At 36.0% G+C, this 57671-nt stretch carries 56 protein-coding genes and 1 tRNA gene (1 of these 57 only partly in view); 25 read left to right on the top strand and 32 right to left on the bottom strand.

The features are described 5' to 3' along the window. From HH304_RS20020 to HH304_RS20095, 16 genes are all read right to left on the bottom strand, one after another. Positions 1 to 410, bottom strand: the 5' portion of a protein-coding gene (locus HH304_RS20020) for an MFS transporter (protein ID WP_169685072.1). 931 nt of this gene lie to the left of the window's left edge; only the first 410 of its 1341 coding nucleotides appear in the window; it begins with the start codon at positions 408 to 410; the stop codon falls past the left edge of the window. A gap of 143 nt (positions 411 to 553) precedes the next feature. Continuing rightward, the gene (locus tag HH304_RS20025) at positions 554 to 1015 is read right to left on the bottom strand and encodes an ExbD/TolR family protein (protein ID WP_169685073.1); all 462 of its coding nucleotides are present in this window, start codon (positions 1013 to 1015) and stop codon (positions 554 to 556) included. A gap of 10 nt (positions 1016 to 1025) precedes the next feature. Next, positions 1026 to 1571, bottom strand: a complete 546-nt coding sequence (locus HH304_RS20030) for an ExbD/TolR family protein (RefSeq protein ID WP_169685074.1) — start codon at positions 1569 to 1571, stop codon at positions 1026 to 1028. A gap of 150 nt (positions 1572 to 1721) precedes the next feature. Further along, positions 1722 to 2183: an ExbD/TolR family protein gene (locus tag HH304_RS20035; protein WP_169685075.1), complete on the bottom strand. Its 462-nt coding sequence runs from the start codon at positions 2181 to 2183 to the stop codon at positions 1722 to 1724. Between the two features lie 2 nt (positions 2184 to 2185). Continuing rightward, the gene (locus HH304_RS20040) at positions 2186 to 2752 is read right to left on the bottom strand and encodes an ExbD/TolR family protein (protein WP_169685076.1); all 567 of its coding nucleotides are present in this window, start codon (positions 2750 to 2752) and stop codon (positions 2186 to 2188) included. 7 nt (positions 2753 to 2759) lie between these two features. Continuing rightward, positions 2760 to 3077 carry a hypothetical protein gene (locus HH304_RS20045; RefSeq protein ID WP_169685077.1) on the bottom strand — a complete coding sequence of 106 codons (318 nt, stop codon included), beginning with the start codon at positions 3075 to 3077 and terminating at the stop codon, positions 2760 to 2762. Positions 3078 to 3126: 49 nt separating this feature from the next. Continuing rightward, positions 3127 to 3963, bottom strand: coding sequence for a MotA/TolQ/ExbB proton channel family protein (locus HH304_RS20050; protein ID WP_169685078.1), 837 nt, complete (start codon positions 3961 to 3963; stop codon positions 3127 to 3129). A gap of 78 nt (positions 3964 to 4041) precedes the next feature. After that, positions 4042 to 4134: transfer RNA gene (locus tag HH304_RS20055), tRNA-Ser, on the bottom strand. 86 nt (positions 4135 to 4220) lie between these two features. Beyond that, a complete protein-coding gene (locus HH304_RS20060) occupies positions 4221 to 5300 on the bottom strand; it encodes an asparaginase (protein ID WP_169685079.1) in 1080 nt (359 codons plus the stop codon). After that, positions 5297 to 6097, bottom strand: a complete 801-nt coding sequence (locus HH304_RS20065; protein ID WP_271711710.1) for a TatD family hydrolase — start codon at positions 6095 to 6097, stop codon at positions 5297 to 5299. The genes HH304_RS20060 and HH304_RS20065 overlap by 4 nt, the downstream gene beginning before the upstream one ends. Next, positions 6070 to 7167 (bottom strand): glycosyltransferase, encoded by a 1098-nt coding sequence (locus HH304_RS20070; RefSeq protein ID WP_169685080.1) that lies wholly within the window; start codon positions 7165 to 7167, stop codon positions 6070 to 6072. The genes HH304_RS20065 and HH304_RS20070 overlap by 28 nt, the downstream gene beginning before the upstream one ends. After that, on the bottom strand, positions 7164 to 7811 hold the full coding sequence (locus tag HH304_RS20075) for a polysaccharide deacetylase family protein (RefSeq protein WP_169685081.1): 648 nt from the start codon (positions 7809 to 7811) through the stop codon (positions 7164 to 7166). Before HH304_RS20075 ends, HH304_RS20070 begins: the two co-directional genes overlap by 4 nt. Before the next feature lies 1 nt (position 7812). Further along, positions 7813 to 9039 carry a GAF domain-containing SpoIIE family protein phosphatase gene (locus HH304_RS20080; protein ID WP_169685082.1) on the bottom strand — a complete coding sequence of 409 codons (1227 nt, stop codon included), beginning with the start codon at positions 9037 to 9039 and terminating at the stop codon, positions 7813 to 7815. Positions 9040 to 9043: 4 nt separating this feature from the next. Continuing rightward, a complete protein-coding gene (locus tag HH304_RS20085; RefSeq protein ID WP_169685083.1) occupies positions 9044 to 10282 on the bottom strand; it encodes an ABC transporter permease in 1239 nt (412 codons plus the stop codon). 7 nt (positions 10283 to 10289) lie between these two features. After that, positions 10290 to 11462: a glycosyltransferase gene (locus tag HH304_RS20090; RefSeq protein ID WP_271711711.1), complete on the bottom strand. Its 1173-nt coding sequence runs from the start codon at positions 11460 to 11462 to the stop codon at positions 10290 to 10292. After that, complete coding sequence (locus HH304_RS20095; RefSeq protein WP_169685085.1) at positions 11459 to 12337, bottom strand: hypothetical protein; 879 nt, start codon at positions 12335 to 12337, stop codon at positions 11459 to 11461. Before HH304_RS20095 ends, HH304_RS20090 begins: the two co-directional genes overlap by 4 nt. 21 nt (positions 12338 to 12358) lie before the next feature. On the opposite strand from HH304_RS20095, the gene ruvC reads away from it, so the two are divergent. Next, a complete protein-coding gene (ruvC, locus tag HH304_RS20100) occupies positions 12359 to 12925 on the top strand; it encodes a crossover junction endodeoxyribonuclease RuvC (RefSeq protein ID WP_169685086.1) in 567 nt (188 codons plus the stop codon). 365 nt (positions 12926 to 13290) lie between these two features. Here the strand turns inward: ruvC and HH304_RS20105 are convergent, their stop codons facing one another. The 6 genes from HH304_RS20105 to rsmA form a co-directional block, all read right to left on the bottom strand. After that, the gene (locus HH304_RS20105; protein WP_169685087.1) at positions 13291 to 13683 is read right to left on the bottom strand and encodes an HIT family protein; all 393 of its coding nucleotides are present in this window, start codon (positions 13681 to 13683) and stop codon (positions 13291 to 13293) included. 6 nt (positions 13684 to 13689) lie between these two features. Then, positions 13690 to 14163, bottom strand: coding sequence for a transcription elongation factor GreA (gene greA, locus HH304_RS20110; protein WP_169685088.1), 474 nt, complete (start codon positions 14161 to 14163; stop codon positions 13690 to 13692). A 155-nt stretch (positions 14164 to 14318) separates the two neighbouring features. Further along, entirely contained in the window at positions 14319 to 15152 is an 834-nt protein-coding gene (locus HH304_RS20115; protein ID WP_169685089.1) for a pentapeptide repeat-containing protein, read from the bottom strand. Between the two features lie 5 nt (positions 15153 to 15157). Further along, positions 15158 to 16096: an NAD(P)-dependent oxidoreductase gene (locus HH304_RS20120; protein WP_169685090.1), complete on the bottom strand. Its 939-nt coding sequence runs from the start codon at positions 16094 to 16096 to the stop codon at positions 15158 to 15160. A 4-nt stretch (positions 16097 to 16100) separates the two neighbouring features. Continuing rightward, positions 16101 to 17468, bottom strand: a complete 1368-nt coding sequence (mgtE, locus tag HH304_RS20125) for a magnesium transporter (RefSeq protein ID WP_271711712.1) — start codon at positions 17466 to 17468, stop codon at positions 16101 to 16103. Continuing rightward, positions 17437 to 18228, bottom strand: a complete 792-nt coding sequence (rsmA, locus tag HH304_RS20130; RefSeq protein WP_169685091.1) for a 16S rRNA (adenine(1518)-N(6)/adenine(1519)-N(6))-dimethyltransferase RsmA — start codon at positions 18226 to 18228, stop codon at positions 17437 to 17439. The genes mgtE and rsmA overlap by 32 nt, the downstream gene beginning before the upstream one ends. Positions 18229 to 18328: 100 nt before the next feature. On the opposite strand from rsmA, the gene pdxA reads away from it, so the two are divergent. The 8 genes from pdxA to HH304_RS20170 all read left to right on the top strand — a co-directional run bounded on the left by pdxA (position 18329) and on the right by HH304_RS20170 (position 24559). Next, on the top strand, positions 18329 to 19393 hold the full coding sequence (gene pdxA, locus HH304_RS20135) for a 4-hydroxythreonine-4-phosphate dehydrogenase PdxA (protein ID WP_169685092.1): 1065 nt from the start codon (positions 18329 to 18331) through the stop codon (positions 19391 to 19393). A 70-nt stretch (positions 19394 to 19463) separates the two neighbouring features. Continuing rightward, positions 19464 to 19994: a YceD family protein gene (locus HH304_RS20140; protein WP_169685093.1), complete on the top strand. Its 531-nt coding sequence runs from the start codon at positions 19464 to 19466 to the stop codon at positions 19992 to 19994. Between the two features lie 31 nt (positions 19995 to 20025). After that, a complete protein-coding gene (rpmF, locus tag HH304_RS20145) occupies positions 20026 to 20217 on the top strand; it encodes a 50S ribosomal protein L32 (protein WP_169685094.1) in 192 nt (63 codons plus the stop codon). 135 nt (positions 20218 to 20352) lie between these two features. Further along, positions 20353 to 21354 (top strand): beta-ketoacyl-ACP synthase III, encoded by a 1002-nt coding sequence (locus HH304_RS20150; RefSeq protein WP_169685095.1) that lies wholly within the window; start codon positions 20353 to 20355, stop codon positions 21352 to 21354. A gap of 43 nt (positions 21355 to 21397) precedes the next feature. Beyond that, entirely contained in the window at positions 21398 to 21961 is a 564-nt protein-coding gene (efp, locus tag HH304_RS20155; protein ID WP_169685096.1) for an elongation factor P, read from the top strand. A gap of 5 nt (positions 21962 to 21966) precedes the next feature. Beyond that, on the top strand, positions 21967 to 22479 hold the full coding sequence (accB, locus tag HH304_RS20160; protein WP_169685097.1) for an acetyl-CoA carboxylase biotin carboxyl carrier protein: 513 nt from the start codon (positions 21967 to 21969) through the stop codon (positions 22477 to 22479). Between the two features lie 27 nt (positions 22480 to 22506). Next, a complete protein-coding gene (gene accC / locus HH304_RS20165; protein ID WP_169685098.1) occupies positions 22507 to 23850 on the top strand; it encodes an acetyl-CoA carboxylase biotin carboxylase subunit in 1344 nt (447 codons plus the stop codon). A 43-nt stretch (positions 23851 to 23893) separates the two neighbouring features. Further along, positions 23894 to 24559 (top strand): hypothetical protein, encoded by a 666-nt coding sequence (locus HH304_RS20170; protein WP_169685099.1) that lies wholly within the window; start codon positions 23894 to 23896, stop codon positions 24557 to 24559. Position 24560: 1 nt separating this feature from the next. Here the strand turns inward: HH304_RS20170 and HH304_RS20175 are convergent, their stop codons facing one another. After that, positions 24561 to 25136: a DUF3109 family protein gene (locus HH304_RS20175; protein ID WP_169685100.1), complete on the bottom strand. Its 576-nt coding sequence runs from the start codon at positions 25134 to 25136 to the stop codon at positions 24561 to 24563. Positions 25137 to 26145: 1009 nt separating this feature from the next. Between HH304_RS20175 and HH304_RS20180 the strand changes: the two genes are divergently transcribed. The 5 genes from HH304_RS20180 (at position 26146) to HH304_RS21325 (ending at position 32316) form a co-directional block, all read left to right on the top strand. Further along, positions 26146 to 26451 carry a GIY-YIG nuclease family protein gene (locus tag HH304_RS20180; protein ID WP_169685101.1) on the top strand — a complete coding sequence of 102 codons (306 nt, stop codon included), beginning with the start codon at positions 26146 to 26148 and terminating at the stop codon, positions 26449 to 26451. Positions 26452 to 27044: 593 nt separating this feature from the next. Continuing rightward, on the top strand, positions 27045 to 29342 hold the full coding sequence (locus HH304_RS20185) for an ATP-dependent helicase (RefSeq protein WP_169685131.1): 2298 nt from the start codon (positions 27045 to 27047) through the stop codon (positions 29340 to 29342). A 25-nt stretch (positions 29343 to 29367) separates the two neighbouring features. Next, positions 29368 to 30024 carry a DUF4290 domain-containing protein gene (locus HH304_RS20190; protein WP_169685102.1) on the top strand — a complete coding sequence of 219 codons (657 nt, stop codon included), beginning with the start codon at positions 29368 to 29370 and terminating at the stop codon, positions 30022 to 30024. After that, positions 30024 to 31334 carry a UDP-N-acetylglucosamine 1-carboxyvinyltransferase gene (gene murA / locus HH304_RS20195; protein ID WP_169685103.1) on the top strand — a complete coding sequence of 437 codons (1311 nt, stop codon included), beginning with the start codon at positions 30024 to 30026 and terminating at the stop codon, positions 31332 to 31334. The genes HH304_RS20190 and murA overlap by 1 nt, the downstream gene beginning before the upstream one ends. Before the next feature lie 859 nt (positions 31335 to 32193). Beyond that, on the top strand, positions 32194 to 32316 hold the full coding sequence (locus HH304_RS21325; protein WP_271711713.1) for a hypothetical protein: 123 nt from the start codon (positions 32194 to 32196) through the stop codon (positions 32314 to 32316). A 207-nt stretch (positions 32317 to 32523) separates the two neighbouring features. On the opposite strand, the gene HH304_RS20200 is transcribed toward HH304_RS21325, so the two are convergent. Then, a complete protein-coding gene (locus HH304_RS20200) occupies positions 32524 to 33801 on the bottom strand; it encodes an alginate export family protein (RefSeq protein WP_169685104.1) in 1278 nt (425 codons plus the stop codon). Between the two features lie 109 nt (positions 33802 to 33910). Between HH304_RS20200 and nrfH the strand changes: the two genes are divergently transcribed. The 5 genes from nrfH (at position 33911) to HH304_RS20225 (ending at position 42316) form a co-directional block, all read left to right on the top strand. Next, complete coding sequence (gene nrfH / locus HH304_RS20205; protein WP_169685105.1) at positions 33911 to 34525, top strand: cytochrome c nitrite reductase small subunit; 615 nt, start codon at positions 33911 to 33913, stop codon at positions 34523 to 34525. Beyond that, positions 34522 to 36021, top strand: a complete 1500-nt coding sequence (nrfA, locus tag HH304_RS20210; RefSeq protein WP_169685106.1) for an ammonia-forming cytochrome c nitrite reductase — start codon at positions 34522 to 34524, stop codon at positions 36019 to 36021. Before nrfH ends, nrfA begins: the two co-directional genes overlap by 4 nt. A 38-nt stretch (positions 36022 to 36059) precedes the next feature. Next, positions 36060 to 39176 (top strand): cytochrome c biogenesis protein CcsA, encoded by a 3117-nt coding sequence (gene ccsA / locus HH304_RS20215; protein ID WP_169685107.1) that lies wholly within the window; start codon positions 36060 to 36062, stop codon positions 39174 to 39176. Positions 39177 to 41450: 2274 nt separating this feature from the next. Continuing rightward, positions 41451 to 41879: a hypothetical protein gene (locus HH304_RS20220; protein WP_169685108.1), complete on the top strand. Its 429-nt coding sequence runs from the start codon at positions 41451 to 41453 to the stop codon at positions 41877 to 41879. Positions 41880 to 41881: 2 nt separating this feature from the next. Then, positions 41882 to 42316 carry a hypothetical protein gene (locus HH304_RS20225; RefSeq protein WP_169685109.1) on the top strand — a complete coding sequence of 145 codons (435 nt, stop codon included), beginning with the start codon at positions 41882 to 41884 and terminating at the stop codon, positions 42314 to 42316. Between the two features lie 186 nt (positions 42317 to 42502). Here the strand turns inward: HH304_RS20225 and HH304_RS20230 are convergent, their stop codons facing one another. Together HH304_RS20230 and HH304_RS20235 are read right to left on the bottom strand one after the other, a co-directional pair. Continuing rightward, a complete protein-coding gene (locus tag HH304_RS20230) occupies positions 42503 to 43117 on the bottom strand; it encodes a phospholipase D-like domain-containing protein (protein ID WP_169685110.1) in 615 nt (204 codons plus the stop codon). Positions 43118 to 43247: 130 nt separating this feature from the next. After that, a complete protein-coding gene (locus tag HH304_RS20235; RefSeq protein ID WP_169685111.1) occupies positions 43248 to 43859 on the bottom strand; it encodes a hypothetical protein in 612 nt (203 codons plus the stop codon). Positions 43860 to 44120: 261 nt separating this feature from the next. Here HH304_RS20235 and HH304_RS20240 point away from each other — a divergent pair, with 261 nt between their 5' ends. The 6 genes from HH304_RS20240 to HH304_RS20265 all read left to right on the top strand — a co-directional run bounded on the left by HH304_RS20240 (position 44121) and on the right by HH304_RS20265 (position 52925). After that, a complete protein-coding gene (locus tag HH304_RS20240) occupies positions 44121 to 45671 on the top strand; it encodes a class I SAM-dependent DNA methyltransferase (protein WP_169685112.1) in 1551 nt (516 codons plus the stop codon). Then, positions 45661 to 46962, top strand: coding sequence for a restriction endonuclease subunit S (locus HH304_RS20245; protein WP_169685113.1), 1302 nt, complete (start codon positions 45661 to 45663; stop codon positions 46960 to 46962). Before HH304_RS20240 ends, HH304_RS20245 begins: the two co-directional genes overlap by 11 nt. Beyond that, positions 46955 to 50137, top strand: a complete 3183-nt coding sequence (locus tag HH304_RS20250; protein WP_169685114.1) for a type I restriction endonuclease subunit R — start codon at positions 46955 to 46957, stop codon at positions 50135 to 50137. Before HH304_RS20245 ends, HH304_RS20250 begins: the two co-directional genes overlap by 8 nt. Positions 50138 to 50200: 63 nt before the next feature. After that, on the top strand, positions 50201 to 51064 hold the full coding sequence (locus HH304_RS20255) for a hypothetical protein (protein ID WP_169685115.1): 864 nt from the start codon (positions 50201 to 50203) through the stop codon (positions 51062 to 51064). A gap of 65 nt (positions 51065 to 51129) precedes the next feature. After that, on the top strand, positions 51130 to 52350 hold the full coding sequence (locus HH304_RS20260) for an MBL fold metallo-hydrolase (RefSeq protein WP_169685116.1): 1221 nt from the start codon (positions 51130 to 51132) through the stop codon (positions 52348 to 52350). Next, positions 52347 to 52925 carry a hypothetical protein gene (locus HH304_RS20265; protein WP_169685117.1) on the top strand — a complete coding sequence of 193 codons (579 nt, stop codon included), beginning with the start codon at positions 52347 to 52349 and terminating at the stop codon, positions 52923 to 52925. The genes HH304_RS20260 and HH304_RS20265 overlap by 4 nt, the downstream gene beginning before the upstream one ends. 341 nt (positions 52926 to 53266) lie before the next feature. Here the strand turns inward: HH304_RS20265 and HH304_RS20270 are convergent, their stop codons facing one another. The 6 genes from HH304_RS20270 to HH304_RS20295 all read right to left on the bottom strand — a co-directional run bounded on the left by HH304_RS20270 (position 53267) and on the right by HH304_RS20295 (position 56785). Next, positions 53267 to 53491: a hypothetical protein gene (locus HH304_RS20270; RefSeq protein WP_169685118.1), complete on the bottom strand. Its 225-nt coding sequence runs from the start codon at positions 53489 to 53491 to the stop codon at positions 53267 to 53269. Positions 53492 to 53639: 148 nt separating this feature from the next. Then, positions 53640 to 54038: a hypothetical protein gene (locus HH304_RS20275; protein WP_169685119.1), complete on the bottom strand. Its 399-nt coding sequence runs from the start codon at positions 54036 to 54038 to the stop codon at positions 53640 to 53642. After that, positions 54022 to 54399, bottom strand: a complete 378-nt coding sequence (locus tag HH304_RS20280; RefSeq protein WP_169685120.1) for a hypothetical protein — start codon at positions 54397 to 54399, stop codon at positions 54022 to 54024. Before HH304_RS20280 ends, HH304_RS20275 begins: the two co-directional genes overlap by 17 nt. Beyond that, positions 54383 to 54760 (bottom strand): hypothetical protein, encoded by a 378-nt coding sequence (locus HH304_RS20285; protein WP_169685121.1) that lies wholly within the window; start codon positions 54758 to 54760, stop codon positions 54383 to 54385. The genes HH304_RS20280 and HH304_RS20285 overlap by 17 nt, the downstream gene beginning before the upstream one ends. Further along, positions 54744 to 55127: a hypothetical protein gene (locus tag HH304_RS20290; RefSeq protein WP_169685122.1), complete on the bottom strand. Its 384-nt coding sequence runs from the start codon at positions 55125 to 55127 to the stop codon at positions 54744 to 54746. Before HH304_RS20290 ends, HH304_RS20285 begins: the two co-directional genes overlap by 17 nt. After that, on the bottom strand, positions 55115 to 56785 hold the full coding sequence (locus HH304_RS20295) for a hypothetical protein (RefSeq protein WP_271711714.1): 1671 nt from the start codon (positions 56783 to 56785) through the stop codon (positions 55115 to 55117). Before HH304_RS20295 ends, HH304_RS20290 begins: the two co-directional genes overlap by 13 nt. Positions 56786 to 57671: the final 886 nt, after the last annotated feature.

The following is a 57671-nucleotide window of genomic DNA, read 5'->3' on the forward strand; positions in this document are numbered from 1 at the left end:
CCGATACCAGCCAGAATAGTAAGTATAATTCCATATTCAACATTACTCCCATCGAAAAAATATAATCCAGCACATGATATTGAACCTAAATAGGTAAAGAACTTCATGAATTGTATCTTCTTACCACTATTATCTGCAATACCTGAAAGCAAAGGCAATATTAAGGCAATAATCAGGAAACTTGCAGATAAAGCATATGAATACAAAACAGAATTTTCAATTGTTGATCCAAAAAACTGTATCTGATCCCCATTAAAGAATGACCTTGTTGAAGCGGTAAAATATATCGGAAATATTGTTGAGGTTATTACTAATGAATAAACTGAATTTGCCCAATCATAAAAAGACCAACCATTAATTATCTTTTTATCATTTAGTTTATGAGTTCTTTCTTCTAAAAATGAGTCCATAAAATTAAAAAAGTCTTTCCGCAAGATAAGGAAAGACCTCCTAATTCCTTAAAATGAATCTTATTTTGTTAAAAATTTAAATATCAAAATTTAGCAACTTCCCGGAAAAGATTAAACTTTTACCGGAAAGTATCACACACTAATTATTCTTCTTCTACAAATTGAGGAGTATTGTACATGATTTTTAATGCATTTGCTTCTCTTAATTCCTGCTGTACATCTGAAACTAGTCCCATTTTAGTTTCTCTATCTACTTTTAATGAAACCGTCATTGCATTTTTATCAACTTCATCTAATTTATCACGCTCCTGTGTAACCCAAAGTACTAGTTCATCCATTCGCACAAAAGCATCATTAGCTTGAACCAAAGGTTCTTCACCATATTTTGATTCCTTTGGTTTTCCAATGTATAAATGAGATACTAATGACTTTCGCTCTAGTTTTGTGATGTCTTTTGCCGTTGGAAGTTTCTGATCTACCAATACATTATCTTGCCTGATTACTGTTGTTACCATGAAAAAGAACAACAACATAAAAATTATGTCAGGTAATGCTGCAGTAGGAATTTCCTGACTTGCTTTATTTCTTTTTCTAAACTTAGACATAACTACCTCTTTATTTTGATGGTTCTGCGATTGATATTCTCATTGGAAATGCCTCCTTAGCTCTATCTATTTTCTTTGCACTTTCAGGATCCTTTTGATCAAGGTTTAAATATTCTTCTGTTGAAATCCCTAATAAATCTGCTCTTGATTTATAAAAGGCTCCCTGAACACGATCAAGTATTTGAATGTATAAGTCATAGCTTGTTCCCCTATTACATTTAAGAGAAACTATTCCTTTTTGAGGACTATCAGATAAATCAGGGTCTGCTCCATTATTATTTATGAATTCATATACCAAATCATTAAGTTCTTCTGGATTTGAAAGCACATCACCTTCAACAAATAGTTGATCACCGGAATTCAATAGAATCTTAAAAAGATTACGATCTGGTATAGGAGCATCTTCTATTTCTTCAACAACCTTGGGAGGTAATTTTAATTGCAATCCTTTATCCGCATTTATCTGGGTTGTTACAAGGAAAAATATTAATAATAAAAATGCGATATCAGCCATAGAACCCGCATTTACTTCTTGTTGCATTCGTTTTCTAGCCATATTTTATCAACAATTAAGTTTATAGTTATTTAACTAAGACTTAAGTTAATAAAACAAATTAAATATAACTAATCTATTAGTTATTTAAGATAAAAAAAACCTCCCTGCTGTTGCAGAGAGGCTGAATATATTTTGCACATTTAGGGGAAATCAGTTCTCCTTCACTAACTGAGGAGTATTGTACATAATCTTCAAAGCATTTGCTTCACGAAGCTCTTGTTGTACATCTGATACGATACCCATTTTTGTTTCTTTATCAACTTTTAAAGAAACAGTCATTTGATTTTTATCAACTTCATCAAGCTTATCTCTTTCCTGAGTTACCCAGAGAATAAGCTCATCCATTCTAATGAAGGCATCATTAGCCTGAACCAATGGCTCACTGCCATATTTACCTTCTTTTGGCTTACCAACGTATAAATAAGACACCAAAGACTTTCTTTCCAGCTTAGTGATATCTTCAGCAGCCGGAAGTTTCTGCTCAACCAAAATCTCATCTTCTCTAATAACCGTTGTTACCATGAAGAAGAATAAAAGCATAAAGATAATATCTGGCAAAGCAGCCGTTGGAATCTCCTGACTCGATTGACTTTTCTTTTTAAACTTTGACATTATTACCCTCCTATTTTATTTGGTTCAGCAATAGATATTCTCATTGGATAAGCTTCTTTAGCTCTATCCAACATCTTATCTTGTTCAGGTTTTTTCGGATCAAGACCAAGATATTGCTCAGCATTGATTCCTAAAACCTCACCCCTGGCCTTGTAGTAAGCACCCTGAGCGTTGTCTAGTACCTGAATAAATAACTCATAACTTGTTCCACGGTCAGCCTTGATAGATACTACAGCATCTTGAGGGCTATCAGACATTGTTTTGTCTTTACCGTTGTTAGTTATAAATTCATGCACCATATCTCTAAGCAGATAAGGGTCAGTCAATGGCTCGTCCTCAACCAACAACATATCATTGGAGTTTATCAAAATCTTAAAGATATTTCTATCCTTCATTTTGATATCCGGTGGTGGTTGCGTCGGATCAATTGGCGGTGGCAGTTTTATCTGCAGACCTTTATCTGAGTTTATCTGAGTAGTAACAAGGAAGAAGATTAGCAAAAGGAAGGCGATATCCGCCATTGACCCTGCATTTACTTCCTGATTACCTCTGTTTTTACTTCTAGCCATAAATTAATTATCTAACTAATTTAGCAATCATAGATACGAAAATACCTACTAGTCCGCCAACGATAAGAATATAAGTCATAATCAATAACGCACTAACAGACTTTGAAACTCCTGCAGTTAAGCCAGGAAACTTTGCATAGGCAGTTGGTTCCGAGATGCTATATCCAATAAAGAATAAGATAACTAGCCCTAGGATACCCATACCTACTTTTAACAAAGATTTTGGGTCACTCAATGAGTTGATTAAAGGAAGAACAATTACAGCAACTGTTGCAATTCCAATCAACGCATATGAAAAGTATATTAAAATATCAGTTAATTCCATAATCAATTGTTTACTGTGTTATAATATCTAAAGGAGACTAAGATAATTATTACTTAGTCAATTGATGCTTAACAAGAAGGTCAACTAGAGAGATTGATGCATCTTCCATTTGGTTAACCAAAGAGTCAATCTTAGACACACAGTAGTTGTAGAATAACTGAAGGATTACAGCAACGATCAAACCAGCAACTGTTGTTAATAGTGCTTGCTTAATACCACGAGCAACTAGAGATGGCTGGATATCACCTGCAGCTTCAATTGAGTCGAATGCGTCAATCATACCAATTACAGTACCCATGAAACCAAGCATTGGAGCAAGAGCAATGAAAAGAGAGATCCATACAAGACCTTTTTCTAATTTACCCATTTCAACTGATCCGTAAGCGATAATTGATTTTTCAACCATATCAACACCTTCAGAGTATCTCATTAAACCTTGAGTGAAGATAGAAGCAACAGGTCCTCTTGTATTACGAGTAACTTCTTTAGCAGCTTCTACACCACCTTGCTGAAGAGCATCTTCAACATTTGCTAATAATTTTTTAGTGTTTGTAGTTGCAAGATTAAGAGTGATGATACGCTCAATTGAGATCGCAAGACCAACAATCAAACAGATCAATACTACAGTCATGAAACCTACACCACCTTCGATGAATTTTTCTTTAATTACCTGGTGGTAATCAGAAGCACCTTCAGATTCAACTTCTACTACATCCTCAGTAGCAGCAGGCTCTTCCTCTACCGGAGCCATTTCCTCAACAGCTTCTTCAGCAGCAGCCTCTACAGAATCAGCAGCAGCATCCATATCGTCTTGCGCGAAAACTACTGATGAAGAACCAAAGTTTAAAACCCCAGCTAGTGCAAATAAAGTAAGTAACTTTTTCATAATTCAGTTTTTAAAATAATCTGTTTACTCAGTTAAGTGTTAAATTTATACTTTTAAATAAACTATACAAAAATATTGTGGCGGAGAGAGAGGGATTCGAACCCTCGGTACCGGTTTTGCCAGTACACCCGCTTTCCAGGCGAGCACCTTCAGCCACTCGGTCACCTCTCCAAATTAATCCGTAATATACTTTTTTCCAATTTAGCAGCACAAATAAATCAATTAAAACGCCTTTTTGCAAGTTAATGAATGCTTTTTTAAGTGGTCGCTAACGTTATTTCTCCGGCAATATTTTGTTTTAAGTGTCGTTTTACTTCGTTTGTGTCTGATAGTGAACCTAATAGAAACATTAACTTGGTTACTGCTGCCTCTAATGTTATATCATCACCAGAGATAACTCCCATTTCCTGAAGACGCTTACTAGTTGCATATCTTCCTTGAATAACTCGCCCTCCGATACATTGAGATACATTGTATATAATTATTCCTTTATCGAGTGCCTCTTGTAAAGCATTAACAAACCATTTGCGGGTAGTCGCATTTCCGGAACCATAACTTTGCATTACTATACCTCTCAATCCCTTCATTGAGGTAATAGCTTTTACATATTCTTCTGTCATCCCTGGAAACAATGGCATAACTGCCACACTACGATCAAATTTATTCTTAAAATTGAGCTTTTTATTTGGCGAATATTCCTGTAAAGCATTTCTATTAAACTCTATGGTAATACCCGCCTCTGCTAATTTAGGATAGTTTTCTGATTTAAATGCTCCAAATTGAGAACTTCTAATCTTTTTAGATCTGTTTCCTCTTATTAATATTGAATTAAATAGTATACAAACCTCTGCAACGATTGGATTACCATTTTCATCTTTTGCTGATGCCATTTCAAGACTTGTTAGAAAATTCTCTCTGGCATCAGACCTCATTACTCCAATTGGTAATTGAGATCCTGTAAAAATTACTGGTTTGTTCAAACCATCAAGCATAAAACTTAATGCTGATGCTGAATACGCCATTGTATCTGTACCATGGATTACAACAAAGCCATCATACTGTTCATAATTTTCATCGATAATATAGCCTATATCCTGCCAATGGGTTGGTGACACATCTGATGAATCAATTGGTTTAGGAAAAGAAATAACCGTCAATTTCAAATTGTAATTACGAATATCAGGGAGTTTTTCAAATATTTTCCCGAAATTAAATGGAGACAGTGACCCATCAGCATCTTTCTCCATACCCAATGTACCTCCTGTATATATTATTAACAGATTAGCAATTGGTGGCTGCGGTAAAGCCGTATTTATATTAACTATTTTATAATTCATTGGTCGAGGTTAAATAGTTTAAGTGCATTTTCGGTTGTGTAGATTTTTATTTCTTTTAAAGAAACTCCCATTAAATCAGCCACTCTCTCTGCAATTAAATCTGTATAAGAAGGTTCGTTTCGTTTGCCCCGGTAAGGAACCGGCGCAAGATATGGTGAATCAGTTTCGAGAACTATCTTCTTAATATCCATATCTGGTATTATTTTATCCATCCCCCCATTTTTAAAGGTAGCCACTCCCCCAATTCCCACAAGAAAATCTAAATCTATTATTCTCTTATACTGTTCAGTATTTCCTGTGAAACAATGAAATACTCCCGTAAGGTTCGGATTTAATTTCTTTTGTTCTTCAATAATTTCTATTGTTTCATCAATAGAATCTCTGCAATGCAAAACTATTGGGAGATCATGCTTGACAGCAAGCTCAACCTGAGCAATTAACGCAGCCTTTTGCTCTTCAAACAAACTCTTATCCCAATAAAGATCTGTACCAATTTCACCAACTGCAATAAATCTTTCATCCTTATCTAACCAATCAGATACTAATTGAACTTGTTTTTCCCAGTCTTTGGTAACCGAACATGGATGTATACCTATCATAGGATAACAGAAACCTTGATTTGCATCAACTACTTCAAGCATTTCATCAATGCTCGTTTCATCAATATTAGGAAGCAAGATCTTAGTTAATCCTGTTGATTTTGCTCTTTCAATAGTCTCCTGGATATCCTCTTCAAACTTTTTGCCGTACAAATGTGCGTGCGTATCGATCATTTCTTTACTTTTCTTCCTTTCCATTTAGGGTGTTTACCCATCACCCATTTTGCAAGAACAGTAAAATTCAAGATTATTGAATAGAAATCAAACAATATAAGCGCCGAAATATATCTGAAAAATGCAATTTTATTAAATGAAGCTGGTAAACTACAATTATAAAGTACTCTAAGTACAATTCTTCCTGAAAACCAAATTATTGCCTCGGTATGAAATCCAATTAACATTAGAATAGAAAAAAGAATTAACCATAAAGATTCAAACAAATAAAATACAAGCCAATAAGGAGCTTCATTCACCCCTCCTAACCACCATCTGAATCTTTGAGAGACTAATTCAACCCAAGAATTTTTAGGCTTTGTAACTGCAATCACCTCGTTATTTGCTACAACTCCTCCACGAGCTTCTGTCGTATTTAAGACTTTGTAAAAAATAGCTGCATCTTCTGTAAATGACCCATGACATGCTGCATAACCTCCACTTTCATGATAAAACCTCGATGGAATAGCCATGTTATTGCCATTTCCAGTTACAGGAATACCTAGCCCTTGTACTGAAATAACTCTACCCAAGGCCATAATCCAGTCTATTCGTTGAAAAAAACTAATCAAAGTATTACCAACAGGCAATGTAGGTGCAATTACAACCTCTTGTTTTCTAAAAACATTTGATGTCATTTCTTTTACCCAGCCTGGAGGTAAAATACAATCAGCATCAGTAAATAAGTAAACCTCACCTTTTGCTTCATTTGCCAACCGATTTAATCCTTGGGCTTTATTATTTAAATATGGAAGCTCCGGGTAATCTCCTTTGAAAATACGAATTGAATTATGATTTTGATATTTTTCAAGTATACTATGGGTCCGGTCCGTACTGCTATCGTCACATATAAGAATTTCTATTTTTTCAGATGGGTAATCCTGCGATAATAAAGACTCAATGCAATCAGCTATTACATCTTCCTCATTTCGTGCCATTATAAGGACAGAGCAAAATGGTGTATATTCTATTTGTGCTTTTTTAAATCTAAACAATAGAAATATAAACCAGATAATTATATCAATAGAAAGTATTGAAGCAATTAAATATATCATCTAACAGGTTTAATAAGCTTAAACTGATAACCTGAATTTAAACAATGATTTATAAATGGCTCTAATGTAGCTTTCATAGACACTTCAGCCTTGATTGAATCATGAAATACGACTATAGAACCCGGTGAAAGATGCTTTTTTAATTTTTTCAATATGTTATCGGGTTCCAATGAGGGAGAAAAATCACCACTTAATAGAGACCATAAAACCACCTCATAACCATCATCGATAATATGTCGTAATTGCCTTCTTCTCAACCTTCCATATGGCGGACGAAATAATAGGTTATCTCCATAACCTTGAGACTCTATGATTTCCCGGCATTTAGTTATATTATCATAATATTCCTGATCGCTTTGTTGAAATCCATTTTTATGATAGAAGGTATGATTACCTATGAGGTGTCCGTGATCTATTACTTGTCTGAAAATATCAGGATGCTTCCTAACATTATCGCCAACCATGAAGAAAGTAGCTTTAATATTGTATCGATTAAGAACATCTAATACCCACGGGGTTATTTCCGGTATGGGACCATCATCAAAAGTCAGGTATACATCCTTATTTTCCGTATCAACTTGCCAAAGACTACCAGGATATACTTTCCTGACCCAGTTTGGCATATGATGAAGGAATGCTGGCATTTTAATTGATTTTAATACTTAATAAAGTAATATCATCAGGAAAGCGTTGCTTTCCACGAAATTCATCCAGTTTATTTATTAATATACCATGTGCAACTTCGGGAGAATAGCTCTTATTTGTTGCCATAATATCTATTACTCTTTCCGACCCCATTTCTTCATCTGAATCATTTCTGGCCTCAACTAATCCATCAGTATAGGCAAATAAGTATGAACCTTTTATTGATTCGATTATACCATGATCTAGGAAAGGTAAAGGATGAAAAGCACCCAGTAATGTAGTTCCTTTATCTAATGACAAAACTTTACCATCAGGACAAAATAACATTGGTGGATTATGACCACAGTTTACATAAGTTAATTCATCCTTTTTCAGATCAATAAGCCCAATGAAAAAGGTAATAAAATTTTGTCCGTTTGCACTTTCAAACACATGAAAATTCAGATCGTTGATAATCTCTTCAAGATCGGTAGTTCTTCGAACAAGTGTCCTTAATGCTGCCTGAAAATTTGACATTAATAATGCTGCAGGCACACCCTTCCCGCTAACATCTGCTATACAAAAAATGAATTTATTATTATCTGCAAGAGGCATGTAATCATAATAATCACCGCCAACATTTTGATGAGGCAAATAAAATGCATTCATCACTACTTGATCATCATTCCTAAGTTCATCAGGAAACAAATAGTGCTGAACATCCCTGGCAATTTCAAGTTCCCTCTTCATTGCCTGTCTTTTTAATTCTTTCCTTGCAAGTTTTTTATTTTCAATTGCAACCAACAACAGATTAGCCAAAGTCTGGGTAAAGCTAAAAACTCCTTCACTTTTATCTCCTACGACTCCGTCGGTAGAATCTTTAATGTATAAAAGGGCTAATAAATTTTCTTTATGTTTAACTGGTATCACCCAGTTAAATTGCCCGAAAAAATCTGTTCTTTCTGTATTTATAAATGTTGGTGAAACTAGATTTACATGTTTCAAAGGAGGTTCAACACCGCTTACAGGCGGGTTAACACCAAAAGAAGATTTAATACTCCAGACATAATCATTAACGAATAATGCCAGACCAGAAAATCTAAGATTAACTCTAAGGGTAAATTCAAAAATTTTATAAAGTGACTTTTCCGGTAAATTTTCATTTATAGCCTGAGTAACTTCAAGGAGAGCCTGTATTTGAAGTTCTTTTAGGTCGTATTCACTTTTTAATTTTTCCAGATCAGTCATAAAATCATTTTAGAAGAGCTTTAGGGTCCAACGCATCTCTAAGTCCATTACCAAGAAGATTAAAAGCCAATACCAATAATGAAATGGCAATTCCCGGTAATACAATCATGTGCCATGAGTTTGGTGTACCAATAGAATCAAAACCTTCACTAATCATAATACCCCATGATGGTGTTGGTGGCTGAACACTTAACCCCAGGAAACTCAAGCCTGCTTCAAGGATAATTGCTGCTGCAAAATTTGATGTTGCCAGTACAACTAATGACCCTACCAGGTTTGGCAGAATATGCTTGAAAATAATTCTTCTGTTTTTATAACCAAAGGCTTTTGCTGCCTCCACAAATTGCTTTTCTTTCAATACTTTAAATTGACCTCTGACTACACGTGCTACCTCAACCCACATTGTCAAACCAACTGCCAGAAATGCAACCATCACACCTTTATTCTGTAATCCCATACTTATAGCAATTACAAGCATGATACCTGGTATTGACCAGATAACCGAGAATAACCAGACAATAAAGCTATCTACCTTCCCACCAAAATATCCGGCAACTGCGCCTAAAAATACTCCTAATGTCAAGGATATCAATACAGCTAAAAATCCAATCCCTAAAGATATTCTTGTACCGTAAAGTAAACGTGAAAGCATATCTCTACCAGAGGCATCAGTTCCTAACCAGTATGTTCTGGATTCTATTAATTCGTTTTCGATTTTATCCAGTACTTCAGCACGGCTTATCTCGTGCACTTCATTATTAAGATCTACATACTTAATTGGGTCTGTAGAATAGTCAACATTCGATTCACCCGGTAATTTATCGCTATCTCCAATATAAACAGGAGCAATTACATCAATTAATGAATACCTTGATTCTTGCATTGAATCTCCAAAAGGAGAGATCACAATTTCATTTCCTTCAATTCTATACTCTTGTAATGGAACAATCCTATACTCACTTTCTTGCCCATAATATATACTCTTAAAAAACCCTACTTTCTCAACTTCGTGGTTTTTATGAACATTCAATAGATCTACGGTAAAGAAAGGGAGCTGCTTCTTAATTTGAGGTGACCCCTGATTTGTCTGCGGTGTATTATCAGGAATAATAAGATATCCCAATAATGTAATCATTACAGCTATAAATATTATCACTACACCAAACATTGCAAGCCCATTGGACTTCAGATTTAAAAATGCATAGTAATATGGTGTATGATGTAAATTAAATTTGTCTGTCATTTCCTGTTTAAATTTGAGATCCCGGCTTTTCAATTCCCCAAATACCGGAATGATCAGCTTTTCTATCCTTCCACTCGAACCCTCTGAATAAGGACAAAGTACCAAAAAAAACTGAATATAACGGATAAATTACCGCCAGCAAAAATACTCTATTAACGTGAAAAGATTTTCCGAAGAAAGAAAAGACCTTCCTTAAAAAGACCAATTCACAAATAGTTTTAAGCATTATAGGCAAAAGTACAATAAGTGATTTATAAAAGACAAAATTTGATACCAATAATATTATACTGATCAACAGGAAAACATACATCATAAATATCAGTCCTCCTGATAGTTTAATATTTACAGGCTGTGAACCTGCCTTCCATTTCCCTGACCATCTTATACGCTGATGATATAAATCAGTCCAATTATCAACAGGATCGGTCTGAACCACAGCCTTCCTGTCATGGCAATATTTTATACTTTCAGCTCCGTGTAGTTTTAATATTGATTGCAACAAAAATATATCATCTCCACTTACCTGATCCATATTCATCCCGTCATCAATAGCCTGAAAGTAGTCTTTCCTCCTGAACATAAGATTAGCTGCGTTACACATAATCGGTTGTCCACCTCCAATGGTAGACATAGTAACACCCTGCAAGGCTGCAAACTCATAGGTTTGAAATAGTCTTAAAATCCCGCTTTTACTTCTAATCCAAACAGGCCCCACCAAAAGAGCTGTTTTCGGATCTTCGCAAAAAGCTTTTAACATTGCATCAATCCAGTATTCACCAAAAGTACAGTCAGCATCAGTAGTTAAAATTAATGCGTCAGAATCAGCTAATTCGATTGCCTTTCTTATTGCTGCTTTTTTCCCAAATGTATCAGATAAGCTTAATAATATAGATTTGTTATCAGTACTATTTATCCAATCTTCACAAATCTGCAAGCTTTGATCTTCGGAATGATCATTTACCAAAATGATATTAAAATCAAATTCATTAAAGGCTAACCGGTCAATACTTTTCAGTAATGCCGGAAGTTTTTGTTCTTCATTCCTGAACGGAACTACTACATATACCTTATGTAATGATTTTACTTCAGGGTCAGATTCTCTTACAACTATATACTTTAATGAAGAAAGTAAATACAAACTATAAAGTATAGTCAGGAAACAAAATATCAGGTAGATCATTGTTTCCATTTCAAAATATTAACTTTATAAATCCAGAAACCAATTGAAGTAAGGATATTATTAACAAACCAAACGATAAAAACTGCAGTTGTAACTAGCATAATTTCGCCGTGCCCAACATCGAAAATATATAAAGCACCAACTTCCCTGACGCCAACCTCTCCAATCCAATGAAACACGGGAATTACAGAGCGTAAAAACAAAACAAGACTCATTCCACTGATTATTTCAAATGAACTATATGACAATCCAAAGGCTTTAAACGCTAATACAAACTGAACAAGCAATATTAGAAATTTGCAGGCGTGCAATACAGAAATCTCAAAAAATGATTTGGATAAAAGCATGTCTTTATCCAGCCTCCTTATAAAAAGAAAAACAAGGATAGAGATTAAGCCAAATATTGAGATAAACACCAAATTATATTCCAACAAAATGGGGAATTTTTCAAATCCATAAAACCCCATTCCTAAAACCCCAAACATACCAGATACTAATCCGGCACTATATTTTAAGGTAGTCCATGAAGCAAGGTTTTTCCGGGCATTAATACCTTCGGGAAGGTATTGCTGTCTGCCTATCATTTCTCCTGGAGAAGCCATTATGAATCGAAGAAGTAGTCCATTCATAGTGCTCAAAATGGATTGCCTCCATGATAAATCCAATAAAGTTTTTAATCTGGCTGATTCAATCCCCCATGAAAATGGTGCTAATAAAAATAAAACAATCAGGTAATATCCTTTGGATAAAATAATATCTGATTCCAATATTTTTATTTCAACAAGTTTATAATATGCAGCAAGACCAATGGCTACCAAAGAAAGGATATTAATTATCCTATGGAATTGTTTAGATCGCAAAAAGGTAAAGCTCATAAGAATGTTTATCTTGCAGCAATGATTAAAATTAACACTAAACCGAAAAAAGAAAGCATTATTCTAGGCCTGGACCCCGGCACTCAAGTAATGGGATACGGACTAATAGAAATTAAAAATACAAAAATACAATTAATTCAATACGGGGTCATCCACTTAAAGAAATATTCAAGTCACGAATTAAAACTTAAAAAAATATTTGACCGCATCACATCTCTTATTGACGACTACCATCCTGATGAGGTAGCTCTTGAAGCCCCATTTTTCGGCAAAAATGTTCAGTCTATGCTAAAACTTGGCCGAGCCCAGGGAGTAGCGATGGCTGCAGCATTAAACAGAGACATTCCTATCTTCGAATATTCACCAAAAAAAGTAAAGCAATCTGTTACTGGTAATGGAAATGCTTCGAAGGAACAAGTAGCCTCTATGCTTCAACAATTACTAAAATTTGAACATACAGACAAGCTTCTTGATGCCACTGATGCACTAGGCGTAGCACTTTGTCATCACTTTCAGGATGGAGCAATAGCTGCCTCAAGCAAATCTTGGAAGTCGTTTATAAATGATAATCCAGGAAGAGTGAAGTAATAGTATGAGAGATAAGTGCAAAGTGTGAAGACACAAATCATAGTATAATGCACAAATCATATAACAACAGTCATTTCGACCAGAGGGAGAAATCTCATTATCCTAATCCAGTTCAGTGCTATTCTTGCGAATAAAAAAGTAATGATTAAAAAATCTAACTATGCATATGATATCTTTACCCGCTAGGGATTCTAGATAACGTCTATCTGGTATCATCATTCATAACTGTTTTGGCGTTTGCCTCCACATGCGATAGAATATAACAATATGGTTTGTGAGGACATAAACAAGGGCAATTTGTAGAGAGCGACATAATAAAAAAACCCGGCGATGAGCCGGGTTTACATATCTATAGAAACAAATCTCTACAATTCGTTTTTGATTTTTTCCGCTACTTCAGACAATTCATCTTGTGTAGGTTCCATTTTTGGTCTGGAAAAATTAATATCACCCATACTATTCATTGGAACAAGGTGAACATGAACATGAGGAACTTCAAGTCCAATTACAGCCACACCAATTCGTTTACATGGCACAGCCTTTTTAACACCACCGGCTACTTTCTTTGCAAATTGCATCAACCCTGCATACGTCTCATCATCAAGATCAAAGATGTAATCTACTTCTTGCTTTGGAATAACTAATACATGCCCGTGAACAAGAGGCATAATATCAAGAATAGCAATGAAATTATCATCTTCCGCAACTATATGTCCCGGAATTTCTCTGTTAATGATTTTTGTGAAGATTGATGCCATAATAAATTATATACTGATATCTAAAATTTCAAATTCCAGTTTTCCGGCAGGAGCTTCAACGATTGCTGTATCCCCTACTTTCTTTCCTAAGATACCTTTTCCAATTGGTGATTGCACAGAAATCTTACCTTCTTTAAGGTTAGCCTCCTCTTCAGAAACAAGAGTATAGGTTACTTCCATGTTATTCTTCTTATTCTTTATCTTAACCTTAGCGAGTAAAGAAACCTTAGAAGTATCAATTTTAGTTTCATCAAGCAGACGTGCATTTGCAACTAAATTCTCCAATTGAGAAATCTTCAATTCAAGTAAGCCCTGAGCATCTTTTGCAGCATCATACTCTGCATTTTCACTTAAATCTCCTTTATCACGTGCCTCAGCGATCTGTTTCGAAATATCAGATCTTCCTTTGGTTTTCAGGTGTTCCAACTCATCTTTGATACGCTGTAAACCCTCTTTAGTATAATATGATACCTTTGACATAACTCTTAAAATATTTTTGATTTTTTTATTCAGCTTTGACAATAAAAATAACGGAACTGATACTAGCCCCGTTAGCCTGATTTGATATTCTTCTATCTCAAATCTTTAGCAAAGATAATCAAAATTAGAATAATAATAAAATCCGGTTACTTTCTTTATTTCCCGATAAGCTCAGGATAATGCTCATTTAACTGATCTTCAAGTTCCTTGTCAAATTTTGCCAGAAACAAAGATTTAACATCTTTAAACTGCTCTATATTTAAACCGATAGCTCCTCTAAGGTCTGCCTTATAAAGGTTTGCCTGCGAGAAATCAGCTCCCGTAAGATAGGCATTTCTTAAATCTGCTTCCATTAAAAAGGCATTGGTAAAATCTGCTTTTATTAAAAATGCACCTTGCAGATTTGCTTTAATCAGAAATCCATCTTTGAAATTAGCTCCTGAGGCATAAGCTTTCATTAGGTTAGCCTGATTTAAGTTAGCATTTTCAAAGTTTGTCTGGTTAAGACGCGCATTTTCAAGGTTAGATTCAATCAGCTTGGCAGATGAAAGATTTGAATTATTAAGATTACTTTCCTTCAGACTAACATAATTTAGGTTTGTTCTAGCCAGGTGTGTATTTACCAGATTAATATTATAAATCTTATGACGATTTAACCTTTTAATATTACCAACAGTTCTAAATGCAGCTTCATCAGATTCCCAAAGCCTGAAATCATCAATTTCATCTTTATAGGTTTTTATACGTTGTCGTTCCTCTCCTTTTTGATTAAGCCAGTAAATCAGAATACCGATCACTGCTAGGTCAAACAACATACCATGGGCTTCAGCAAGAATTGCTTCTTTAAATTGCTCAGGGTCACTTAAGTAATAATCAAAACTTAAGGAAAACACCACCAATGATGCTCCTAATAAAACTAACGAAGCTGTAAGAATTGGATTCTCCGGAATCCTCTTTATTGATTTGAATATATTATTAAGCTTTTCCAAAAAATTTAATTCTTATTAAGTATCAGGGCGATCTTTTCTACGATCACTTCACTTATTTTCTCATAACTTTCAAAAGTCCATCCCGCAACATGAGGAGTAAAAAGAGTGTTAGGCTTTCTTGTTAATTGCTCAAAAAAATTCTTTTCCTCATCATCGAGCTTATTCATCTTTTCTTTTGGTAAAACATCAAGTCCCATACCCCACACATAATTATTCTCAAATGCATTTAATAAGGATTTAAAACTTGTTATTTCACCCCGGGCTGTATTGATGAATAAGATTTTCTTCTTGAAATTCTTAAAAAAATCATCATCTACCATATTTTTGGTTTCATCGGTTAAAGGAATATGCAGACTTACAACATCTGCTTCTTCCTGAAGTTCTTCTAAAGAAACCTTTTTGGCAAAATCGTCATCAATTTTTGGTAAATATTTATCATATGCAAGAACTTTCGCTTTAAATGGTTGTAATCTGCGTGCCACAGCTCTCCCCATATATCCGTACCCTATCAATCCAACTGTTCTGTTTCTTAATTCAAAACCTCGGTTACCTTCTCTATCCCAGATCATTTTCCTGACTTCTTCATCCGCTTTTGGAATAAAGTTTAACAGTGACAACATCATTGCAATAGTATGCTCAGCAACCGCATCTCGATTACCTTCAGGAGCATTAATAATTTTAATACCCTTTTCTTCCAGTAAGTCAGTATCCAAATTATCAATTCCAGCTCCTGCACGACAAACTATTTCAAGGTCACTGGCATTCATTAACAATGATTGATCTATCCTTACTTTTGATCTGACAACCAAGATATGCACACCCTCAAGCGACCCGGGAAGTTCTTCAGGTGTTAAATCAGGCTTATACTCAACTGCTATTTTCAGTTTTTGTAACCCTGTAATGATGCTTTCGTGCATCTTATCTATTATCAGACATTTTTTCATACTATTATAATAGAATATGAGCAACAGTAAAATATACTGTTAATCCTAAAATATCATTTGCTGTAGTTATAAAAGGTCCGGAGGCTAATGCCGGGTTAACTCCAAACTTTTCAAGAATCAATGGAGTAATAGTCCCCATTAACGATGCTAATATCACAACATTAAATAATGCTATTCCAATTACAAAGCCAAGATCATTTGACATTCCAAAGATTACCGAAGCACCAAAAACTATGGTAGAAAGAACTAATCCATTTAGCAGTGCCACAAGTAATACTTTTATCAAACGAGATAACATTCCTTTTTCAAATGCAGATTTTGTTGCTAGAGATTGAACCACTAATGAAGAAGATTGAATACCTACATTACCACCTGTAGCAGTAATTAACGGTATAAAAAATGCCAATGCAGTTACTGCCTGAACCTGCTCATCAAAAAAACTAATCACTCTTGCACCAATCATTCCTCCAAGCAACCCGATCAATAGCCAGGGTAATCTGGCACGAGATAACATCCAGATTCCATCATCTTCTTCTACGTCTTCAGAAATACCGGCCATTATCTGTCGTTCCTCTTCAGCCTGCTCGGTAATCACATCTACGATGTCGTCAATCGTAATTCGACCAACCAGCTTACCAAGAACATTAATTACAGGGACAGAATCAAGGTCGTACTTCCTCATTAAATCAGCTACTTCTTCTTCATCCATAGAGGTTTCAACAGAAATAGCTTCCGGCTCATAGATATCTGCAATTAGAGTATTGTCTTTCGAAAGAATGATTCTTTTAAGAGAAACTCTGCCAAGGAACCTTTCTTCATTATCGATAACATACAAACTATAAAGCCTTTCAACATTTTCAGCTTGCCTTCTGATTTCTTCAATACACTGAGTAACTGTCCAGTTGACATTACATTTTATCAACTCTTTTGCCATGAGACCTCCGGCACAATCCTCATCGTAACGCATTAGATCTAATACGTATCCCCTCATCTCCTCATCAGGCAAACGAACAATCACCTCATCTTTTTCCTTATTAGGTAATTCATTGATAATATCAACCGCATCATCCGAATCAAGGAAATGAAGATATTCTGCAATTTCTTCAGGGGTAAATACCCTTAGAAACTTACCACGAGTACTTTCCTCAAGTTCATTTATTATATCAGCAGCCGTCTCCTTATCAAGTAGCTCAACTAAAAACTTTGAGTCATCAGTATTGAATTCATAAAGAATCGCTGAAATATCAACATAACTTGCACCATCCAAAAGCTCAAGCACCTTCGAACCATCACGCTGTTCTACAGCATCCTGTAACTGTTGAAGTAACTCATTACTTAACTCAAACGGTATTTTCTCTTCTGTGCTGTTCAAGATCTTTTGTAAGTTTTATAAAGTCTTCTACCGATAACTGTTCAGCCCTTTTATTCAGGAACTCATGATCATTCATTGATTCAGGCAAATTTAATGGTTTAAGTGAGTTCCTCAAGGTCTTTCTTCTGTTTTGAAAGCCTTGCTTAACAACTTTAAAATATAAACCTTCATCACAACCTAGCTCATTTCGTTCATTTCGTTCTAGCCTGATAACTGCAGAACGCACTTTAGGAGGTGGGATAAACACTCCTGGCTCAACAGTAAATAAGTATTCAAGCTTGTAAAAAGTCTGTAATAAAACACTTAATATACCATATTGTTTATTTCCGGGAGGAGAAACCAATCGATCAGCAACCTCCTTTTGAATCATCCCCACTACTTCAGGTATGTTATTTCTATATTCCAACACCCTAAAGAATATCTGAGATGAAATATTATAAGGAAAATTACCAATCACACCAAAAGGCTCCTTAAAAATAGAAAGATCTTCCCTCAAGAAGTCAGCAAGCAAAACCTGATCTTTTCTATCAGGATATTTTTCATGTAGAAAAGCAATTGATTCTTTATCGACATCAAAACACCAAACATCAAATTCATTTTTCTCAAATAAGAACTGTGTGAGCACACCGGTTCCTGGTCCGATTTCAAGCAATTTTGAATATCCGGTTGTTACCTTCAAAGAGTCTGCTATCTTTCTGGCAATATTCAGGTCTTTTAGAAAATGTTGACCAAGGTGTTTTTTAGGCTTTACTTTTTGCAAGATATCTGATGTTAATTTGATTAATATTAACCTATATTATAGATTTCCCTTAAATTAGCATCTGATTTACCACAAATTCAAAGAAAAACACTCTTTTACAATGGAAAATGGAAGTAAGGATGATTTACCAGTAATTGGAATAACAATAGGTGATCTGAATGGAATTGGCACTGAGGTGATCATTAAATCTCTCATCGACAATAGAATAACTAAACAATTCACTCCTGTTATCTATGGTTCGACCAAGACACTTTCATTTTACCGAAAAGCATTGAAGGTTGATAATTTCAATTACATTCATGTGAAAAATGAAAAAGAGTTTATCCCGAAAAAGATAAATGTTTTAAATGTCTGGGACCATCCTGTTGATATAACTATGGGAAAATCAACTCCTGAGGGTGGTGAGTACGCATTTAAGGCTCTTGAAAAAGCAGTTAGCGATGCTAAGGAAGGACATATTGATGCAATTGTTACAGCACCAATTAATAAGCATAACATTCAACAAGAAGATTTTAACTTCCCGGGTCATACAGAATACCTTGCTGATCGATGTAGTGTTAAAAATGAACTTATGTTTCTGGTTAGTGATGAATTGCGTGTTGCAGTGATGACCGGGCACATTCCACTAAAAGATGTTTCTTCAAAACTTTCTAAGGAAAGCATAATAAAGAAGCTTGAAGTAATGATTAACAGTCTGAAACACGATTTTGGCATTAAAAAACCGAGAATTGCAGTTTTAGGACTGAATCCACATGCTGGTGAGATGGGATTATTAGGTGATGAGGAAGAAAAAATCATTAATCCTGCCGTTATAGAACTTAAAAACAAGGGTAATCTGGTATTTGGACCATTTGCTGCCGATGGATTTTTCGGCACTGCCAGTTTCAAGAAATTTGATGCGGTATTAGCGATGTATCATGACCAGGGGCTAATCCCATTCAAGTCAATTGCATTTGATACAGGCGTTAACTTCACAGCGGGGCTTCCAATAGTCAGAACATCACCAGATCACGGTACAGCTTACGATATAGCTGGTAAAGATGAGGCAAATCCATCATCAATGATTCAGGCGATTTTTGCAGCTATAGACATAGTAAAAAACCGAAAAGAGTATAAAACTTTCGAGGCTGCTCCACTAAATGAAGAAAATGATTTAAAAGAATAGCGTCTTTTACCAAAAAATATTCGCCAAATAAATAATTATTACTAAATTTGCGACCTTAATTAAGCAGGTAGTGTCTAGAAAAGCAGATTATACCGTTAATATTCAACGACTTATACCTGGTGATCAAGAGTTTGATTACCGGTTAGGAAAGGAGTTTTTAGAAGAAAACGGTTACGACGAGGCAGAAAATGCAGACATCAATGTTAAAATCACTGTAGACAAAAGTGAAACAATGGTGAATGCAAAACTTGAAATTCAAGGCATAATTGGTTTAGTTTGCGATCGATCTCTTGATGAATTCGATCACCATTTAGAAATGACCGAACGGGTTATTTTTAAGTTTGGCGACCATAATGAAGAATTGGACGACAGCTTATTTTTAATTGAACGTGACACGGAAAAAATTGACTTTGGCCCGTTAATGTTTGAAATAATAAGAGTTTCAATTCCAATGAAAAAGCTTCATCCACGTTTTGAAGATGATGATGACGATGAAGAAAATTGGTATACCTTTGGTGATGATGGAGATGATGATGAACCGGATAACGGTCAGGATATCGATCCTAGATGGGAAAAATTAAAAGGATTAAAAAATAAATAAATAAGAAGTAAAGCTTTAAAAATAGATTAAGATGGCACATCCTAAGAGAAAAACGTCAAAAACAAGAAGAGACAAGAGAAGAACTCATTATAAAGCTACTCCTAAGACTCTAGTAGAGTGCAAAGTTACTGGTGAACATCACATGCCTCACAGAGCTTACTGGCACGAAGGAAAATTGTACTACAAGGGTAAAGTAGTATTAGAGAAAGAAGTTTTAGCTTAATATTTCAGAAGAAAAAGGCGCGACCTCGCTTAATTAATTTTAAGTGAGGTTTTTTTATATTAAATGCAGTCTTAAATTTGTCGGCAGGCAATTGGATTTTAAACGCCGACTTTAACGGCTATAACAATTAATACAATGACAAAAGTAAGAGCAGCAATAACAGGTGTACAGGGATGGGTTCCTGACTATGTTCTTGACAATAAGGAACTGGAAACTCTGGTAGATACCACAGACGATTGGATAACCTCTCGAACGGGTATCAAGGAGAGAAGAATTTTGAAGGGAGAAGATCAGGGTACATCGGTTATAGGTATAAACGCTGTTAAGGGGCTTCTTGAAAAAACCGGGACTGCACCAGAAGAGATCGACATGATCTTGTGTGCAACAACAACTCCTGACATGCTTTTCCCGGCAACAGCAAACATTATCGCTAATGGCGTTGGTGCTGTAAATGCATTTGGATATGATATTCAGGCAGCTTGTTCGGGTTTCCTAAATGCTTTGGTAACAGGAAGCCAGTTCATTGAAACCGGAAAAGCTAAAAAAGTTATCGTTGTCGGTGCAGATAAGATGTCATCGATAATAGACTATTCTGACAGGACTACTTGTATAATATTTGGTGATGGTGGTGGAGCTATCATGCTAGAACCAACTGAAGATGGTCTTGGAATTCAAGATAGCATATTAAGAGTAGATGGTTCGGGAGAACAATATCTACATATGAAAGCAGGAGGAAGCCGAAGACCAGCATCTGAAGCTACACTTGCAGCCGGAGAGCACTTCGTATACCAGGAAGGATCTGCAGTATTTAAATTTGCAGTTACCAATATGGCTGATGTTGCTGCCGAAATAATGGAAAGAAACAATCTAACAAGTGATGATGTTAAGTGGCTGGTTCCTCACCAGGCAAACAAAAGAATCATCGATGCCACTGCTAATCGTATGGGTGTTGGTGAAGACAAGGTTATGCTTAACATTATGAGATATGGAAATACCACAAGTGGAACAATCCCGTTATGTCTTTGGGATTATGAAAACCAGATAAAAAAAGGTGACAACCTTATATTAGCTGCTTTTGGTGGTGGATTTACTTGGGGATCTGTCTATATTAAATGGGCATACGATCCAAAAAAATAATCAATCAAATTTAAGATTAAATTCGTAAATTAGACTTTAAGATATGGCAACAACTGCGGATTTTAGAAATGGATTATGTATAGAATATAACAATGGATTATATACTATCGTTGAATTTCAGCATGTAAAGCCCGGAAAAGGTGCTGCATTCGTCAGAACAAAGCTAAAAAACATCGAAACTGGAAAAGTAATTGAAAACACCTTTAACTCGGGGGTGAAAGTTACTACTGCCAGAATTGAGAGACGCCCTCATCAGTTCCTATATCAGGACGATATGGGTTTCCATTTTATGGACAACAACACATTTGAGCAGGTGCTTCTTCCTGAATCATTAGTCGAAAATGCAGATTTAATGAAAGAAGGTCAGGAAGCTGAAATTATATTCCATGCTGAAACTGAAAAAGCATTAACGATGGAATTACCTCCGTTCATTGAAGCTGTTGTAACTTATACCGAGCCGGGTATCAAAGGTGATACAGCTACAAATGCAACAAAACCTGCTGAATTAGAATCTGGAGCAACCATTCAGGTTCCCCTATTTATTAACCAGGATGAAAAAATTAAAGTAGACACCAGAACCCGTTCTTATGTTGAACGCGTAAAATAACAACCATGAAAGCAAAAGAAATCCAAGATTTAATCGATTTTATTTCAGAAAGCGGTCTGGAAGAAGTAAACATTGAAACTGATCAGATAAAGCTTAAAATTAAAAGATCAGCAGGCATGAACGAAAAAGTTCTAGAGATGCTAAAAAATATGCCTTCTGCTCCAGCTGCTCCGTCAGCACCAGCTCAGGTCGCAGCTCCGGCTCCTGTTCAGCAGGCTCCGGCACAACCAGCTGCAGCACAACCGGCTGCTCCTGCTGCGTCAGGTAGTGAAGGTAATTATGTAACCATTAAATCTCCGATGATCGGTACTTTCTATCGCTCTGCTAATCCAGAGTCAGATCCATTTGTTCAGGTTGGTGATGAAATCAAACCAGGACAAACTGTTTGCATCGTAGAAGCAATGAAGTTATTCAACGAAATTGAATCAGAGATCAAAGGAACAGTCGTTAAGATCTTAGTTGACGATGCTTCTCCTGTAGAATATGACCAGCCGTTATTCCTGGTTGACCCTTCTTAATAGATGTCTGATTAAAATATAAACGTTGTGTTTAAAAAAATATTAATCGCCAACAGGGGGGAGATCGCACTTAGGGTTATCCGTACCTGTAAGGAAATGGGGATAAGAACTGTCGCAGTTTATAGTACTGCTGACAAGGAAAGTTTGCATGTTAAGTTTGCTGATGAGGCTGTTTGTATCGGACCTCCTCCAAGTAAAGACTCTTACCTGAGCATACCTCAAATTATCTCTGCGGCTGAAATCACTAATGCTGATGCTATTCACCCGGGATATGGTTTCCTTTCTGAAAACGCTGAGTTTTCAAAGGTATGTCAGGAATACAACATTAAGTTTATCGGTGCATCGCCTGAAAACATTGATAAAATGGGTGACAAGGCTACGGCTAAAGCAACCATGAAAGATGCTGGTGTACCAACTATCCCTGGTTCTGAAGGACTATTAGAGTCTGCTGACCAAGGAAAGAAACTTGCTAAAAAAATAAAATACCCTGTAATCATAAAAGCTACTGCCGGTGGTGGTGGTCGTGGAATGAGAATCATCAAAAGTGAAGCTGACTTCGATAAAGCATGGTCAAGTGCTAAACAAGAAGCTGAAGCTGCTTTTGGTAACGGTGGACTTTATCTTGAAAAATTCATTGAAGAACCTCGCCACGTAGAAATCCAGGTTATGGGTGATCAGTATGGTAGGGCGTGTCACTTATCTGAAAGAGATTGTTCAATCCAGCGTCGTCACCAGAAATTGGTAGAAGAGACGCCTTCACCAATCCTTGACAAAAAACTTCGCGATAAAATGGGTAAAGCAGCGGTAAAAGCAGCTGAAGCCATCAAATACGAAGGTGCAGGTACAGTTGAATTCCTGGTTGACAAGCATGGAGACTTCTACTTTATGGAAATGAATACTCGTATTCAGGTAGAACATCCTATTACTGAGGAAGTAACTGACTTTGACTTGATAAAAGAACAGATCAAAGTTGCGGCAGGAGAAAAAATTTCCGGGAAAAATTACTATCCGAATTTATTTTCAATGGAATGTCGTATCAATGCTGAAGACCCGGCGAAAGATTTCCGTCCTTCTCCAGGTAAAATCACACACCTTCATGTTCCTGGCGGACATGGTGTTCGTGTTGATACCCACGTTTATGCTGGCTATAGCATCCCTCCTAATTACGACTCAATGATCGCTAAACTTATAGTTAGTGCTCAAACCAGAGAGGAATGTTTAGTGAGAATGAAACGTGCGTTACAAGAATTTGTAATCGAAGGTGTTAAAACAACAATCCCTTTCCATATTAAACTGATGGATGATCCTGAATTTAAAAAAGGACAATTCACTACAGCATTTATGGATACATTTGATTGTTCAGATCTTTAATAAAAATCACCCCTGACAGACTAAGCTTTGTCAGGGTTTTTTTATGCCTAAATATTTAACAAATATATTCTTATTTTTTCTTTCAACTGTTTTAATCAATGCACAGGATTCAGTTCCATCGATTAATAAAACAGACAAGGAAAGATTATTCGTGATAACTGCGGGCCCGATAGCCTATCGTGGAGATCTATCTAACTCTTACAAAAACTTCAGATTTAACTTCAATGCTTCATACCATATAATTTCTGAAAAGGCTCTTCACCTATCTTTCAACATGGTTGCTGCAAGCATTTCCGGAGGAAAAACAACTATTTCTTCAAACACAGAGGACACAAATACTTATTTCAAGTCCTCTATTATCGGAATTTACCCTGAAATAAATTGGTGGTTTATCAATAATCAGAAATGGAAAGGTGGAATTAGTGGAGGCATAGGTGTACTAAGATTTAACCCAATAGATCAAGATGGTAACAACCTTCAAGATCAACCATTAACCAGAAATCAGGATGAGAGCTATGGAAATATAACAGCTATATTCCCACTAAACTTCACCCTTCAATACTTTCCCTTTGAAACTATTGGAATATCTGCCAGTACAGGATTTTTAAATCCTGCAACTGATTACATTGATAATATTAAAGACAGGGGTACACAAAAAATCTCTGATAACATTTTATATATCAGGGCTGGAATTGTAATCAGTAAATAGATTATTCTAATTCTTCCTCCTCCTCTATCAGCCTTACTAATTCATTATACCAGTCTTCACCGTACTTACGAATCAATGGTTCTTTAAGAAATTTATAGACTGGCACATGAAGTTCTTTACCAAATGAACATGCCGGCGAACAAATATCCCACCTGTCATAATTCAATGCTTCAAATCCCTGAAATTTACTAAGTCGAATAGGATACAAATGACAAGATATCGGTTTTTTGTAATTAATTTTCCCATCCAGGTAAGCCTGCTCAATCCCACACTTCAATATACCTTTCTCATCATAAAAGCCATAGGCACATTCTTTACCATCGATGGTTGGAGTAGAGTAGTCACCTTCAAAATCAACCACATATGGGCCCTGGGCTTCAATTTCCCTTCTCCCCTCTTCAGAAAGATATGGTAAAACATGCTCACGGATTTCCTCCATGGTATCAAGTTCGTCAAATTCAAGAGGAGCTCCGAGATCTCCTTCTACACAACATGCTCCCTTACATTTTTCGAGATTACATACGAAAAACTGTTCCTTTATATCGTCAGAAACCAACTTGTTTTTTACTATTAGCATACCACTCCTGGATTAGATAAAGCGTAAATTTACCTAAATAATATTGGATGGAGTATTAATGATGATGGGAAATAATTTGATCATGAATCATTTGATAAAATTTCAACAGAAAAATGAAAATAATTATTTAAAAAACTTATAATTCAAATCACTTGTAGGGGCGTAGCATGCAATGATTTGAAAATGTTGCATTTTCTAACACCGATGTTTCAAATTATAGCGCAGCCCATCAGAAATTAATATAAAGAGGGATATGAAATTACTTTTTTCCATAATTCCTATGAAAATGCGGAATAACATCATAAGCTTTACATGATCATTAAAATTTCAAGGCATGATGGATATTGAGATTTCTCACCCTACCATTTTCTTCAATCACCAAAATCCATCTAGGAACATCAAATTAATAGTTATCATTATGGGTTCGAAATGACGGCAATATTTGTCAATTATTGGGAAATGCACATTAAAAAATAATGTCCATCAAGTCGTCATTTCGACTGTAATGGAGAAATCTCATATTCCGAGTCGAACTTTATCTTACCTAAATAAAACACAAAAATTCAGAAATTGTAAGAACCAAAGTATAAGATAAGCTTCGCTTCATCATTGAAATTTTAAAATATGATGAACAAGAGATTTCTCACCCAACCATTTTCTTCAATCACTAAAATCCATCTAGGAACATTAAATTAATAGTTAGCATTATGGGTTCGAAATGACGGAAACATTTGTCAATTATTAGAAAATGAACATTAAAAAATAATGTCCATCAAGTCGTCATTTCGACTGTAAAGGAGAAATCTCATGTTCCGAGTCGAACTTTATCTTACCTAAATAAAACACAAAAATTCAGAAATTGTAAGAACCAAAGAATAGTATAAGCTTTTCTTCGTCATTGAAATCTCATATTCACCAATATATATTAACACTCTATTAAATTCATGTCTTTTCTTTTGTATCTCAATTGCAAAGGATAATATTGTTTTTCAACCACAACCAACCTACTATGGAAAGAGGAGGTTACGTTTACATCCTTACAAATAAATATAACACAGTATTATACATAGGAGTAACATCAGATATTTATAGTCGGATTTATGAACATAAAAATAGTTCAAATTCAGGAAGCTTTTCCAAAAGATATAAGTTACAAAAGGTTATTTATTATGAATATCATCCTTCAATTGAAGAGGCAATTGAAAGAGAAAAAGTGCTCAAAAAGTGGAGAAGAGAAAAGAAATCAAATTTGATAAATAGGTTTAACCCGAAATGGCAGGATTTATGGATCAAGATAAAAGATGATTATGCTTAATGTTCTATGAATATTTTAAATATAAATAAATGTGGATTCTGAGATTTCTCAACCATCCATTTTCTTCAATCACTAAAATCCATCTAGGAACATCAAATTAATAGTTAGCATTATGGGTTCGAAATGACGGCAATATTTGTCAATTATTAGAAAATACACATTAAAAAATATTGCACATCGAGCCTTCCTTTCGACTGTAAAGGAGAAATCTCATATTCCGAGTCGAACTTTATCTTACCTAAATAAAACACAAAAATTCAGAAATTGTAAGAACTAAAGAATAGGATAAGCTTTGCTTCGTCATTGAAATTATAAAATATAATGAACATGAGATTTCTCACCCAAACATTTTCTTCTATCACTCAAATTTTCTTAATGATAAACTCACAAGGTTGGAAATGACGTCACCATTAATCATTATAAAACATAGCAATATTATAGCAGTCATTTAACAATATTTAAAGTGAAACAAAATTTATTATGCATTCTGAATATTTTTTTAACATCCTGAGACATTAAGGTCTTAACGAACTTTCTCTCCGCCATTTTTTTTATAAATTTGTAGACTGATGAATATGGACAATAGAGAGAAAATGGAATATCTGGAACACCTGAATCCACCGCAAAGGGATGGTGTTCTGAATGTGGATGGCCCGAGTATGATTATAGCAGGTGCGGGCTCAGGAAAAACAAGAGTATTAACATATCGTATCGCCCATCTGATAAGGGAGAAAAATGTTGACCCATTTTCGATCCTGGCATTGACCTTTACAAATAAGGCTGCTAAAGAAATGCGCGAAAGGATTGAAAAAGTAGTTGGTTCAGATGCCAGAAACTTATGGATGGGAACCTTTCACTCCGTTTTTGCAAGAATACTCAGAGCCGAAGCTCACCATATTGGTTACCCAAGCAATTTCACAATTTACGATACTGATGACAGCAAACAGCTGATCAGACAATTAATCAAGGAGTTTAATCTTGATGACAAAACCTATAAGGTTAATAGTGTCCTTGGAAGAATTTCAGGAGCTAAAAACAGATTGATTTCATGGCAACGATATAAGCAGGATGCTGCTATCAGAGCAGAAGATGAAGCTGCTATGAAACCCAAAATGGCTCAGTTATACGAGGCATACGTAACCCGATGCGTAAAATCATCGGCAATGGATTTTGATGATCTATTGTTTAATACCAACGTACTTTTTAAAAACTTCCCTGACGTTCTCTTAAAATATCAGCACCGTTTTAAGTATGTAATGGTTGATGAGTTCCAGGATACTAACCTGAGTCAGTATCTGATTACGAAGAAATTATCTGCTGTTCATCAAAACATATGTGTTGTTGGTGATGACGCTCAAAGTATCTACGCCTTCCGTGGTGCTGATATCAGAAATATCCTGAATTTTGAAAAGGATTATCCGGAGCTGAAAGTAATCAAACTCGAGCAAAATTATCGAAGCACAAAAAACATTGTTGAATCAGCAAATGCTATTATTGCTAAAAATAAGGCTCAGCTAAAGAAAAATGTCTGGACTTCGAACGAGGAAGGTGAGCAGATTGAAATCATCAAGGCTCAGAGTGATAATGAAGAAGGAAGACTAGTTGCACAGTCCATCTTTGAAGAAAAGATGAACAACCAGCTTGAAAATAAAGACTTTGCGATCCTGTACCGAACTAACTCTCAATCGAGGGCAATGGAGGAAGCGCTGCGGAAAATGAACATCTCCTATAAAATTATAGGGGGGCTTTCATTCTATCAGCGTAAGGAAATCAAAGATTTGATTGCTTATATGCGCTACACGGTAAATCATAATGACGAACAGGCGCTAAGAAGAGTAATCAACTATCCGAAGAGAGGAATTGGTGCAACAACAGTTGAAAAAATTGTTGTCACAGCATATGAAAACAATCTCTCAATTTGGGATGTGGTTCAAAATCCGCATAGATTCTTTTCAGGACGAGCAGCAAATGCCATTGAAGGATTTGCAACACTCATTAAAAGTTTCAAAAAGGAAGTTGCTGAAAAAGATGCATTCGACGCAGCTACAGCAATTGCCAAAGGTTCGGGAATTCTCAGAGAGTTATATTCTGACAAAACAGTTGAAGGATTAAGCCGTTATGAAAACGTTCAGGAATTATTAAATGCAATAAAAGACTTTGCTGAAACCGAGGATATTGAAGACAAGTCGATGGACGCCTTCCTTCAGGATGTTGCCTTATTAACAAATGCGGATGAAGGGTCTGCTGAAGATAATGATAAGGTTACTTTGATGACAATCCACTCAGCAAAAGGACTTGAATTTCCTTATGTTTACATTGTTGGAATGGAAGAAGACCTTTTCCCTAGCCAGATGATGCTCAACAGCCGGTCTGACCTTGAGGAAGAAAGAAGACTTTTCTATGTGGCAATTACCAGGGCAGAGAAAAAGCTTTATTTGAGTTTTGCAACTTCAAGATATCGTTTCGGAAGCCTTAAGATGTGTGAAGCTAGTCGCTTTATCGAAGAGCTTGATCCACAATATATTAAAATGAGTAGCCGATTTGGCAGCAGACAACCTGAATCAATGCCTGGACAGAGACCTTCTAGCTTCAGTGGTGGCGGGTCAAATGCAGGTGGATATGCTAAAAATCTGGTTTCAAGTATAAATAGTGACAGAGTAAAAACACAGCAACAATCAGCTGTAAAAGCACATACCCCGTCATTAGGATTTGAGCCATCTGATATTTCAGGATTAAAAGCCGGAGATAAAGTTGAGCACTTAAAATTTGGTTTTGGAGAAGTTGTAGAGATAGATGATAGAGGGCCTGGAAAGAAGGCAAAAGTTAAATTCGAACATTTTGGAGAAAAAACATTGCTCCTTAGCTTTGCTAAGCTGAGGATAATTGAATAGATTTCAGCGGTTAAACAAACCTATAATGGATTATAATACACAAAGAGACCACCTAATTCTAAAGGAATACGGTAGGAATGTTCAGAAATTAGTCGACTATATCACCCACCAGGTTGACGACAGAGATCAGCGAACCCGCTATGCAAAAGCATTGATCGAAATGATGAAACAGATCATTCCTGATCTGAAAGACACCAAAGAAAACCTTCAAAAACTTTGGGACGATCTTTATATTATTTCCAAGTTTGAATTGGATGTTGACAGTCCGTTTCCTAAGCCTAATGCTGAGACATTAGAAAAAAAGCCGCGAAAAGTAGCTTATAATCAGCATAACTATATGCGCTACCGACATTACGGTATTAATGTCGAATTAATGATCAGTGAAGCTATTGCTATGGAAGATCAGCAACAGCAAACAGAGGCAGTGATCTATATTGCCAGGTTAATGAAAACTTTTTACATGACCTGGAATAAAGATAACATCGAAGACAACGTTCTAATTGAACAAATTGAAAAGTTGGCCAATGGAAAACTTAAAGTCGACCGTGAGGCGATCTTAGGCAAAAACCTTATTTATCCTTTATACAGAGACAAGGAAAATAAACCTTCTGGTAAAGGGTCTAAAGGCGGCGGAAGAGATAGTAGAGACGGAAGAGATAAAAAGAAAAAGAGGAAACATTAATGGGATCATTCAGAATTCAAGGTAATGCTAAACTGAAAGGAGAAATAACCCCTCAGGGAGCGAAGAACGAAGCATTACAAATACTTTGTGCAGTATTATTAACAGAAGAAACAGTAACTATTCATAAGATTCCGAATATTCGGGATGTGATGAAGCTTATTGATCTTCTTGACGACATAGGTGTAGAGGTTGAAAAAATTGAGGAAGAATCATACCGGTTTACGGCGAATAATATTGACCTTAAATATCTTGAGTCTGACGAATATAAGAAAAAAGCCTCAGCTCTTAGAGGTTCTGTAATGATGCTTGGCCCATTATTGGCCAGATTTGGAAAAGCTTCAATTCCTAAGCCAGGAGGTGATAAAATCGGGCGAAGAAGACTGGATACCCACTTTCTGGGTTTCAAAAAACTTGGAGCAGAATTCAAATATGACAACAAAACTTCCCACTTCAGCATAGAGGCTACAAATGGTCTAACTGGTACTTATATGTTGCTTGAAGAAGCATCAGTGACAGGTACAGCCAATATCATTATGGCAGCTGTTCTGGCAAAGGGAAAAACAACAATATATAATGCAGCTTGCGAACCATACATTCAGCAATTATGCAAAATAATGGTTAGAATGGGTGCAAACATTCAGGGTATTGGTTCAAACTTATTAATCATTGATGGTGTAGAGAGACTTTCAGGTACTACACACACCATGCTTCCTGATATGATCGAGATTGGTTCTTTTATCGGAATGGCAGCAATGACCCAGTCTGAAATAACTATTAAGGACGCAAGAATCGATCAACTTGGATTAATTCCGGAAGTTTTTCAGAAACTGGGAATTAAAATGGAGTTCCGAGGCGATGATATTCATATCCCTGCTCAGGAATCTTATACAATTGATACATTTATCGATGGCTCAATATTGACAGTAGCTGATGCTGTCTGGCCTGGATTTACTCCAGATTTACTAAGTATAGTTTTAGTTACTGCTACACAAGCACAAGGAACCGTTCTGATTCACCAGAAGATGTTTGAAAGCAGACTTTTCTTTGTTGATAAACTTATCGATATGGGTGCGCAAATCATTTTATGTGACCCACACCGTGCTACTGTAATAGGACTTGACAGAAAAGTTAACCTTAGAGGTATTCAAATGACAAGCCCTGATATTCGTGCCGGTGTATCGTTATTAATTGCAGCACTATCTGCAGATGGCGAAAGTGTCATCCATAACGTAGAACAGATCGATAGAGGGTATCAAAACATTGATAAAAGACTTAATGCTTTAGGCGCGAAAATTGAGCGTCTGGACTAATAAATACAGTATATTTATTTAAAAAATTAAGCCAGACTATTAAGTCTGGCTTTTTTATTATTACATAAAATAACATTCAAACAATATATTAATTCGTTCAAACAATTAACAAAAATCTCCAAACACATTAAGTCACCCGACAATCACCTTCGATAATTTTAAAATATTCATCAACTAATATTAAAAATCACAAACAAAAACATTAATTGATTTATTAATGTCCAAATAATTGACTTAAATACTTTAAAAAGTCATATATCTTTCCTTTTGATAAAAAATTACATTTTTTTACTTAAAAAAGTATAAGAAAAGACTGCTTCACATTTCAATTAAAAGAATCTGATATTAAATTTGAGTTCTGTCAACCAAAACACAATTATGCGATCTGCTCTGCATGTCATTCAGGTTTAGCTTAACAACAGCAGGTCGCATATATTTAAGGTTAGAATTGTATTCAAATTGTGAGACAGTTGGTTGTTGGTAAGTCTGTAGAAGATTAATTATACTGAAATGATTATAGTTTGGTAACACTTGTGGTAAGGTGGTATCTGTTTAACAGTTAATTTGGCTCTACTTCTATAGAATTTTATCAACAACCTTTTTCATTCTTTTCAATTTTCATTTAGGTTTCTATTAAGTAGAAAAAGTAAAGGTCCCTGACAAGATAGCCTGTCAGGGATTTTTTATTACCGTATTAAATGAGAGCATTACAATTGCCAATCTGCTATTCGATATGTTCCGAAGGGCATATCGAATTTTTATTAGAGGGATTTCAAATCCCTTTTTATTCTAATTCCAGATGCGATGCACTAACACTTGCCCTAACAAGCTTAGCTTCGTCATGGGTCTGTTTTAAAATATGATAAGGAACAGAGTTGACGATAAGCAACAATACACCGTCATTCTGAGCCAGCCAGCGAATGAATCTGTTACAAATAAAGACGACAGATGGCCTCACAATATTTTCATCGCCCTTGTTTAGCGAAGCGTAACGAGGGTGTTAGAGAACTGCGTTTGTAACGCAGATTTAATAATTGGCATTACAATTGCTGACCTCACACATACCACGTTAGCAACAATACACCGTCATTCTGAGCCAGCTGGCAAATGAATCTGCTACAAATAAAGACAATGGATGGATTCACTATATTTTCATCGCCCTTGCCCTGGCGCCAGCGTCTCCCTAGTGCTACTCCTCTCCTTTCTTCAAATCATAAGTGAACAAATTCGGGTTCACAAATAATTGTACCCACCCCCAGTTATTGGTATTATCAGCAGTAGTCCCTCCTTTAATAATGCTCATTTGATCTGTCGCAAACATATGTGAATATCCTATCTGTGCTTTTACGAACTTTTGAATCTGATGAGTGTAAACCAGATCAATTTCAGTACCCAGATCCTTATCATCAATAGCTACAAAACCAGCATTAGAAGTAAAATAATGTACAGCCATCTTTAATGAGTTCTTTTCCCCTGGCTTAAAGGTGGCATTTACATAATAATCATTTAACCCAACATTGTTAGCGTGATTTCCAACATAGAAATAATCCATATAACCATTGAAAGCATGATTAGTACCATATAATGGGAAAAACGAATTATTATCGCCTGTACTTCCCTGATCAGAGCCACTTAAAATTTCCACTCCAGCTGCAAACGTAGACTTATTTGGTTTAAAGGCTACTTCCAACCCAAGGTCGTAAGCATTCAAATCGGTATTCTGATCAGCCTTTCCGGATTGATAATACCCAAATCCCTTGAATGTAAAATCTCCTGTCGGAACAGAAAAATAAAGCCCCATTGTTTGTCTGTTATATACCCCATCGGTAATAGTTTGCGCAGGATCTTCATAAGCTTGAAATCCATTATTCATGATTAAAAAACTCAATGTAGACTTATCCCAAAGCTTTGATAAATAGATATACTGCATTGTTTTGTATGAAAAGAAACCAGTAATATCATATTCATTGCCAGTGGTTGGTTCTCCTACCTGATTAAAGGCAAAACCAACATCAATTTTGTTACTTTTATTATCAAATCTGATCAACAAGGCATCATGAAAACGACCTTGCATTGCCCAATCCAGGCCACCAAGAATACGTTGGTTATCATATGAAATTGGCTGCCTTCCAGCTTGAATAGCCCATAGTTCGTTGAAATAAATCTTTGCCCAGGCTTCAAAAAGCATAAATGAATCATTACCATCAGAAGGAAGAATCTGACGAGTATCACCCCAGGTACTAACATCCTGAACGCTCACTTTTACTTCAAGAAGTGAACTGACATACCCTAGTTTAAGGCGTGCTCTCTGCCTCACAAAAGCTGCAGGTTCGGTATCATCAGGAAACAAAGTTGAAAATCCATGTCGATACTCAAATCGATCGCGTAGATCAAGGTCAAGAGTAAACTGCTGGGAATACCCAGTGACAGTTATTAGCATAAAAAGAATTGGTAGAAGAGATTTCATAATGTGGGATTTAAAATTGGAATCGATTTATTCTTGGATAAATAATAAGTTCTCTTTGATAAATATAATTTAATTAATTAACTTTTAATAAGTTAACTAGCTAATCCCATTGTCAAGATTTAAAAATATTTTACCTGAGAAAAAAACAACTTGGAGAACAGTAGCTACTGTTTCAATAGCCTGTTTATTAGGATTAGGTGCTTTTATTGCCTATGAAGCTCATGTAACATCATATCTTTCTGACGATCCCCAGGCTTGTGTAAACTGCCATGTAATGACTCCTGTTTACAATAGCTGGATGCACAGTTCTCATCGTGAATGGGCTTCTTGTAATGATTGCCATGTCCCTCATAACAATGTATTTAACCAATACTTCTTCAAAGCTAAAGACGGCCTCTACCATGCAACAATTTTTACTTTCAGGGCAGAGCCGGAGGTAATGTTTATGAGAGAAGAATCAGCGGAAGTAGTTCAAAATAATTGTATCAGGTGCCATATACAGCAGGTAACACAAGCCAACTATACAGATTGGATCGAGACACATCTATCCGATAGGCTTGACAGAACATGTTGGAGTTGCCACCGAGCTGTACCCCATGGAAAATTACATGGTCTTTCGACGGTTAAATATAATATCGCTCCTGTTCCAACCAATAGAACAGAAGTTGTGATACCCGAATGGTTAAAAAATAAAATTAATGAATCCAAAAGCAGTTCAAAATGAAAAATAAAGTCCTTTTCATAGTCACATTGATTGTTGTCTTCCTTTTGGGGTTACTGGCATCAAGTATCATTAACAGAAAGAACGAATCCAAATTCAAATACACACCACAGGCAGACATAATGGAAAATGAGCCTAGAAATGCTGTTTGGGGTGAATACTATCCATTAGAGTATCAATCTTATATTCAGACTTCGGATACCAATTTTGTCTCATATCAGGGTGGTTCGGCCATGCGAGATGTACTTGAAGAAGACCCTAACCTGGTGATTCTATGGGCAGGATACGGATTTTCAAAGGACTACAACCAGGGACGTGGACATTATTATGCTGTTGAGGATATTCATAATACTTTAAGGACCGGAGGGCCTACCGGTCCCGGTGATGGTCCGATGCCTGCAACGTGCTGGACATGCAAAAGCCCTGATGTACCCCGCTTAATGAGTGAAATCGGAGTTGCTGAATTTTATAAAGGTAAATGGGCTGACAAGGGAGAGCAAATTGTGAATCCGATTGGTTGTGCAGACTGCCATGATGAAAAATCAATGAAGCTGAAAATATCAAGACCTGCATTAATTGAAGCGTTTGAATCAATGGGTAAGGACATAACCAAAGTGACTCACCAGGAAATGCGATCGTTAGTATGTGCTCAGTGCCATGTTGAATATTACTTTAATAAAAACCTACCTGGTAAAGAAGGAACTCCGTATTTGGTTTTCCCCTGGAAAGAAGGAATGCGTGCCGAAGACATGGAAAAATACTATGATAACATTGAATTTTCAGACTGGACTCATCAATTGAGTAAAGCTCCAATGCTAAAAGCACAACATCCGGGATATGAAACCTACCTTACCGGTGTTCATGCCGACAGGGGTGTATCTTGTGTAGATTGTCATATGCCATATAATAGTGTCGGAGGACAGAAATTCACTGATCACCAGATACAGTCGCCATTAAATAATATTCAAAATGCATGTCAGGTATGCCATAGAGAAGAGGCTGAAAAGCTGAAAGAAAATGTATATGAAAGACAACGTAAAGTGGCTGAAAGCAGACTAGAGCTTGAAAGCATGCTTGTCAAAGCCCATATCGAGGCTAAAAAATGTTGGGATCTTGGTGCTAATGAAGAACAAATGAAACCGATTTTAATGGATATCCGACATGCCCAATGGCGATGGGATTATGCTGCGGCAGCACATGGAGCTTCGTTCCATTCACCAGTTGAAATTTCCAGAGTGTTGAGCTCAGGTATGGTTCGTGCTCAAGATGCTCGTGTAAAAATCGCTCGCCTTCTTGCTGACCTGGATTTTAATCAACCAGTCGAAATGCCGGATATTTCAACCAAAGAAAAAGCACAGGAATATATTGGGCTAGACATGGAAAAACTAATCAAAGAAAAAGAATTGTTTAAAGAAAACCTTCTTCCAAAATGGCTTGAAAAAGCAAAGCAGCGAGAAGACGGTTGGGATAACCAAAAAGTATCTGCATCAGCACAATAAAACTATTATTCTTTTGAGTTAATAACCTCCTCGAAGTTATGCGATTTTTTTACCGTTTATTTGGATCATCTGTATTAGCATTAATTCTGCTTTTGACATTCGCCATTTCTATGGCCGTAGCAACCTTTATTGAAAATGACATGGGCACAGCAGCCGCCTGGCAGGTTATTTACGACTCCTGGTGGTTTGAGTTAATCATGTTTGGTCTTGCGCTGGCTTTTATAACCAATATTTATAAATATCGCCTGTATAGAAAACCCAAGTGGCCGGTTTTACTTTTCCATATTTCATTTCTGATTATCATCATCGGTGCCTTTATCACCAGATATCATTCCGAAGGTGGAATTATGAGAATTAGGGAAAATGAGTCATCAAATACCATAATTTCGGATAAAAAATTCCTCCAATTACATCTTACAGAAGGTAAAGAACATAAAGGTGTTTCAAAAGAGGTAAATCTTTCAAATTTCACAGATAGTGACCTAACCTGGAGTTCAGATTTCATGGAAAAAAACATAAAAGTGGAATTTCTGGAATATCTCCCGGATGCTTCTATTGAAATAATAAGTGACGATAATAAAGGAGAACCATTTATAGAAATGGTTGTTTCCGAAGGAGAAGGCAGGGAAACTCATATATTAAAGAAGGGTGAAACGAAACTATTTGGTGATCATGGTCATGCTATAGGCTTTGAATCAGACAGTAATGACGCCATCAACATAATGCAAAATGGAGATGAATTTTATATTAAATCACCACTTCAGCTTGATTACTTTGTTATGGCTAGTCAGCAGCCGGGACGTATATTGGCCGACAGCACTCAAAAGATATCATTAAGAACAGTTTTTCGATTACACAACCTTTCATTTGTGCCTTTAAATTATCATGACAAAGGTGTAATTGATATCATCAGCAATCCTGAAAAACCGGGAGATAATGACCCTGTGAAGGATGATGTGCTACGAATGAAAGTTACTGTAGATGATGAAAGCGAAAATCTTGATCTCCTATATCGGGAAGGCTTCTTACCTACTGTCCATACCGCAGAATTTGATAGTTTATCAATCGATATTTCTTATGGCTCGAAGGCGATTACCCTCCCCTTTTCTATCAAGCTTGAAGATTTTCAACTTGAGCGATATCCCGGCTCGTCAAGTCCGTCATCGTATGCCAGTGAGGTTGTGGTTAAATCGAAGACAGAGTCTTTCCCCTATCGAATATATATGAACAATGTGCTTGACTATTCAGGCTACAGATTTTATCAGGCAAGCTATGATACTGATGAAAAGGGAACGGTTTTATCTGTAAACAAAGACAGGCCCGGTACGATGGTAACTTATGCCGGCTACCTTCTTATGGGACTTGGTATGTTCTGGACATTATTTGGAAAGGGATCGAGGTATTATCAGCTAAACAGTAAGTTAAAAAACCTGAAAGCTGATGCTTCAATAATCGTTTTCTTACTAACCTTGGGGTCAGTCTTTATCCTTCCTGCTCAAAATGACGAGAGCAATAAACCCATGATTATCAATGAGGAACAGGCAGAATATTTTGGAAGGCTGCTTGTTCAAGACCTCGACGGACGCATAAAACCTGTAAACACTCTGTCATCAGAATTTCTTAGGAAGATTTCCAGAAAAACTTATTTGGAGATTCCTTCAGGAGAAAGAAAAATCAGACTAAACCCTGATCAGGTATTTATCTCGATGATGATGTATCCTTCGATATGGCAGAATATTCCAATTATAAAAATTGATGGAGAGAAATTGCAGTCTGTCTTGAGTGAGGACTTACTAGAAAAAGAACGAATTCCTTTTTCAGCATTAATTGGAGAAAACGGACAATATATACTAACTGCAAAGGTGGAGCAGGCTAATAAAAAGAAGCCGGCTAACAGAACCGAACAAGACAAGGAAATAATCAAAATTGATGAGCGGTTCAATATTGTATTCAATTTGATTTCAGGCAACTACCTTAAAATCTTTCCGAATAAAAATGACCCGGATAAAACATGGTATAGTTACAATCATGACTTTCGAAACTTTAACACAGAAGATGGTGCTTTCGCTAAAAATATAATTCCGGCATATTTCAGTGATCTGGCTGAGGGAAATCTGGCAGATGCAATTGAAAAGATTGATTACATTCATACTTACCAGCAGGTTTTGGGTGATGGGTACATCCCTGATTACAAACATGTCAATGCTGAGATCTTATATAACAAGGTAAATTTGAACTTCTGGCTCTTCCAGGCCTGTTTTACCATTGGGATTGTTATGCTTGTGCTGGCAATTTTAAAGATATTTAAGAATGGAAAGGTATTAAGTATTGTGTGGAATTCGATGATAGTGATCTCTCTGATTACATTTCTGTTATTCACTGCAAACCTGGTTCTTAGATGGTATGTATCTGGACATCCGCCTTGGAGTAATGGATATGAAATGCTGGTTTTCGTTTCGTGGGTATTGCTACTTTGTGGGTTTATCGTTCATAAGAAATCAGATTTTACCCTGCCATTAACAATGCTGTTTACGGGTGCACTTTTGTTTGTGAGTTACCTTGACTGGATCAATCCAGAGATCACCAACCTGATGCCAGTGCTGAAATCGTATTGGCTGAAAGTCCATGTGGCTACGATTGTGAGTAGCTATGCACCACTTGCCTTATCGGCTTTAATTGGGGCAATGGTTATCATTTTGATATTGATTAAGAATAATGGCAACAGTGAAGCAATTGACTTGCGAATAAAGGAGCTGAGTTATATCAATGAAATCTCAATGACCATTGGCTTATTTGTGTTGACGGTGGGAACATTTTTAGGAGGAGTCTGGGCCAATGAATCCTGGGGGCGGTACTGGGCCTGGGACCCGAAAGAAACCTGGGCATTGATCAGCATTATTGTCTATGCGATAGTTTTGCATTTGAGGTTTATTCCTAAGTTGAATAACATGGTTGTTCTTAATATCGCCAGTATGTTTGCCTTCTGGTCGATTATCATGACCTCTTTTGGAGTTAACTACTACCTCTCCGGATTGCATAGCTATGCAGCGGGTGATCCGATGCCAATACCCAATTTTGTTTATGTTACAGCCATTCTTATGATCGGGTTGAGCGTGATGGCGGTGGTTAAGGTAAAAGTTATAGAAAGGACATAATGTTGTTAATTGCATTACAAATGCCGACCTCACACATCCTCGCTACAAACGAGGACGACAAGCAGCAATATACAGTCATTCTGAGCCAACTGGTGAATGAATCTGTTACAAACAAAGACGATGGATGGCCTCACAATAATTTTAATCGCCCTTGTTTAGCGAAGCGTAACGAGGGTGTTTGAGAACTGCGTTTGTAACGCTGATTTAATAATTGGCATTACAAATACCGACCTCACACATCCTCGCTACTAACGAGGACGACAAGCAGCAATATACAGTCATTCTAAGCCAGCCGCCAAATGAAACTGTTACAAACAAAGACAATAGATGGCCTCACAATATTTTCATCGCCCTTGTTTAGCAAAGCGTAACGAGGGTGTTTGAAAACTGCGTTTGTAACGCAGACTAACTTTATTATTAGCATTATAATTTTCTGCTATTCGATATGTTCCGAAGGACATGTCGAATTTTGATATTATGGATTTAAAATCCATCTTTATTCCAGATAGAAGATGCGCTGAGATACCATTTGAAATAGCAGTAGTCTGAATCAGGATTTTCAAGATTTAAGGATTAACAGGATTGCCTGACCTGCCTGACCTACTTAACAGCCCCAAGAGCACCGTCAATCTGAGCCAGCTGGCGAATGAATCTGTTACAAATGAACACGACGGATAACCTCACAATAATTTTAATCGCCCTTGTTTAGCAAAGCGTAACGAGGGTGTTTGAAAACTGCGTTTGTAACGCAGACTAACTTTATTATTAGCATTATAATTTTCTGCTATTCGATATGTTCCGAAGGGCATGTCGAATTTTGATATATTGGATTTAAAATCCATCTTTATTCCCGATTCCAGATTCGCTGCGCTAATATCTGGAACAGCAGTAGTTTGAACCAGGATTTTCAAGATTTAAGGATTAACAGGATTGCCTGACCTACTTAACAGCCCCAAGAGAACCGTCATTCTGAGCCAGCTGGCGAATGAATCTGTTACAAATGAAGACAACGGATGGCCTCACAATAATTTTAATCGCCCTTGTTTAGCAAAGAGTAACGAGGGTGTTTGAGAACTGCGTTTGTAAAGCAGACTAACTTTATTATTAGCTTTATAATTTTCTGCTATTCGATATGTTCCAAAGGGTATGTCGAATTTTGATTTGAGGGATTTCAAATCCCTCATTATTCCATATTCCAGATACGCTTCGCTACCATTTGAAATAGCAGTAGTCTGAATCAGGATTTTCAAGATTTAAGGATTACAGGATTGCCTGACCTACTTAACAGCCCCAATAGCACCGTCAATCTGAGCTAGCTGGCAAATGAATCTGTTACAAATGAACACAACGGATAAACTCACAATAGTTTTAATCGCCCTTGTTTAGCAAAGCGTAACGAGGGTGTTTGAAAACTGCGTTTGTAACGCAGACTAACTTTATTATTAGCATTATAATTTTCTGCTATTCGATATGTCCCGAAGGGCATGTCGAATTTTGAAAAGAGGATTTCAAGCCCCAATTTATTCCAGATAGCTGATGCGTTGAGATACCATTTGGAAGAGCAGTAGTTTGAACCAGGATTTTCAAGATTTAAGGATTAACAGGATTGCCTGACCTACTTAACAGCCCCAAGAGTACCGTCATTCTGAGCCAGCTGGCGAATGAATCTGTTACAAATGAATACGACGGATGGCCTCACAATAATTTTAATCGCCCTTGTTTAGCATAGCGTTACGAGGGTGTTTGAAAACTGCGTTTGTAACGCAGACTAACTTTATTATTAGTATTACAATTTTCTGCTATTCGATATGTTCCGAAGGGCATGTCGAATTTTGATATATTGGATTTAAAATCCATCTTTATTCCAGATAGCAGATGCACTGAGATACCATTTGAAATAGCAGTAGTCTGAATCAGGATTTTCAAGATTTAAGGATTAACAGGATTGCCTGACCTGCCTGACCTACTTAACAGCCCCAAGAGCACCGTCATTCTGAGCCGACTGGCGAAGAATCTGTTACAACCTAGGACGATTGATGGCCCCACATTAATTTTAATCGCCCTTGTTTAGCAAAGCGTAACGAGGGTGTTTGAAAACTGCGTTTGTAACGCAGACTAACTATATTATTAGCATTATAATTTTCTGCTATTAGATATGTTCCGAAGGGCATGTCGAATTTTGATATATTGGATTTAAAATCCATCTTTATTCCCGATTCCAGATGCGCTGCGCTAATATCTGGAATTGTAGTAAAGTTTAATACATTTTAACGGATGAAAATATTTTTTAATATACTAACACAAATTCTGGGTGTCCTTGTAACCTTTTCCTTGTCCATTATCATTGGTGGGTTAATTTTGTATTTCGCAGCAGAGATATTTGACTTGGGTAGAAACAATGCTTATGTATTTTCCACCTTACCACTCTTTATAGCAATAGGAGTTGGAGTTCAATATATTATTGAAAAACTAAGAGATTTCACACAATGCCGGTTTTTCGCATTATTATATTTCTTAGCCAACTTTATTTTTGTTTACTACATTATGGAACATCGAAATTTTTCATCGCTACCAAACAATGATAAATTTCTATTTTTGATTATCCCATCTGTAATAATTGGTGTTTTTTCATATTTGTATTATCCAGTAAGGGAATTTTTGATAAAACGTAAAGAGATAACCTCAGACCCGGAGATTTTATAATAATGAAAACAATCGGAAAAGTAGCAATAGTATTGGTGGTATTGTTAATCACACCGATAGTAGCAAATATGATTAATCTGTTGGCTATTTATATTTTTCAATCTTTGTCTGGAGTAGGATTAACTAATCAACTACTTTTTATTAGTATCCCAATGGCCATCGTTTATGGAATGGCAGCTCAGTCATTAATTATAAGACTTACTAACATGGGAGTAGCCAAGATTTTTAATTGGATTTATACCCTGTTGGTTTTTGGTTTTTTGATCTACATGCAAAAAACCAGTGATAATATTGAATATTTAACAGAGCCATTCAGTCTTTCATTACTTTGTGTGATAATCTTCATTGGCTTCGGTGCCTGGCTTAGACTTTTGAAAATCATTGATAATCGATTCAAGCAAAAAAATAGTGACAGTGATATTTTGGACATGAAGTGAAAGGTGACTTTAATCGCCCTTGTTTAGCAAAGTGTAACGAGGACGATTGACTCACGGTAATACATTGCTATTCGATATGTTCCGGAGGGTATATCAAATTATGATAAAAGGGATTTGAAATCCCTTTTTATTTTAGATTTCATAGGTGATGTGGTAACATCTGACACCTTAAAATTAAACATCGAATCAATACCAATCATCATCATCAAAAAAATCATCTTCGTCCCAAAAGTCATCTTCATCCCAATAATCATCTTGATAACATTCATAACAAAGATAATGAGCTGGATTCTTGATTTTCTTCCCGCATTCTTCACAACGGTTTTTCTTCTTCTTTTTCTTTTTCGTTTGCTTAATAACAGGTTCTAATGACACAGCTTGAGCATAGCCTGATTTAAACATTTTATTTATTTGTTCTATTTTACTTTTATAAATTTCCTCATCATCGACAATACTAAATAGAGTTCCAGATTCAAAGTTGCTTTCAGAGGCTTTATATAAGTTCATTGAGGTTTCAATAAGCTCAATTTCATTAGCATATATTTTGCTATGTAAATTTGAAACAAAAATAATTCTATGAAATTGTAGTTTGCTAATTAATTCTTTCTGATCATCGGATAGTTCTTGTTTACCATAAACTAAATAAACTTTTACACCACGCTCAGAAGCTAATTTAATCTGATTAGCTATGCGCTTTTTAATTTGAAGGTAGGGAGAAATTAATACAACAGCTTCTTTAGCTTCTCTAATTAATTTCTCAATATAAAACACTATACCTCCAGTGTCAAGATGTCTTGCCATTTGCTACAAAAAAATATTAGTTGAAAAAATACACTCCAATAATGCTCTAATTTTTAAAATCCAATATATTAACCCTACCTTTTATCTTGAAAAAGGATCACGATTCCAATCAAATAAAAAAATAAATTAACTAAACCCCTTCAAAAAATTGAACCGCAAATCGGCAAAACTCGATAATCACATCCTTATCTAACTCGAACTCTTTTCTACTACCTAGATAATTTTTAGAAGTAGGGGTTATTTCCTCTCCATTATTAAGTTCCTCAACAGAAATGCATTTAATATGTTTTTTGGAGACTAAAATGATAAAAGCATTTTGATAGGGATAGTTTTTGGGAAGATCCTTAAACTTAAATTCACCAGAAGCTCGAAATTTAACTTCAACAAAATATACTTGTTTGGTATTTGGATTCTGTATAACAAAATCTGGCATTCGGCGAATTTCAGTAGCAACATCTGATCTCACTCCTTTCAATAGCTCCATTATACCAGGAATTGTATTTTCCATACCATAACTAAAGACATTATATTTTAGACTTAAAAATAACTCTTGAATTAAGGTCTCTGCAATCCTACCTTTTATCATGGAATATCTATAGGTTTTATCCTTTTCAGAAAGTCCATTTTCATTATCTTCAATTACTTCAACATTGTTATTCTTTTTCTTTGATTTCTTGAAACAATCGATACATAATCCACCCTCAAACTTTGAGAAAGCTCCACATTCAATACATTCAGCCATAAAAAATTTATTACTAGTTTAAAAAATTGATATTCCTGCTCAAACCTATAAATAGATTTTTTACGACTCAAGAAAATCACAGAAATAATTTTCATACTAACTACAAAATAAACCTAGGGTATTGTTAATGTATAAAACATAGAATTTGCAATTGCATTTCCCCTCTCAATACAGTATTTTTATTCCTTATAAAGAGCTAATAAGTACAAGTACTTGATTTTTTAACCTGACTTTCATTTTTATACAATATTACTACCCTATATGGCTAAGAAAGCTACGAATACTAAGTCTATCGAAGAATCTTTGTGGGACACGGCGAATAAGCTCCGTGGTAAGGTGGAATCTTCGGAATATAAGCATGTTGTTCTCGGACTGATCTTCCTAAAATTTGCTTCTGATAAGTTTGAAGCCCGTAGAAAGGAACTCCTCGAGGAAGGTAAAGAAAAATACCTCGACATGAAGGAGTTCTACAACATGAAAAATGTATTCTTTCTTCCTGAAGAGGCTCGCTGGTCGCACATTATGCAACATGCCAAGCAGGAAGATATTGCGCTAAAGATTGACACTGCCCTGCATACAGTAGAGAAAAACAACGCTTCATTAAAAGGAGCTTTACCAGACAACTACTTTTCAAGGTTGGGAATGGATGGCAGTAAGCTGTCTGCCCTACTCGATACGATTAATAATATTGACACCATTGCCGATGAGAAAGAAGATATCGTCGGACGGGTATATGAATACTTCCTGGGAAAATTTGCAGCTGCTGAAGGCAAAGGTGGTGGAGAGTTTTATACGCCTAAATGTGTGGTAAACCTCATTGCTGAAATGCTTGAGCCCTACAAAGGAAAAATATATGACCCATGCTGTGGTTCGGGAGGTATGTTTGTGCAGTCGATTAAGTTTGTGGAAAGCCACAATGGAAATAAAAAAGACATTTCAATCTACGGACAGGAATATACTGCCACTACTTATAAACTGGCAAAGATGAACCTGGCTATTCGGGGTATTGCAGCCAACCTGGGTGAGGTGCCAGCTGATACGTTCTTTAAAGACCAGCATCCGGATTTGAAAGCTGACTTTATCATGGCTAATCCGCCATTTAACCAAAGTGAATGGCGTGGAAAGAATGAACTGGTCGATGACCCTCGTTGGAAGGGATATGATGTTCCGCCGACTGGCAATGCCAACTATGCATGGATTATGCACATGCTTTCCAAGCTTTCTGAAGGGGGAACAGCAGGTTTCGTATTAGCTAACGGCTCCATGAGCTCCAACACCAGTGGAGAGGGCGAATTGCGAAAAAGCATGATCGAAAACGACCTGGTAGATTGCATGATTGCATTACCCGGACAGCTATTTTACACTACCCAGATTCCTGTTTGTTTGTGGTTTATGACTAAAAGCAAAAAGGATGACAAAGACAAAGGCTATCGCAATCGTGAAGGAGAAACCTTGTTTATCGATGCTCGGGAGATGGGCTCAATGATTAGCCGGGTGCAAAAGGAGCTAACTGACGAAGATATTCAAAAGATTGCTCAGACCTACCATGCCTGGAGAGGAGAAAAGAAAGACGGTAAATATGAAGATGTAGCCGGGTACTGCAAGTCTGCCTCATTACAAGAAATTGTTAAAAACGACTACGTATTGACTCCTGGAAGATATGTGGGTATGGCTGAAGTTGAAGATGACGGTATTCCATTTGAAGAAAAGATGACACTGCTTTCGAGTGACTTATTTGAGCAGATGAAAGAAAGCGAAAAACTGGATGCAGCCATTCGTGAAAACTTAAAAATGTTGGGTTATGAGGAGTGAGATACATCTTGTTAATTTAGATAAAGTGCTTACATTTTCCAATGGAAAAACAAGTCCTAAAAGGGATGATAATTATCAATTTAATGTTTTTGGCTCAAATGGAATTATTGGGAAAACTAATAAAATAAATTGCCCTGCCAACTCAATAGTAATAGGTAGGGTTGGTTCATACTGTGGTTCTGTATATTTCAGTAATTCTGAATGTTGGGTTACTGATAATGCAATAAAAGCAGTGGTAAAAGAGGAGAATTCTGCAAAATACTTATATTATAAGCTAATAAGTTTCAATCTAAACAAACTTCAAATAGGAACTGGTCAACCTCTACTAAATCAATCAATTCTTAAATCAATTGAAACGAAAATTCATCCCCTCCACGAGCAAAAAGCCATTGCTCACATCTTAGGCACATTAGATGATAAAATCGAGCTGAACTGGAAGATGAACCAAACTTTAGAGGAAATGGCACAGGCATTGTTTAAAAGTTGGTTTGTCGATTTTGATCCGGTACTCGACAAAGCCCTGGCAGCGGGCAACCCAATACCCGAGCCACTGCAACAAAAAGCCGAGAAGCGATTGGCGCTGGGCGATAAACGCAAGCCCCTACCCAAGCACATTCAAGAACTCTTTCCTGACAGTTTTACCTTCACCGAAGAACTCGGCTGGATTCCTGAGGGGTGGGAGGTGAAAAATCTAGATACCATTAGTATTGAATTAAGAAGAGGAATATCCCCTAAATATATTGAAGAAGGTGGAACACGGGTAATAAATCAAAAATGCATAAGAAATCACGAAATAAATTTTGATTTAACTAGGAGAAACGACCCAAATAAAAAGAAAATTGACGGGAGAACAATTGAGTTTGGTGATATACTTATTAATTCTACAGGAGTTGGTACTCTTGGAAGAATGGCTGCAGTTGGACCAATAAATGAAGAAATTGTAGTGGATTCTCATGTTACTTTAATTAGACCTGACCAAAATCAAATCAAGATTGGGTATTTTATTTCTCTTATGTATTCAATGGAGAGATATATTGAATCAATAGGAGAAGGAAGTACAGGACAAACTGAATTAAGCAGAAGTAGATTAAAAGAATTACAAATTCTGCACCCGAACAATCAACTACAAAAAATTTATGATTCTATATTCCAAAAAAGCTTTAAGAAAAAATATCACAACCAAATCCTGAGTAAATCTCTTGAATCAATAAGAGACACTCTCTTACCCAAGCTCATTTCCGGAGAACTCCGGGTTCCTGATGCTGAAAAAATAGTTGCTGATCATGTCTAAATACACTGAAGCCACACTCGAAGATACCTTTATCACCCTGCTGCAAGAGCAGGGCTTCGATTACATTCATGGAGATAAACTTCGTGAGGAGTTTGCTACTAAAAATCCGGTAGCCAAATATGGTCACCTAGCCAGCGATGAGGTGATCATCCGTCCAGACCTGGAAAGCTACCTCACCAAACAATATCCCGACATCACTCCTACTGAGATCGATCGGCTTATCCTCGAACTCGAAAATCTTCCGGCTTCAGATTTATACGATTCGAATAAGCAGATCATGAAAAAGGTCTGTGATGGCTTTGTATTCAAACGCGATGATCACCACGACAAAGACTTATATATTGAACTCATCGATTATTCAGACATAGACAATAACACTTTCAGAGTTGTCAATCAACTCGCCATCGATGATAAAGAATTCCGCATCCCGGATGTCATTGTGTATATCAACGGGCTTCCCTTAGTTGTCTTCGAACTGAAATCGGCTACTCGTGAAGAGCCACGGATTTTTGAGGCTTGGGATCAATTAACGAACCGATATCGTAGAGACATTCCGGAGCTGTTTAAGTACAATGCCTTTTGTGTAATCAGCGATGGAGTCAACACCAAAGCAGGTTCTTATTTCGCTCCGTATGAGTTTTTCTATTCCTGGCGAAAAGTAACCGGTGATGAATCGACCGAATATGAAGGCATCGACTCCACCTATTCGCTTATCCAGGGAATGTTTAATAAAGAAAGGCTGCTTGATATCATCCATCACTTTATCTTCTTTCCGGATTCGAGCCATAAAGAAGCAAAGATCCTATGCCGATATCCGCAGTATTACGCTTCTAAAAAGCTATTTGAAAATATTAAAGTCCACCTTAAACCAGAAGGCGATGGTAAAGGTGGTACGTACTTTGGTGCAACAGGATGTGGAAAGAGTTTCACCATGCTTTTTCTGACCCGCCTGTTAATGCGAAGCACCTACTTTTCGAGTCCAACGGTTGTGCTAATCACCGATCGAACAGACCTTGACGACCAGCTTTCAGAGCAGTTTGAAGGAGCAAAAAGCTATGTGGGCGATAATTTCATTAAAAGTGTTGAAAGCAGACAGCATCTCCGTGAACTATTACAAGGAAGAAACTCAGGAGGCGTTTTTTTAACCACCATTCATAAATTTACCGAAGACACCCAGCTACTTTCCGACCGGGAAAATATCATCTGTATCTCCGATGAGGCGCATCGTAGTCAGACCAACCTCGACCAGAAGGTGACAGTCACCGATAAAGGCGTTCGTAAGAGTTATGGCTTTGCAAAATACCTGCACGATTCATTGCCAAACGCTACTTATGTTGGCTTTACCGGCACACCAGTTGATGCGACCCTTGATGTGTTTGGTCCTATCGTCGATGCCTACACCATGCAAGAATCCGTCGCTGATGAGATCACCGTTCGGATAGTTTATGAAGGTCGTGCGGCAAAGGTTATCCTGGATAATGAAAAGCTTCAGGAAGTTGAAAAATACTATAAGAAAGCCGAAGAAGCCGGGGCTAACGAATATCAAATCGAAGAAAGTAAGCGTGCCACAGCCAAAATGAATGCCATCATTGGCGATAAAGATCGTTTAAAAGCTGTAGCGGAAGATTTTATTGCTCATTATGAAGAGCGGGTATCCGAAGGAGCCACGGTAAAAGGCAAAGCCATGTTTGTCTGCAGCAGTCGTGAAATAGCATACGACCTTTACCAGATGATCACAGAGATCAGACCCGAATGGGCAGAGGTAAAAACTGCTGAAGAAGGTGCTGAGCTCACCGAGAAAGAACGCAAATCAATAAAACCAATAGCCAGGGTGAATATGGTTATGACTCGCACTAGAGATGATAAAAATGGACTTTATGAATTACTAGGAAATAAAGATTACCGTAAAGAACTCGACAGACAGTTTAAAGAACCGAAATCAAACTTTAAAATAGCCATTGTTGTCGATATGTGGCTCACAGGTTTTGATGTGCCTTTCCTCGATACCCTATACCTGGACAAACCTTTACAGAAGCACACTCTGATTCAAACCATCTCGCGGGTAAACCGAAAATTTGAAGGAAAAGATAAGGGATTAGTCGTTGACTATTTTGGCATTAAGCGGCAAATGAATCAGGCATTGGCGATGTATTCCAAAGAAGATGCCCAAAACTTTGAAGACATCAAGCAATCAATCGTCGTCACCCGTGATATGCTCAGCGTATTGGCATCAATGTTTCATAAATTTGATAGTAACGCATACTTTAATGGCAATCCAAAAAAACAACTCGATTGCCTAAAATCGGGTATGGAGTTCGTGCAGCAGACCCGCTCTCACGAGAAGCGGTTTATGGATTTAGTAAAGCGACTTAAAGCTGCCTATGATATTTGTTGTGGTAGCGAAGAAATAAAGGATAGCGAACGTGATCAAATCCATTTTTACTTTGCCATACGGTCATTGCTTGTAAAATATACCAAAGGAGAAGCACCTGACACCGCCCAAATGAATAAGAAGGTCAGGATAATGATCGAAGATGCCATTAAAAGTGATGGAGTTGAGGTGATATTTAAATTAGGCGAGGATAAAGAAAGCCAGGTTGATATCTTCAATCAGGACTACATGGACATCATTGATAAAATCAAGCGTCCGAACACCAAAATCGCCATGCTTCAACAGCTATTAAAAAAGGCAATTGGCGAGCTAAAGAAAACCAACCGTGCCCAGGGCATTGATTTCTCTCGAAAATTCCAGTCCCTCGTAGACCTTTACAATGAGCGCAAGGAGTCAGACACACTTGAAGGCAAGGTATATGATGAAATGGCAGATGCCTTAACCAATATGGTCATGGAGATGCAAGCCATTTATACATCAGGCAATGAATTAGGAATCAGCTTTGAAGAAAAGGCTTTTTACGATATACTGAAAGAGCTGGCTTACAAATATCATTTCCAGTACCCGGAGGAAAAGCTCATTCCATTATCTAAGGCAGTGAAAGACGTAGTCGATGACAAAGCCAAATACACTGACTGGAGCAAGCGCGATGACATCAAAGCCGAGTTAAAAGTAGATTTAATCCTGCTATTAGGAGAGTACGACTACCCACCAGTAGATCGGGACGAAGTATATCATGAAATATTTGAACAAGCTGAGAATTATAAGAAGTATCGGGGGTGATTTTAAGATGAACCTTAACGAATTCAATTTTTTAAAAATATTTTTTAACCTAGAACCTAAATTATGAACACAAATTTTATTGAAACACTAGAAGAACAATATCTCAACTATATTGATAACTCATCTGATATCAATGGGGAAGTTAAAAACATTATAAAAAGTGTTTTAAAGGAAGGGAATCTAGAATCGAGGAACAAATTATTTTTTGAGCAGAGCGATCTAATAAAAAACAATAAAGAATCTGCCATAAATATTAGCAATCCTTTGTTTATAGGTTATGGCAATCCAAATTCGGATTTATTAATTATTGGAAAAGAAAAAGCTTTTAATCCAGAAAAGAACCCTGAACTCCTTTTGCATGAAAGCATAAACAACCTCACTCAATGGAAAAACATCATTTCAACAGGTGTTAATATAGGAGAATTTGATCCAAGAAACCCACGAATATATCATAATAAAGGTCTTAGTTCTGGTCATACATGGAGACTTTATTCTAAGATAATTTCTTCATATTCTGGTGATTTCAATACTCATTCTGAATTATTAAACTCTACAGATATTAATGATTCAATGTTTAATAATTGCTTTATAACAGAGTTAAATTATAAACCTTCAAAAAAAACCTTAAAGTCTGCAGGAAATCTTGAATACCGAAAGGCACTTTTTCAAACAGACTTTTTTAAAAGCTTCAAAAAGGTATTATTTACAGCCAAAGCCTATGTAGGTAAGAAAACCATTGAAGAATATTTCAATTGTAAATATTCAAGGAGCATCCAATTACAAGGAAATACCAAGCGTCATCAAGGCGATATTTATACAAGAGAAGATTCAGAATTCAAGCTCCTCTCAATTAATCAATTAAGCGGGTCAAATTATTGGGAAGATGAAACCCTAAAAAAGATCGCGATTGAAATTAAAAACTCATAAAATGATTAAACGGAATATTCTTTTATCACTTTATTTAATCATCTAAGACTACAAATTAAATATTTATGGATATATCAGCAAAATTTTCATTTTTCAAAGTTGGTCAAGGAGCTTTTTATGGGGGTACTATAAAAAAAGAAAATCAATTTTATTCAATAGTTTATGATTGCGGAACATCATCCAGGAAGGAATTCCTGAATAATGAAATTGATTTATTTTCTGACTGGTTACCAGAACCTAGAGTAATCGATCTATTGTTTGTTTCCCATTTTGATTTTGATCATGTTTCAGGACTAAAAAGGCTTTTCCAAAAGACCAATATTAAAAGGATAATCATTCCATATATAAAGTCAGAAACCCGAAAATTCAACTTGTTATCGTATAGTGAAGTTGGTGATTATGATGAGAAATCCCATTTAACCGATGAGAGTGATTTTGACTTGGAGGAATATCAAAACTTTTTAGAAAATCCAGAATCATTTATCTCTAATTTGAATAATGAAACTGAGATAATACAAATCAATGGTAGTGAAAATCTCAATGTTGAATATTCTAACTACGACAATGAAGAAGAAGGTCTTTATATAAGAGGAAGCTTTTTTGACGAAGATCAAAACATTTACAATAATGACTTACAATTTTTCATTGGCAAAATATGGGAGTTCACTACATATTGCCAGCCAGTTGATGAATCAAAAATTCAATTTCTAAAGAAGGATTTGTTAAATCTTTTAGGGAAAGAAAACTCTCCACTAACCTTGGAAGATTTAAAATCCATAATCGTAAATAAAAGAGCAGATACCAATAAAATATATAAAACAAAATTTAAAGATGTAAATGGTCATGGGTTAGTATTATTTCATGGACCTACACCCATTTTAAGCGATGGATTTTCAATTGACTACCAAAATGGAAATTTAAAGGGAGAAAATAATAGTTGCGTTGCCACTTTATTAACAGGGGACATTTCATTTAACCCAAATAAGAATGGTATAAAATTCAATTCTGCATTTTTGCTGAAATTGGAAAGGGTAGATATTTTTCAAGTTCCTCATCATGGTTCAATTCATAGTTGGAATAACGATGAATTTAATGATTTAAAAAAAGGAAAGGACTGGTTATCAATCTGCAATTATGGTACAACTAATAGTTACAAGCACCCTTCAGAATCAATTAAGGATCAATTAAAAAATCATTTCATTGACAATACTGAGGAAAAGAGGTTTAATTATAGAATTGCATTATCCGGAATTAAATGGCTACTGAATAAAAACATTGATGAATGAGTAATACTAAATCTGAATTCTTAGAAAAATTTGAATCTGCATGGAGAGAAGTATTCAATCCAGACCTTATCAATCAAGAAAGCCTATTATCAAAATATACCAACAGCACATTATGGACAAATTACGTCTTGAAAGAAAGTGATTTAGTAAATAATATTTGTGAGAAATTTGATCTTCGACATCGACCTGAAGAATATAAAATTGACATAGTATTCGCTCCCAATAAAAACCTTAGTGAAATATCCAGCTTAGTCTCTTCTGAAGAATTCTTTCCTCCAAGCTATTCAATCATCCTCGAACATGAAAACAACATCAAAGATTGCTGGCGGGAGATGTCTAAACTCACTCACTACAAAGCCAGACTAAAAGTACTGGTTTGTTATAAGGATTATAATGAGTCAATTCCAAAGGAAGATATAACCAATGAATATTTAGAAGATTTTAAATCAATCGTTAGAGAATCGAACACTCACTATTGCGAAAATCCAGAAACGGAATACCTTATGATAATCGGGCAGCGGAATAAAGAGGGTTTGCATTGGCGGTTTGATTCTTTTTCGGTTAAAGATATTTAAATATCTAATTACACCGGCCAATAAATCTTTTTCAAAGGCACTAATGATCTAGTATCCAAATCAAAAGAATCGTAATGATGGATTACTAGGCTTACCAACAGTTCGATACTAATTTAACTGGCTAATTAAAAAAGGTAATATCAAATAACCAAATAATCTGGAATACCACTAAACTCAGAAAGAAGGCTTTGAGTTTTAGTTTTGATTTACCTCCACACACCATTAACAGCACCAGCGAGACGCTGGCGCCAAGTGTTAAAATAAACTTGCTATTGGGGACACAAGCCAGGACGTCATTGATGCAACACTATTTCATTCGAAATACCGGACACACCAAACACCTATTTAAAATCTTCATCGGTAATCGTATAATAAAAGTTATTATGCTCTTTTTTTACCCAATTAATAATATCATAAACATTATTATAGGTACTTAGATCTCCTCCATGCGACTCATTGATAAATTTTAGAGTATCGAAAGTATTAACATTTATAAACACAATCGAATCAGTCCCTAAAATACTTCCGGAACTAGTATAATGTCTATCGTTAACTTCAAAAGGCACTTAATGACTTTCATTTCCATTATAACTTATTTTATAGTGAAGCTCAGAAGTGGTTTTGTTCAAAAAGTAAAATTCCACCTCATTTATATTATGAGGCTGAACATCACAAGATGTAAAAACTAATAATACCCCTAAATACAACCAAAACCTATTTAAAATCTTCATCAGTAAGTGTAAAATAAAATACATTTGACTCTGATTCTATCCAATTGACCCTTTCAAAAAAATGATTATTCCATGAAGAGGAGGTTTCATAGGTTGGATACCTATAAATCAATGAATCTCCAGATAGCTTTTTAACAAAAATCACAGAATCAACTGTGGTAATACCCCCCATTCCTGCATAGACATCTTGATCAATTAAAATTTCTAAGGGCATAGATCGATTAATCCCTAAATTATAGCTATCCCATAGCAAAGTTTCAGAGGTATTATTTCTAACAAAATATTGAGGTTCGTCTATATTATGAGGCTCAATGATGCATGAAGAAAACAAAAAGCAACAAAATCCAAAAACCTTTAAAGCGGGTTTATATAAAATCTTCATCGGTTATCATATAATAAAAATTATTATGTTCTCTTCTCTTCCAGTTTGATCTATTAAAAACATCGTTAGTTAAACCCACTTCTCCATTGATATATTTTATTGTATCAAGTGTATTAACCTTAATAAAAACTAGTGAATCAATATCAAGGATTCCTCCTCCACCAGTGTATTCTTCATCATTTAATTCAATTGTTAAATAACGACTTTCAATACCATCATAACTGGTTTTATACTGAATATCTGAAGATGTTTTATTTAGAAAGTGAAATTCAATTTCATCTATATTATGTGGTGGTATATCACAGGAGATTAATACCAATACAACACTTAAAGACACCAAACACCTATTTAAAATCTTCATCGGTAATCGTATAATAAAAATTATTATGTTCTCTTCTCTTCCAGTTTGATCTATTAAAAACATCGTTAGTTAAACCCACTTCTCCTTTGATATATTTTATTGTATCAAGTGTATTAACCTTAATAAAAACTAGTGAATCAATATCAAGGATTCCTCCTCCTCCAACATAGGCATTATCATTTTTTTCCAGATGGATATACCTACTCTCAATACCATCATAACTGGTTTTATACTGAATATCCGAAGATGTTTTATTTAAAAAGTAAAATTCAATTTCATCTATATTATGTGGTGGTATATCACAGGAGATTAATACCAATACAACACTTAAACACACCAAACACTTATTTAAAATCTTCATCGGTAATCGTATAATAAAAGTTATTATGCTCTTTTTTTACCCAATTAAAAATATCATAAACATTATTATAGGTACTTAGATCTCCTCCATGCGACTCATTGATAAATTTTAGAGTATCAAGAGTATTGACTTTTATAAACACAATCGAATCAGTCCCTAAAATACTTCCTGAACTTGTATAATCTTTACCATCAATTTCCAATGGCACATAATGACTTTCGTTTCCATTATAACTTATTTTATAGTGAAGCTCTGAAGTGGTTTTGTTCAAAAAGTAAAATTCCACCTCATTTATATTATGAGGCTGTACATCACAAGAAATTAAAATAAAAGAAATGCTCAATATTTGCTTTACTATTTTTCCCATTGCTGAAAATATTTTATAAGGTTATCTTTTTGTGTTGGTCGTTTTTGAATCAAATTATCCCGCCACTCGCGCATAGCGGTATTAGTTTTATTTGAACTAACTCCTCTAAGCGAGGAAAATATTTCTGACATTGTAAAATTTTCAACATCATCATAAACATCACACTCAGGCCGTGTAGAGTCATATTCATTTCTGGCATCTATCAAATCTCTAACTAATACCAATGGGTATCCCATGTTAATCATACCTTGTAGTCCAACATTACCATCATCCCCCTTCCAGCAAACTCCATAAACATCAGGTAAAAATTTAAATTTATCCTGGTGTACTATGTCTGCCACTCCTGAAGCCCATGCTTCCCTTACCATTTTTTTAGAAAACATCATTCTATAGGTACTACTTACAACCCAGTCACCAACAAAGTTCCAATGTGCTGCATGTCCCAACTCATGAATTACTATTTTATAAATGATATTATACTTATCATCTTTTGACCCTATTCTTAAATCAGAAAAGACCCAACCACCAATAGGGCCTGTTGTTACATCTGAAATCTGATGAAGCATAGTCATAACTCCACAATCATTATTAGCACAGGCTCTGATTTTAAGATCATTTGGTGGTCGTCCGATATTGAATTTTGGTGCCCAAATATAGTGATAATCATAAACTCCCCGCATAATTGCACCCCAAAGGTAAGATCTGCTTCCTTTATGTGACCTGTATTCCCATCTTCCGCTTTGCTTTGGTCCATTTAAATACGCTGGTCCAAACCCTATTCCAGTCGGTTTTATAAATGCATGAATATTAGAATATTTAATCCCATAATTTACCTCACGGTTTCCACCGAAAACATACCTGATTACAAACTCTCCATTTTCATCTGTATACGCAGTTTTAATTTTAAACCACTTTCTAGCTCTCGCTTTTACTTTAGGTACTCCATCATAAAATTTACCGTCTTTATAAATCTTTCCACTATAAGGATTTTCTACTAATATTTGTCCTCTCGGGCATGTAGAACATACACCTGAACCAGCTACATAACCTCCTCCGCCACATTCTTCAACATCTTGAATTTCAGAATAATGTTGGGCAATTCTCATGGCCTCATTGATGAGAAATGGCTGAACACATTCATCAATCGGATAAACAACTCTTCCATTTATTGTATGGCCAATATCATCAGGTATAAATAACTCTTCAAGAATTTTGTATTCAATATTTGGAAAGTTATAATCTGCCAATACAACAGTGTATTGGTATGTTGGCCTATCGGCTGGAATAGAAGGATCATGATAGTTAAATTCTCCTTCAATTATTTGTTCGTAATCCAACGGATATGAATATAATTCAAGCAATGAGTCCTTTAATAATATTTCATATTCCAAAGAATCCTTTGGTAAGAATCTCACATAATAATGAGTGGTAGTAATGGTGACTGCCTCTACATTGTACCTGCCTGCTTTTGACAATTCGGGTTTTATATTGTCCCATGCCTGTTTCATATTTTGAACAGAATATGGGTTTTTCATTTTTTTGCCAAAGGTATCTTCGAGATTATCTAAATCCGGCCCTACCTGCTCTTCATGGCAAGAATTTAAAATTACTGTTAGCAAAAGGCATAACATGCCTAATCGAAATAATCGTTTGATCATCGTTGATAAATCTTTTATTAAATGAGGCATGCTGAAAACTGGGAGTTTACAGGACACCTGTTTTGGTTGAAAAGCGAAAGTAATCTTATCAAATTAAAAATCCACTATTTTTTTTGCTTTTAGTCGATCGTAAACGAAAGTAAACGTTTACCGGGTGTATAAATGGTTTTTTGACTGATTACTAAGGGAAGTTTGTTTGGAAAATTTATTATGAGCAGATTATAACAGCACCAGCGAGACGTTGGCGCCAGGTGTACGACACTGTGGTTGGTATTAATACTATTTCAACTGGCTAGTGAGGACACAAGCCAGGACATCAGAGTTGACTAGTGAAGACACAAGCATGGATGTCATGGTTACTAGTATGTGTCTCCATTTAATGATGTGGTGTGTGTCCCCACACACCATGGGCTAATCCTGTTAGGATTCTAAATCAAAGTTAATCCTTACTGACCAAGCAAAACTTCAATGACGAAACAAGTTTGTCATGACAGGTATCATCTTCTCGAGGTTCACCTTTTAAGTATAACACCAATACAACACTAGCGAAACGCTGGCGCCTGGTATTAAAACACCCAACTGGCTAGTGAGGACACTAGCCAGGACTTCATGGTTACTAGTATGTAACTACAGTTAATGTTGTGGTGTGTGTCTCCACACTCCATGAGCTAATCCTGTTAGTATTCTAAATCCTGGTTAATCCTGTTTCAAATCATTATGATTCCATATCAATAATAACATTAGCGAGACGCAGGCATCAGGTGCTAATAAGTCTTAAATAATAATAAGATTTATACATTAATAAATAAGTTTTCAGGGTTTAGATATTCACTAATTAAATACTAACTCCCTTTTGGAATCCAGTCTGTAATCTTATATTTTTGAA

This window comes from Marinigracilibium pacificum (genome assembly GCF_012926615.1).
In the GTDB taxonomy this organism is placed as follows: Bacteria; Bacteroidota; Bacteroidia; order Cytophagales; family Cyclobacteriaceae; genus Mangrovivirga; species Mangrovivirga pacifica.

Coding starts and splice junctions, on each gene's coding strand:
- HH304_RS20025 (WP_169685073.1), bottom strand. CDS start 1,015: ATGTCTAAGTTTAGAAAAAGAAATAAAGCAAGTCAGGAAATTCCTACT.
- HH304_RS20030 (WP_169685074.1), bottom strand. CDS start 1,571: ATGGCTAGAAAACGAATGCAACAAGAAGTAAATGCGGGTTCTATGGCT.
- HH304_RS20035 (WP_169685075.1), bottom strand. CDS start 2,183: ATGTCAAAGTTTAAAAAGAAAAGTCAATCGAGTCAGGAGATTCCAACG.
- HH304_RS20040 (WP_169685076.1), bottom strand. CDS start 2,752: ATGGCTAGAAGTAAAAACAGAGGTAATCAGGAAGTAAATGCAGGGTCA.
- HH304_RS20045 (WP_169685077.1), bottom strand. CDS start 3,077: ATGGAATTAACTGATATTTTAATATACTTTTCATATGCGTTGATTGGA.
- HH304_RS20050 (WP_169685078.1), bottom strand. CDS start 3,963: ATGAAAAAGTTACTTACTTTATTTGCACTAGCTGGGGTTTTAAACTTT.
- HH304_RS20060 (WP_169685079.1), bottom strand. CDS start 5,300: ATGAATTATAAAATAGTTAATATAAATACGGCTTTACCGCAGCCACCA.
- HH304_RS20065 (WP_271711710.1), bottom strand. CDS start 6,097: ATGGAAAGGAAGAAAAGTAAAGAAATGATCGATACGCACGCACATTTG.
- HH304_RS20070 (WP_169685080.1), bottom strand. CDS start 7,167: ATGATATATTTAATTGCTTCAATACTTTCTATTGATATAATTATCTGG.
- HH304_RS20075 (WP_169685081.1), bottom strand. CDS start 7,811: ATGCCAGCATTCCTTCATCATATGCCAAACTGGGTCAGGAAAGTATAT.
- HH304_RS20080 (WP_169685082.1), bottom strand. CDS start 9,039: ATGACTGATCTGGAAAAATTAAAAAGTGAATACGACCTAAAAGAACTT.
- HH304_RS20085 (WP_169685083.1), bottom strand. CDS start 10,282: ATGACAGACAAATTTAATTTACATCATACACCATATTACTATGCATTT.
- HH304_RS20090 (WP_271711711.1), bottom strand. CDS start 11,462: ATGATCTACCTGATATTTTGTTTCCTGACTATACTTTATAGTTTGTAT.
- HH304_RS20095 (WP_169685085.1), bottom strand. CDS start 12,337: ATGAGCTTTACCTTTTTGCGATCTAAACAATTCCATAGGATAATTAAT.
- ruvC (WP_169685086.1), top strand. CDS start 12,359: ATGATTAAAATTAACACTAAACCGAAAAAAGAAAGCATTATTCTAGGC.
- HH304_RS20105 (WP_169685087.1), bottom strand. CDS start 13,683: ATGGCATCAATCTTCACAAAAATCATTAACAGAGAAATTCCGGGACAT.
- greA (WP_169685088.1), bottom strand. CDS start 14,163: ATGTCAAAGGTATCATATTATACTAAAGAGGGTTTACAGCGTATCAAA.
- HH304_RS20120 (WP_169685090.1), bottom strand. CDS start 16,096: ATGAAAAAATGTCTGATAATAGATAAGATGCACGAAAGCATCATTACA.
- pdxA (WP_169685092.1), top strand. CDS start 18,329: ATGGAAAATGGAAGTAAGGATGATTTACCAGTAATTGGAATAACAATA.
- rpmF (WP_169685094.1), top strand. CDS start 20,026: ATGGCACATCCTAAGAGAAAAACGTCAAAAACAAGAAGAGACAAGAGA.
- HH304_RS20150 (WP_169685095.1), top strand. CDS start 20,353: ATGACAAAAGTAAGAGCAGCAATAACAGGTGTACAGGGATGGGTTCCT.
- efp (WP_169685096.1), top strand. CDS start 21,398: ATGGCAACAACTGCGGATTTTAGAAATGGATTATGTATAGAATATAAC.
- accB (WP_169685097.1), top strand. CDS start 21,967: ATGAAAGCAAAAGAAATCCAAGATTTAATCGATTTTATTTCAGAAAGC.
- HH304_RS20170 (WP_169685099.1), top strand. CDS start 23,894: ATGCCTAAATATTTAACAAATATATTCTTATTTTTTCTTTCAACTGTT.
- HH304_RS20175 (WP_169685100.1), bottom strand. CDS start 25,136: ATGCTAATAGTAAAAAACAAGTTGGTTTCTGACGATATAAAGGAACAG.
- HH304_RS20180 (WP_169685101.1), top strand. CDS start 26,146: ATGGAAAGAGGAGGTTACGTTTACATCCTTACAAATAAATATAACACA.
- HH304_RS20185 (WP_169685131.1), top strand. CDS start 27,045: ATGGAATATCTGGAACACCTGAATCCACCGCAAAGGGATGGTGTTCTG.
- HH304_RS20190 (WP_169685102.1), top strand. CDS start 29,368: ATGGATTATAATACACAAAGAGACCACCTAATTCTAAAGGAATACGGT.
- murA (WP_169685103.1), top strand. CDS start 30,024: ATGGGATCATTCAGAATTCAAGGTAATGCTAAACTGAAAGGAGAAATA.
- HH304_RS21325 (WP_271711713.1), top strand. CDS start 32,194: ATGATAAGGAACAGAGTTGACGATAAGCAACAATACACCGTCATTCTG.
- HH304_RS20200 (WP_169685104.1), bottom strand. CDS start 33,801: ATGAAATCTCTTCTACCAATTCTTTTTATGCTAATAACTGTCACTGGG.
- nrfA (WP_169685106.1), top strand. CDS start 34,522: ATGAAAAATAAAGTCCTTTTCATAGTCACATTGATTGTTGTCTTCCTT.
- ccsA (WP_169685107.1), top strand. CDS start 36,060: ATGCGATTTTTTTACCGTTTATTTGGATCATCTGTATTAGCATTAATT.
- HH304_RS20220 (WP_169685108.1), top strand. CDS start 41,451: ATGAAAATATTTTTTAATATACTAACACAAATTCTGGGTGTCCTTGTA.
- HH304_RS20225 (WP_169685109.1), top strand. CDS start 41,882: ATGAAAACAATCGGAAAAGTAGCAATAGTATTGGTGGTATTGTTAATC.
- HH304_RS20230 (WP_169685110.1), bottom strand. CDS start 43,117: ATGGCAAGACATCTTGACACTGGAGGTATAGTGTTTTATATTGAGAAA.
- HH304_RS20235 (WP_169685111.1), bottom strand. CDS start 43,859: ATGGCTGAATGTATTGAATGTGGAGCTTTCTCAAAGTTTGAGGGTGGA.
- HH304_RS20240 (WP_169685112.1), top strand. CDS start 44,121: ATGGCTAAGAAAGCTACGAATACTAAGTCTATCGAAGAATCTTTGTGG.
- HH304_RS20245 (WP_169685113.1), top strand. CDS start 45,661: ATGAGGAGTGAGATACATCTTGTTAATTTAGATAAAGTGCTTACATTT.
- HH304_RS20250 (WP_169685114.1), top strand. CDS start 46,955: ATGTCTAAATACACTGAAGCCACACTCGAAGATACCTTTATCACCCTG.
- HH304_RS20255 (WP_169685115.1), top strand. CDS start 50,201: ATGAACACAAATTTTATTGAAACACTAGAAGAACAATATCTCAACTAT.
- HH304_RS20260 (WP_169685116.1), top strand. CDS start 51,130: ATGGATATATCAGCAAAATTTTCATTTTTCAAAGTTGGTCAAGGAGCT.
- HH304_RS20265 (WP_169685117.1), top strand. CDS start 52,347: ATGAGTAATACTAAATCTGAATTCTTAGAAAAATTTGAATCTGCATGG.
- HH304_RS20275 (WP_169685119.1), bottom strand. CDS start 54,038: ATGAAGATTTTATATAAACCCGCTTTAAAGGTTTTTGGATTTTGTTGC.
- HH304_RS20280 (WP_169685120.1), bottom strand. CDS start 54,399: ATGAAGATTTTAAATAGGTGTTTGGTGTCTTTAAGTGTTGTATTGGTA.
- HH304_RS20285 (WP_169685121.1), bottom strand. CDS start 54,760: ATGAAGATTTTAAATAAGTGTTTGGTGTGTTTAAGTGTTGTATTGGTA.
- HH304_RS20290 (WP_169685122.1), bottom strand. CDS start 55,127: ATGGGAAAAATAGTAAAGCAAATATTGAGCATTTCTTTTATTTTAATT.
- HH304_RS20295 (WP_271711714.1), bottom strand. CDS start 56,785: ATGATCAAACGATTATTTCGATTAGGCATGTTATGCCTTTTGCTAACA.